General features: G+C 67.0%; 47 protein-coding genes and 1 pseudogene. 10 read left to right on the top strand and 38 right to left on the bottom strand.

Annotated features, from left to right (window positions below):
• Nucleotides 1–27: 27 nt before the first annotated feature.
• On the bottom strand, nt 28–699 hold the full coding sequence (ccmB, locus tag HMPREF2716_RS17945) for a heme exporter protein CcmB (protein WP_003083130.1): 672 nt from the start codon (nt 697–699) through the stop codon (nt 28–30).
• Complete coding sequence (gene ccmA, locus HMPREF2716_RS17950; protein WP_023110188.1) at nt 696–1,397, bottom strand: cytochrome c biogenesis heme-transporting ATPase CcmA; 702 nt, start codon at nt 1,395–1,397, stop codon at nt 696–698. Before ccmA ends, ccmB begins: the two co-directional genes overlap by 4 nt.
• Nucleotides 1,398–1,682: 285 nt before the next feature.
• Here ccmA and HMPREF2716_RS17955 point away from each other — a divergent pair, with 285 nt between their 5' ends.
• From HMPREF2716_RS17955 to HMPREF2716_RS17970, 4 genes are all read left to right on the top strand, one after another.
• On the top strand, nt 1,683–3,161 hold the full coding sequence (locus HMPREF2716_RS17955) for a flagellar hook-length control protein FliK (RefSeq protein WP_003083123.1): 1,479 nt from the start codon (nt 1,683–1,685) through the stop codon (nt 3,159–3,161).
• Nucleotides 3,158–3,493 (top strand): EscU/YscU/HrcU family type III secretion system export apparatus switch protein, encoded by a 336-nt coding sequence (locus tag HMPREF2716_RS17960; protein ID WP_003083121.1) that lies wholly within the window; start codon nt 3,158–3,160, stop codon nt 3,491–3,493. The genes HMPREF2716_RS17955 and HMPREF2716_RS17960 overlap by 4 nt, the downstream gene beginning before the upstream one ends.
• A gap of 100 nt (nt 3,494–3,593) precedes the next feature.
• On the top strand, nt 3,594–4,148 hold the full coding sequence (locus tag HMPREF2716_RS17965) for a GNAT family N-acetyltransferase (protein WP_003083119.1): 555 nt from the start codon (nt 3,594–3,596) through the stop codon (nt 4,146–4,148).
• A gap of 107 nt (nt 4,149–4,255) precedes the next feature.
• On the top strand, nt 4,256–4,597 hold the full coding sequence (locus tag HMPREF2716_RS17970) for a hypothetical protein (RefSeq protein WP_003117799.1): 342 nt from the start codon (nt 4,256–4,258) through the stop codon (nt 4,595–4,597).
• A gap of 65 nt (nt 4,598–4,662) precedes the next feature.
• On the opposite strand, the gene HMPREF2716_RS17975 is transcribed toward HMPREF2716_RS17970, so the two are convergent.
• The 4 genes from HMPREF2716_RS17975 to HMPREF2716_RS17990 all read right to left on the bottom strand — a co-directional run bounded on the left by HMPREF2716_RS17975 (nt 4,663) and on the right by HMPREF2716_RS17990 (nt 7,792).
• The gene (locus HMPREF2716_RS17975; protein WP_003083112.1) at nt 4,663–5,400 is read right to left on the bottom strand and encodes an SDR family oxidoreductase; all 738 of its coding nucleotides are present in this window, start codon (nt 5,398–5,400) and stop codon (nt 4,663–4,665) included.
• A 133-nt stretch (nt 5,401–5,533) separates the two neighbouring features.
• Nucleotides 5,534–6,256, bottom strand: a complete 723-nt coding sequence (locus tag HMPREF2716_RS17980) for a purine nucleoside phosphorylase YfiH/LACC1 family protein (protein ID WP_003083110.1) — start codon at nt 6,254–6,256, stop codon at nt 5,534–5,536.
• Between the two features lie 57 nt (nt 6,257–6,313).
• The gene (locus tag HMPREF2716_RS17985; protein WP_003083108.1) at nt 6,314–6,730 is read right to left on the bottom strand and encodes a hypothetical protein; all 417 of its coding nucleotides are present in this window, start codon (nt 6,728–6,730) and stop codon (nt 6,314–6,316) included.
• A 90-nt stretch (nt 6,731–6,820) separates the two neighbouring features.
• Nucleotides 6,821–7,792 (bottom strand): helix-turn-helix transcriptional regulator, encoded by a 972-nt coding sequence (locus HMPREF2716_RS17990; protein WP_003083105.1) that lies wholly within the window; start codon nt 7,790–7,792, stop codon nt 6,821–6,823.
• A 108-nt stretch (nt 7,793–7,900) separates the two neighbouring features.
• On the opposite strand from HMPREF2716_RS17990, the gene HMPREF2716_RS17995 reads away from it, so the two are divergent.
• Nucleotides 7,901–8,587 carry a glutathione S-transferase family protein gene (locus tag HMPREF2716_RS17995; protein ID WP_003083103.1) on the top strand — a complete coding sequence of 229 codons (687 nt, stop codon included), beginning with the start codon at nt 7,901–7,903 and terminating at the stop codon, nt 8,585–8,587.
• 27 nt (nt 8,588–8,614) lie between these two features.
• Here the strand turns inward: HMPREF2716_RS17995 and HMPREF2716_RS18000 are convergent, their stop codons facing one another.
• The 25 genes from HMPREF2716_RS18000 to HMPREF2716_RS18120 all read right to left on the bottom strand — a co-directional run bounded on the left by HMPREF2716_RS18000 (nt 8,615) and on the right by HMPREF2716_RS18120 (nt 33,120).
• Nucleotides 8,615–9,022, bottom strand: a complete 408-nt coding sequence (locus HMPREF2716_RS18000) for a DUF2802 domain-containing protein (RefSeq protein ID WP_003083101.1) — start codon at nt 9,020–9,022, stop codon at nt 8,615–8,617.
• Between the two features lie 30 nt (nt 9,023–9,052).
• Complete coding sequence (locus tag HMPREF2716_RS18005) at nt 9,053–9,532, bottom strand: chemotaxis protein CheW (protein ID WP_003083098.1); 480 nt, start codon at nt 9,530–9,532, stop codon at nt 9,053–9,055.
• 45 nt (nt 9,533–9,577) lie between these two features.
• Nucleotides 9,578–10,468 (bottom strand): CheW domain-containing protein, encoded by an 891-nt coding sequence (locus HMPREF2716_RS18010; protein ID WP_003083094.1) that lies wholly within the window; start codon nt 10,466–10,468, stop codon nt 9,578–9,580.
• 91 nt (nt 10,469–10,559) lie between these two features.
• Nucleotides 10,560–11,348 (bottom strand): ParA family protein, encoded by a 789-nt coding sequence (locus HMPREF2716_RS18015; RefSeq protein ID WP_003083092.1) that lies wholly within the window; start codon nt 11,346–11,348, stop codon nt 10,560–10,562.
• 94 nt (nt 11,349–11,442) lie between these two features.
• Nucleotides 11,443–12,333, bottom strand: coding sequence for a flagellar motor protein MotD (motD, locus tag HMPREF2716_RS18020; RefSeq protein WP_003083090.1), 891 nt, complete (start codon nt 12,331–12,333; stop codon nt 11,443–11,445).
• A gap of 12 nt (nt 12,334–12,345) precedes the next feature.
• Nucleotides 12,346–13,086 (bottom strand): flagellar motor protein, encoded by a 741-nt coding sequence (locus HMPREF2716_RS18025; RefSeq protein ID WP_003159935.1) that lies wholly within the window; start codon nt 13,084–13,086, stop codon nt 12,346–12,348.
• An 88-nt stretch (nt 13,087–13,174) separates the two neighbouring features.
• On the bottom strand, nt 13,175–14,281 hold the full coding sequence (locus HMPREF2716_RS18030; RefSeq protein WP_003083085.1) for a protein-glutamate methylesterase/protein-glutamine glutaminase: 1,107 nt from the start codon (nt 14,279–14,281) through the stop codon (nt 13,175–13,177).
• Nucleotides 14,282–14,334: 53 nt separating this feature from the next.
• Entirely contained in the window at nt 14,335–16,596 is a 2,262-nt protein-coding gene (locus tag HMPREF2716_RS18035) for a chemotaxis protein CheA (protein WP_023087615.1), read from the bottom strand.
• A 200-nt stretch (nt 16,597–16,796) separates the two neighbouring features.
• Entirely contained in the window at nt 16,797–17,585 is a 789-nt protein-coding gene (locus tag HMPREF2716_RS18040; protein WP_003083075.1) for a protein phosphatase CheZ, read from the bottom strand.
• A gap of 19 nt (nt 17,586–17,604) precedes the next feature.
• On the bottom strand, nt 17,605–17,979 hold the full coding sequence (locus HMPREF2716_RS18045; protein ID WP_003083073.1) for a chemotaxis response regulator CheY: 375 nt from the start codon (nt 17,977–17,979) through the stop codon (nt 17,605–17,607).
• Between the two features lie 101 nt (nt 17,980–18,080).
• Entirely contained in the window at nt 18,081–18,824 is a 744-nt protein-coding gene (fliA, locus tag HMPREF2716_RS18050; protein WP_003083070.1) for an RNA polymerase sigma factor FliA, read from the bottom strand.
• Complete coding sequence (fleN, locus tag HMPREF2716_RS18055; RefSeq protein WP_003083064.1) at nt 18,821–19,663, bottom strand: flagellar synthesis regulator FleN; 843 nt, start codon at nt 19,661–19,663, stop codon at nt 18,821–18,823. The genes fliA and fleN overlap by 4 nt, the downstream gene beginning before the upstream one ends.
• 138 nt (nt 19,664–19,801) lie before the next feature.
• Nucleotides 19,802–21,091, bottom strand: coding sequence for a flagellar biosynthesis GTPase FlhF (gene flhF / locus HMPREF2716_RS18060; protein ID WP_014603119.1), 1,290 nt, complete (start codon nt 21,089–21,091; stop codon nt 19,802–19,804).
• An 83-nt stretch (nt 21,092–21,174) separates the two neighbouring features.
• Complete coding sequence (gene flhA, locus HMPREF2716_RS18065; protein ID WP_003083059.1) at nt 21,175–23,298, bottom strand: flagellar biosynthesis protein FlhA; 2,124 nt, start codon at nt 23,296–23,298, stop codon at nt 21,175–21,177.
• Nucleotides 23,299–23,436: 138 nt separating this feature from the next.
• On the bottom strand, nt 23,437–24,780 hold the full coding sequence (locus tag HMPREF2716_RS18070; RefSeq protein WP_010793988.1) for a TPM domain-containing protein: 1,344 nt from the start codon (nt 24,778–24,780) through the stop codon (nt 23,437–23,439).
• Nucleotides 24,781–24,812: 32 nt separating this feature from the next.
• Nucleotides 24,813–26,072 carry a TPM domain-containing protein gene (locus HMPREF2716_RS18075; RefSeq protein WP_003083057.1) on the bottom strand — a complete coding sequence of 420 codons (1,260 nt, stop codon included), beginning with the start codon at nt 26,070–26,072 and terminating at the stop codon, nt 24,813–24,815.
• A 72-nt stretch (nt 26,073–26,144) separates the two neighbouring features.
• Complete coding sequence (flhB, locus tag HMPREF2716_RS18080; protein WP_003083056.1) at nt 26,145–27,281, bottom strand: flagellar biosynthesis protein FlhB; 1,137 nt, start codon at nt 27,279–27,281, stop codon at nt 26,145–26,147.
• 2 nt (nt 27,282–27,283) lie between these two features.
• Complete coding sequence (gene fliR / locus HMPREF2716_RS18085) at nt 27,284–28,060, bottom strand: flagellar biosynthetic protein FliR (protein WP_003083054.1); 777 nt, start codon at nt 28,058–28,060, stop codon at nt 27,284–27,286.
• Nucleotides 28,060–28,329, bottom strand: coding sequence for a flagellar biosynthesis protein FliQ (gene fliQ, locus HMPREF2716_RS18090; RefSeq protein WP_003083053.1), 270 nt, complete (start codon nt 28,327–28,329; stop codon nt 28,060–28,062). Before fliQ ends, fliR begins: the two co-directional genes overlap by 1 nt.
• Nucleotides 28,330–28,373: 44 nt before the next feature.
• On the bottom strand, nt 28,374–29,141 hold the full coding sequence (gene fliP / locus HMPREF2716_RS18095) for a flagellar type III secretion system pore protein FliP (protein ID WP_003083052.1): 768 nt from the start codon (nt 29,139–29,141) through the stop codon (nt 28,374–28,376).
• A complete protein-coding gene (gene fliO / locus HMPREF2716_RS18100) occupies nt 29,138–29,590 on the bottom strand; it encodes a flagellar biosynthetic protein FliO (RefSeq protein WP_070621974.1) in 453 nt (150 codons plus the stop codon). Before fliO ends, fliP begins: the two co-directional genes overlap by 4 nt.
• A gap of 1 nt (nt 29,591) precedes the next feature.
• Nucleotides 29,592–30,065, bottom strand: coding sequence for a flagellar motor switch protein FliN (gene fliN / locus HMPREF2716_RS18105; protein ID WP_003083049.1), 474 nt, complete (start codon nt 30,063–30,065; stop codon nt 29,592–29,594).
• 27 nt (nt 30,066–30,092) lie between these two features.
• On the bottom strand, nt 30,093–31,064 hold the full coding sequence (gene fliM, locus HMPREF2716_RS18110) for a flagellar motor switch protein FliM (protein WP_003083045.1): 972 nt from the start codon (nt 31,062–31,064) through the stop codon (nt 30,093–30,095).
• A gap of 7 nt (nt 31,065–31,071) precedes the next feature.
• Nucleotides 31,072–31,593 carry a flagellar basal body-associated protein FliL gene (gene fliL / locus HMPREF2716_RS18115; protein ID WP_003083042.1) on the bottom strand — a complete coding sequence of 174 codons (522 nt, stop codon included), beginning with the start codon at nt 31,591–31,593 and terminating at the stop codon, nt 31,072–31,074.
• Between the two features lie 243 nt (nt 31,594–31,836).
• A complete protein-coding gene (locus HMPREF2716_RS18120) occupies nt 31,837–33,120 on the bottom strand; it encodes a flagellar hook-length control protein FliK (protein ID WP_003162984.1) in 1,284 nt (427 codons plus the stop codon).
• A 187-nt stretch (nt 33,121–33,307) separates the two neighbouring features.
• Here HMPREF2716_RS18120 and HMPREF2716_RS18125 point away from each other — a divergent pair, with 187 nt between their 5' ends.
• Both HMPREF2716_RS18125 and HMPREF2716_RS18130 read left to right on the top strand, forming a co-directional pair.
• The gene (locus HMPREF2716_RS18125) at nt 33,308–33,895 is read left to right on the top strand and encodes a UPF0149 family protein (RefSeq protein WP_003083037.1); all 588 of its coding nucleotides are present in this window, start codon (nt 33,308–33,310) and stop codon (nt 33,893–33,895) included.
• Nucleotides 33,896–33,906: 11 nt separating this feature from the next.
• The gene (locus HMPREF2716_RS18130; RefSeq protein WP_003087079.1) at nt 33,907–34,314 is read left to right on the top strand and encodes a YbaN family protein; all 408 of its coding nucleotides are present in this window, start codon (nt 33,907–33,909) and stop codon (nt 34,312–34,314) included.
• Between the two features lie 8 nt (nt 34,315–34,322).
• Here HMPREF2716_RS18130 and HMPREF2716_RS18135 read toward each other — a convergent pair whose 3' ends face one another.
• The 4 genes from HMPREF2716_RS18135 to mexM form a co-directional block, all read right to left on the bottom strand.
• A complete protein-coding gene (locus tag HMPREF2716_RS18135) occupies nt 34,323–35,768 on the bottom strand; it encodes a sensor histidine kinase (protein WP_003083034.1) in 1,446 nt (481 codons plus the stop codon).
• Nucleotides 35,746–36,435, bottom strand: a complete 690-nt coding sequence (locus HMPREF2716_RS18140) for a heavy metal response regulator transcription factor (protein WP_003083028.1) — start codon at nt 36,433–36,435, stop codon at nt 35,746–35,748. The genes HMPREF2716_RS18135 and HMPREF2716_RS18140 overlap by 23 nt, the downstream gene beginning before the upstream one ends.
• Nucleotides 36,436–36,538: 103 nt before the next feature.
• Complete coding sequence (gene mexN / locus HMPREF2716_RS18145; RefSeq protein ID WP_003133233.1) at nt 36,539–39,649, bottom strand: multidrug efflux RND transporter permease subunit MexN; 3,111 nt, start codon at nt 39,647–39,649, stop codon at nt 36,539–36,541.
• Complete coding sequence (gene mexM, locus HMPREF2716_RS18150; RefSeq protein WP_003140285.1) at nt 39,646–40,803, bottom strand: multidrug efflux RND transporter periplasmic adaptor subunit MexM; 1,158 nt, start codon at nt 40,801–40,803, stop codon at nt 39,646–39,648. Before mexM ends, mexN begins: the two co-directional genes overlap by 4 nt.
• 180 nt (nt 40,804–40,983) lie before the next feature.
• Here mexM and lapG point away from each other — a divergent pair, with 180 nt between their 5' ends.
• Complete coding sequence (lapG, locus tag HMPREF2716_RS18155; protein WP_003083022.1) at nt 40,984–41,697, top strand: cysteine protease LapG; 714 nt, start codon at nt 40,984–40,986, stop codon at nt 41,695–41,697.
• Nucleotides 41,698–43,650, top strand: coding sequence for a cyclic di-GMP receptor LapD (gene lapD / locus HMPREF2716_RS18160; RefSeq protein ID WP_003159922.1), 1,953 nt, complete (start codon nt 41,698–41,700; stop codon nt 43,648–43,650). It abuts the gene before it with no gap.
• A gap of 106 nt (nt 43,651–43,756) precedes the next feature.
• On the opposite strand, the gene lasI is transcribed toward lapD, so the two are convergent.
• Nucleotides 43,757–44,362 carry an acyl-homoserine-lactone synthase LasI gene (gene lasI / locus HMPREF2716_RS18165; RefSeq protein ID WP_003083017.1) on the bottom strand — a complete coding sequence of 202 codons (606 nt, stop codon included), beginning with the start codon at nt 44,360–44,362 and terminating at the stop codon, nt 43,757–43,759.
• A 131-nt stretch (nt 44,363–44,493) separates the two neighbouring features.
• Between lasI and rsaL the strand changes: the two genes are divergently transcribed.
• Nucleotides 44,494–44,736 carry a quorum-sensing transcriptional regulator RsaL gene (rsaL, locus tag HMPREF2716_RS29865; protein ID WP_003083010.1) on the top strand — a complete coding sequence of 81 codons (243 nt, stop codon included), beginning with the start codon at nt 44,494–44,496 and terminating at the stop codon, nt 44,734–44,736.
• Here the strand turns inward: rsaL and lasR are convergent.
• Both lasR and HMPREF2716_RS18180 read right to left on the bottom strand, forming a co-directional pair.
• On the bottom strand, nt 44,726–45,445 hold the full coding sequence (gene lasR / locus HMPREF2716_RS18175; RefSeq protein ID WP_070621975.1) for a transcriptional regulator LasR: 720 nt from the start codon (nt 45,443–45,445) through the stop codon (nt 44,726–44,728). The genes rsaL and lasR overlap by 11 nt on opposite strands.
• A gap of 450 nt (nt 45,446–45,895) precedes the next feature.
• Nucleotides 45,896–48,605, bottom strand: a pseudogene (locus tag HMPREF2716_RS18180) (cation-transporting P-type ATPase).
• Nucleotides 48,606–48,766: the final 161 nt, after the last annotated feature.

Consider the following 48,766-nt stretch of genomic DNA (forward strand, 5'->3'; position numbering starts at 1 on the left):
CCCCGCCGATGCCTTCGGCGGGCGGACTCACTCGCCTACGCTGATCTTCAGGCCGGCAGCGATGGCGAATGGCGTGAGTGTCAATGCTAGCGCCGTCAGGCTCGCCAGCCACAATAAATGTCCGCTGCTGGGCAGTCCCTGCAGCGAAGCCTGCAGCGCCCCGCTACCGAGAATCAGCACCGGGATGTACAGCGGCAGGATCAGCAGCGCCAGCAACAGGCCGCCGCGCTTGAGGCCCACGGTCAAGGCCGCGCCGACGGCGCCGAGCAGGCTCAGCACCGGCGTACCGAGCAACAGGGAAAGCAGCAGCACCGGTATGCAACGGGCCGGCAGGCCCAGCATCAGCGCGAACAGCGGCGACATCAGGACCAGGGCCAGCCCGGAAAACAGCCAGTGTGCCAGCACCTTGGCCAGCACCAGAAGAGCCAGGGGGTGCGGCGAAAGGACCCACTGCTCCAGAGAACCGTCCTCGAAATCGCTGCGGAACAGCCCTTCCAGCGAGAGCAGCACGGCCAATAGCGCCGCCACCCAGACCAGGCCGGGCGACAAGGTTTGTAGCAATTGGCTTTCCGGCCCGACCGCCAGGGGGAACAGGGCGATGACGATGGCGAAGAACACCAGCGGGTTGGCCAGCTCCGCCGGTCGGCGGAACAGCAGGCGCGCCTCGCGCGCCAGGAGCAGGCTGAAGACGTTGCTCATGCCGGATCGCCCAGCGCCGGCTCGACCGTCGTGCCGCTGGCCGCCTTGAGCGCACCGAGGTCCAGCTCGCGGTAGCCGGCGGGCACCTGCTGCAGGCTGTGGTGGGTGGTCAGCACCACCATCCCGCCGCGCTGGCAATGCCCGGCCAGGTGCGTTTCCAGTTGCGCCACCCCCTGTTTGTCGAGGGCGGTGAAGGGTTCATCGAGGATCCACAAGGGCGGTGCGTCCAGGTACAGGCGGGCCAGCGCCACGCGGCGTTGCTGGCCGGCGGAAAGGGTGTGGCAGGGAACGTCCTCGAAGCCACGCAGGCCGACGTCGGCCAGGGCCTGCCAGATCGCCTCGCGGCTGGCCGGCTGGTGCAGCGCGCAGAGCCAGGTGAGGTTCTCCTCGGCGCTGAGCAGGCCCTTGATTCCCGCGGCGTGGCCGATCCACAACAGGCTGCGGGCCAGTTCGCCGCGCTGTTCGGCGAGCGGCCGGCCGTTCAGGCGGACTTCCCCGGCGGTCGGCTGCATCAGTCCGGACAGCAGGCGCAGCAGGCTGGTCTTGCCGCTGCCGTTGGGACCCACCACCTGCAACATCTCACCGGCGGCCAGGCGCAGGTCGAGGCGCTCGAACAGCATGCGCCAGTCGCGCTCGCAGGCGAGCCCGACGGTTTCCAGCAAGGGGCTGGCTGTGGGGACTTCAGCAGGATCGGACATCGAACAACATCGCCAAGCGTCTCTCCTCGTCGCGGCGCCGGAGGCCTTCACGGAACAGACCCTAAAGTCGGGATAAACACGGCCGCTATACTGGTGACGACGCGGCCAGCCTGTTTGACAGGCGCGGCATTATACACGCCCTTCCCCAGCCTCCGCAGGGTCGTTTAAGACAGGTTGTTACCCATGCCAGCCGAGATAGGCGCTTCCCCGCCACTACCCCCGGTTTCCGCCCCACGCCCGCTGCCGCCGGCGCAATCGCAGGGCAACGCCCAGGCCGACGCCGAGATGACCCTGAAGCTGGTGCAGACCCTGGCCGGCCTGCTGGGCGAAGGCGAGTCGGGCAAGGCCGAGGTGCTGGCGGTCAAGGAAGGCCTGGCGAACAATTTCCAGGTCCTGCTCAAGCTGACCCTGGCGAACAGCGGGCAGAGCCTGGTGGAAGTGCAGAGCAATCGGCCGCTGGTGCCGGGCAACCTGCTCAACGTCAGCGCCACCAGCAACACCAGCGTGGTTGCAACCCTGCTCGACAGCATGGCCGGCGCTGGCCCGCTGAGCAGCCTCGACCTGGAGCAACTGCCGCCCGGCACCCTGCTCCAGGGCAAGGTCCTGTCCAGCACCGCGCTGCCGGCGGACAAGGCCCAGCAGGTGGTCTACCGGGTCCTGCTGAACCTGCTCAACACGCCGCTCGCCGGCAGCAAGCTGAGCCTCGACTCGCCCCAGGCGCTGCCGGTCGGCAGCCTGCTCACGGCGCTGGTGAAAAACAGCCAGCAGATCGACTTCCTGCCGCTCAGCGGACGCCTCGACCAGCTTGCGCTGGGCCAGCAACTGGCCGGGCAGAGCGCCCGCCAGGCTTCCCTGGAAGGCCTGTTCGCCGCCCTGCAGGGGCTGAACGGCCGCAACGACCTGCCGGACAGCCTGCGCCAGGCCGTGGAGCGCCTCTTCGCCGGCCTGCCGGAGGCGCAGAAGATGGGCGATTCCAAGCTGCTCGGCCAGGCCCTGCAGCAGAGCGGCCTGTTCCTCGAGGCGCGCCTGATGCAGGGCGCCACCGATCATCTCGGCCAGGACCTGAAGGCCAACCTGTTGCGCCTGTTCGCCCAGCTGTCGCCGCTGCCGCCGACCGGCGCCCAGGCGCCGGGCATGTTCGCCGGCAACACGGCGAACCTGGCCCAGGCGCTGCCGGCCTTTGTCCGCAACGCCCTGGGCAACCTGGGACAGAGCGCCAACAAGACCCAGGCACTGAACTTTCCCCTGCCGAGCAAGGTTCTCCAACTGTTCGACGAGGACATGGAACTGGAGTCACTGCTGCGCCTTGCCGCCGCGGCGATCTCCCGCCTGCAGACCCATCAGTTGTCGAGCCTGGCGCAGACCAGCACCCTGCCGGATGGCACCCAACTGGCGACCTGGCAGATGGAGGTGCCCATGCGCCATCAGCACTCGGTGGTACCGTTGCAGGTGAAGTTCCAGGAAGAACAGCGCAAGACCGGCGAAGAGGCCCGCGAAAGCCTCTGGCGCGTCGAACTGGCCTTCGACCTGGAGCCGCTGGGACCGCTGCACGCCCAGGCGACCCTGCTACGCGGCAGCCTGTCCAGCCAGCTTTGGGCCGAGCGAGACGCGACCGCACGGCTGGTCGAGCATGAACTCGGCCACCTGCGCCAACGCCTGCGCGACGCCGGCCTGACCGTTGGCGAGATCACCTGCCAACGCGGCCGCCCGCCCCAGGGCCCGCGAGCGACCATCGAACAACGCTGGGTAGACGAAACCGCATGAACAGAAAGCAGTCACCCGCCCCGCGCCAAGCCATCGCCCTGAGCTACGACGGCCAGGCCGCGCCGACCCTTTCCGCCAAGGGCGACGCCGAACTGGCCGAGGCGATCCTGGCCATCGCCCGCGACTACGAGGTACCGATCTACGAGAACGCCGAGCTGGTCCGCCTGCTCGCCCGCCTGGAACTCGGCGACGCCATTCCGGAAGCGCTGTATCGCACCATCGCCGAGATCATCGCCTTCGCCTGGCACCTGAAAGGCAAGTGTCCCGAGGGATTCGCGCCGGACGCCGCGGATGGCAACCAGATGCTGCTACTCGGCGGTCCCGGCGACTGAGCCAGCCCGCACGGCGAAACATCCGCACGCACATCAGCTCCAGGACCTCGCCGCTGCGCGCTAAGCTGCGCAGCCTCCGACCTCGGCAAAGGAGCGCCCGATGAACTTCGTCTTTCCCCACCCGTTGGACACCCCGCGCCTGCGGCTACGCACTTTCCGAGAGGAAGACGCCGCGCCGCTGTTCGCCATGATGTCCGACCCGGAAGTCATGCGTTACTGGAACACACCGCCGTGGACGACCCCTGCGCAGGCCCGCGAGGCGATCCTGCGGGACAGCCAGGCGCTCGTCGACGGCGAATACCTGAACCTGGCCATCGAGCGTCGAGAAGACGGCCAATTGCTCGGCAGTTGTATCCTCTTCCATTTCGAGAAAGGCTCGCGCCGCGCCGAACTCGGCTACTGCCTGGCACGTGCAGCCCAGGGCCGGGGTTACATGGGCGAGGCGCTGCGCAGGCTGCTGGCGTTCGCTTTCGATGAAATCGACCTGAACCGCCTGGAGGCGGAGATCGATCCGCGCAACCGGCCTTCGGCCGCCAGCCTGGAGCGCCTGGGCTTCCGCCAGGAGGGCCTGCTCGCACAACGCTGGATCGTTTCCGGAGAAGTCTCCGACTCGGCGCTCTACGGATTGCTCGCCGAGCACTGGCGCAACCGCTGAAGGAGGAACCACCGGCAGGGCCCGCCATCCGTCGCTTTCCACAGAACCTGTCGTTCGCGCAACGGTCTTTAGACGGCACACCACATGCCTGCGGAGGCATCCCTCAAATGAAAAAACATACCCTGTTCGCCGTAGCTGCTCTCGGCCTGCTGTTCGCGGGCAGCACCCTGCTGCCTGGCGAGCTTTCTCCTGTCGGCTCCGCCTATGCCAAGGGCGGAAATGGCGGCGGCAACGGTGGCGGTCATGGCGGCGGCAAGGGCGGCAGCCATGGCGGCAACCTCGGCGGCCACTCCAGCAAAGGCCATGGTTCAGCCACCTCCGGCATCGCCAGCTCCCGCGACAGCCGCGGGCTGTCGCAGGCCAGCGCGATCTCCGCCACCACCCCCGGCGATCACAACAGCAAGGGCTTGAGCAACGCCATCGGCTCCTCGACCAAGAACGACCGCTGACCGCCAGTGGCGACCACGAAAAAGCCGGCCTTCGCGCCGGCTTTTTCGTGCCCCGCCCACACGGCTCAGGCGAAACCGCCGTTGACCCGCAGCACCTGGGAATTGACCCAGGCCCCGTCCGGCCCGGCGAGGAAGGACACCGCCGCGGCGATCTCGTCCGGCTCGCCGAGACGCTCCAGCGGCGCCAGCCTGGCGATCTGGTCGATCTGTTCGGCGCTCTTGCCGTTGAAGAACAGCTCGGTGGCCACCGGGCCGGGCGCCACCGCGTTGACCCTGATGTCCTGGCCGCGCAACTCGTTGGCCAGCACGTGCACCAGCCCCTCGACCCCGGACTTGGACGCGATGTACGGACCGTAGCTGGGCAGCGCCCGGGCGATCACGCTGGTGGACAGGGCGATGATCCGTCCGCCGCGCTCGACATGCCGGGCAGCCAGGCCGAGCACGATGAAGGCGCCGCGCAGGTTGGTGCGGATCACCCGGTCGAAGCCCTCCAGGTCGCCGTCGGCGATCTTCAGGTAGGGCATCGTGCCGGCGCTGTTGACCACCACGTCGATGCGGCCGAAGGCGCCCCTGGTGGCTTCGAACAGCTTGTCCATGTCCTCCGGGCTGGCCACGTCGCCCTGTACGGCGATGGCCGTGCCGCCGGCGGCGACGATTTCGGCCACGACCTCGTCGGCCATGGTCTGGTTGCCGGCATAGTTGACCGCGACCGCGAAACCGTCGGCGGCCAACCGCCGGGCAATGGCGCGACCGATGCCGCGGGAGGCGCCGGTGACGATGGCGGCTTGGGTGATGTCAGGCATGCTGGGACTCTCCTGGAATGAGCGTGGCGACAGCCACGCATCGACAGGGAAAGTCTAGAAGCCGGGTATTGGCGGATAAACAGCAGACAACCGTCATGACTATCCAGGATTTCCGGACAATACCGATACGCGGTCACGGCTTGCGCGCGATCCAGGCGTACTGCTGACGCTTCTCCTCGCCCAGGCGCTGGCGTCGGCGATGACTGGCGAACGCATCGCCGGAACAGTAGGTGCAGACGGCGCTGGCTTCGATCTGCGCCGGCCCGACGCCGGCGGCCTGGAACAACTGGCGACAGAAGGCCACCAGGTCCAGCCAGGCGCCCTGCTCCGCCTGCCTTGGCTCGGGCGGAGCGAACCGGGGTGGCCGCTCGGGGAGCGGACGACGCTGGCTCCAGGGCGGCACCGCGCCCTCCCAGAGGCGGCCGTGGCCGACCTGCAACGCCTCGATGAACCCGGCACTCACCTCGTAGCAGCAGGCTTTGATCCCGGGACCGATGGCGACCCGGATGTCCGCGCTGGCGACGCCGCGCGCATTGAAGCGCGCCACCGCCGCGCCGACGATACCGGCGACGAGCCCCTGCCAGCCGCCGTGCAGGGCGGCCACCACCCGACCGTCGCGACTGCTCATGAGAATCGGCAGGCAGTCCGCGGTGACCACCGCGACCGCCAGCGGCCCTTCGCTGAAAACACCGTCGGCGGCATGCCGTCCCGATTCCGACAACGAGCGCGCGTCGACGATCTCGGCGCCATGCACCTGCCGGCAATGGAATATCCGTTCGGAGAGTGCCTGGCCGGCTTGCTGGAAGCCATGCTCGATGCCTTCGATCGCCTTGAGGATGTCGGCCTGGACGGTCATGCTGTCTCGCCATGGAAGGTTGGAAAACGACCTTACCTCATCTTCCCGGAAGCCGCCTCAGGCGATGCCGCGCAGGAGGTCGGGGCAGCCGCGATCACGCTTGATCAACGCAGCCAGGGCGACCTGGCCCAAAGGCCGGTCGGACACCGCGCCGATGCTCAGGCCATGGCCTCTGCTCCACTCGAACAACAGACGCTTCTCGCGGCAATCGAGTTCGCCCACCAGCAGGAAGCGCCGGATGCTGCCGCTGCGTCCCAGCATCGCCAGCGTGCCCTTGCAGCCCTGGTCCAGGCGGAATCCGTCGTAGAGGCAATAGTCGTACGGGTAACCCTGGTCCAGGGAGCGCCGCAGCTCCCGTCGGTCCAGGCACAGGCTCAGGTGGAAGTAGCCGCAGCGGTTGAACAGCGCTCCGTACCTGAGCAAACGGCCGGGGTTGGCGCACAGCACCATGGCGCGCAGGGGTATTGCAGGCATCCTTGTGGCCTCCTGGAAACGTGCGGGTTGACCAGGACCGATTCTAGAAAGCGACAGCCGCGCAATTAATAGGACTTTTCCTCTAAATGCCTACCTGTGATCCGAAGCTTCCTCCTGGCCCAGGTTACGCAGGACACGCTCGGCCTGGCGCCTCAACGGCTCGCGCAACTCCAGCGGCTGCCTGACCTCGAAGTCGAACGGCAGGCCGCACAGGCGCCGGGCGAACCAGTCCAGGTCGTCGGTGCTGGCGCGCAACAGCGTACCGCCATCGACCTCGGCGAGCAGACCGAGGGGCTCGCCGAGCACCGCGACCACCTGCTCCCTCGCCGCCCGCATCAGAATTTCCACCGGGTAGGCGCGCGGCATCCGGGCGAAGCTCTCCCGCAGGTGGCGGAGGGTATCGAAATCCGCCGGTCGCTCGAAGCGCTCCGCCAGCATGCGCGGCGCGTCCAGGCGATCGAGACGGAACGAGCGCAACGCCTGGCGCAGGTGGCAGAAACCGCTGACGTACCAGCAGCCGTTGCGATAGGCCAGGCCGTAGGGATCGAGTTGGCGGAGGGTTTCGGCGCCCTGCGGGTCGCGATAGCGGAACTCGACCCGCGCACGGACCTGGGCGGCTTCGGCGAGGGTCGCCAGCGCCGCCACACTGGTTCCCGCCCGGGCGCGGGCCAGGTCCAGGCTGGCGGTCTCGCGGAGCGCCACGAGGCGCCGCCGCAGCGCAACGGGCATCACCCTGCTCAGCTTGGCCTGCGCACTTTCCAGGGCCAGCTCGCTTTCGCCCAGGCCGAGACTGCGCACCGCCAGCAGGCCGAGGGACACGGCCAGGGTTTCCTCCGCGCTGAACATCAGCGGCGGGAGCTTGAAACCGGCCACCAGGCGGTAACCGCCATGGCGTCCGCGCTCCGCCGAGATGGGTATGCCCAGCTCCTCGAGGGCGACGATATAGCGACGCAGCGTCCGTCCATCCACCTCCAGGCGCCTGGCCAGCTCGCTACCGCTGAGCTGGCCGTGGCTCTGCAGCAGTTCGAGCAGGGCGAGCACGCGCACCGTGGGCTTGGACATTTTTCGATCCACCGGAAAAATCAGGACCGAATATAGCCTATATCCCCCCTACCCTGCGTTCAGCCCGGTTGCGATGCGCAACGTGCGTTACCTGAACGGAGATGGAAAATGGAACCTGTACTGTTTTATGGCGTACCCCACGGCTGTTCCTTCGGCTCGATCGTGGCCCTCGAGTGGCTCGGCCGCCCCTATCGCCTGTGTCGGATCGAGATGCCGCTGGAGACCGGCGAGCGCACCTACGTGCGCCTGAACCCGGCTCGCCAGACGCCCACCCTGCTCCTGGAGGACGGCCGCGCGCTCAGCGAAAGCCTGGCCATTCTCCAGCACCTGGCGGCGCGCGACCTGTGCAGGAAGCTCGGTTATCCGCAGGGCAGCGCCGAGTTCGACGAACTGAACTTCGCCCTCGCCCTCCTGCATACCGAATGCCATTCGGCCTGGGGAGCCCTGTTCTATCTGGAGGACGCCGACGCAACCACGACGGCAAGGGCGCTGACGCGCGCGGCGCGAGCCTATGGCCGGATCGACAAGCTGCTCGGCGACCGCAAGTGGCTGGCCGGCGAAGGGCCGAGCGTGGCCGACGCCTACCTCGCGGGTACCGCTCGCTGGGGACGGGAGCTGGGCTACTTCGACCTGCAACACGACTTTCCGCGCCTGCATCGACACCTGGAGAAGCTGGAGCAGGACCCGGCGGTGCGCTTCGCCCATGCCATCGAGGATCGCCTGCCGGCGCAGAGCTGCGGGGAGTTCAGGGGAGAGGTGACACTGGCAGAAGTGGCGAGCCGCCTGCTCGCCTGAAAAGCGCCAGCGCCGGGCCGGCGACCGTCACTTGCCCTTGGCTTCGTGCAGGCGCGCCACCAGCTCGGCCTCGGCCTGCGACAGACCGCAGGCCTGGGTCAGGTCTTCGGCGCTGGCGCCGAGCCCGACCAGGCGTGCGGCCTGGCTGAACGACAGCGTGGTCGGATCGCGCTGCTCCAGGCGCGCGACCCGGTCGGGAAGCGGCGCGAGTTGCTTGCCGAGGTCCTGCAAGGCCTCGCCCATGCGCACGTTGACCTGCTGGTAGGACTCGATGCGCTTGCTCAGCTCCTTGAGCCGGCGCTCGCGCGCGGCGCCCTCCTCCGCCTGCTGCGCCAGCGCAGCTTGCAGGCGGCGCAATTCACGGCGCAGCCACAGGCACGCCGCCGCCAGGCCGAGGCAGGCGGCGAGCGCCAGTGCCAGCGCGACGACCTCCATCTCAGCAGGCCCTCGTGTCGGTAGAACGCATCAGATGCTGCCCAGCTCCGACCATTCTTCCTCGGTCATCATCTTGTCCAGCTCGACCAGGATCAGCAGCTCGCCGTTCTTGTTGCAAACACCCTGGATGAACTTGGCCGACTCTTCGTTGCCGACGTTCGGCGCGGTCTCGATTTCCGACTGCTTCAGGTAGACCACCTCGGCGACGCTGTCGACCAGGATGCCGACCACCTGCTTGTCCGCCTCGATAATGACGATCCGCGTGTTGTCGCTGACCGGCGCAGGGTCCAGGCCGAAGCGCTGGCGGGTGTCGATCACCGTGACCACGTTGCCGCGCAGGTTGATGATGCCCAGCACGTAGCTCGGCGCGCCCGGCACCGGGGCGATCTCGGTGTAGCGCAGCACCTCCTGGACCTGCATCACATTGATGCCGTAGCTCTCGTTGTCCAGGCGGAAGGTGACCCACTGCAGGATCGGATCTTCGGCGCTTTGCGCGGTGGCTTTGCTCATTCCCCTAACCTCTCGAAAACCGCCGCAAGTGGCGGAAGCTGTCTATCAATGGTCGCCGTGCAGGCGCTTGACGGCGCCGCTGGCGATCAGTTCGGCGAGCGCCGCCACATCCAGCAGCGCACACATGTGTTCGATGACCGTGCCGGCCAGCCAGGGCCGCTGGCTACGCTGGCTGCGCCATTTCACCTCGGCCGGGTCGAGGCGGATCGAGCGGCTCACCTGGTGCACCGCCAGCCCCCACTCGTAGCCCTGGACCGAGATCACGTACTTGAGGCCGTCGCGATAGTCGTCGCGGTAGCGTTCGGGCATCACCCAGCGTGCGGTGTCCAACACCTTCAGGTTGCCCGCCTGCGACGGCAGGATGCCGAGGAACCAGTCGGGCTGGCCGAACAACGGGGTCAGTTCCTGGTTCTCCAGCGGATAGATCGAGCCGAGGCACACCAGCGGCACCGCCAGGGTCAGCCCGGCGACGTCAAACAGCAGGCACTCGAAGGGCTCCGCCGCCCAGGCCGGACGACCGTCGTCGAGCAGCGGCAGGTCGAGCAGCGGCGGCTCGCCGACGCTCGCCGGGGCGCTCGGCACGCGCAACTCGATGACTTCGTGGGGCCGTGGCTCGACCGGCAGCTCGCGCAACGTCGTCGGTTCGTCGAGCAGGGCCGCCGGCGCCGGCGGAACCAGACGCGCATCGCGGACCTGCTCCTCGAGCACCGCGGCCTCGAACTCGTCGAACCCGTGGTCGACCGGCAGCGTTTCCAGCGCCGGGGCCGGTGTCGCCACTTCGGCGACCGCCAGCGCGACAGGCTTCAACGGCGCGGGCGCAGGCGCTGGCGGCGTCTCGACGAGAGGTTCCAGGTCCTCGAAAGTGGCCTCCTGGAGCAACGCATCCAGGTAGGACTGCAAGGCCAGTTGCGAACGGGTGGCGGTGGCGGCGCTCATGTGGGTATTCCGCGACAGGGGTCTACAACGGTTATCGGCCGCACTCCGGTGCGGCTTGAATGCGCCTGTCGGCGCGGCGACCGGCGTGCCATCAGGCCACCCGGGTGGCCGGCTGCTGCGCCAGCAGATGCTTGAGCAAGGCGCGGTAGGCGATCACCCCGCGACTCTTGCCGTCGTGCTGCGACGGCGTGACCCCGGCCCGGCTGGCATCGCGCAGGCGGGTATCGATGGGAATGAACGCCTGCCACAGGTTGTCCGGGTAGTTCTCGTTGAGAATCCGCAGCGTGCTCAGCGAAGCCTGGGTCCGCCGGTCGAACAGCGTAGGTACGATGGTATAGGGCAACGCCTGTTTGCGCGACCGGTTGATCATCGCCAGGGTGTTGACCATCCGCTCCAGCCCTTTCACCGCGAGGAACTCGGTCTGCACCGGGATCACCAGGTGCTGGCTGGCGGCCAGGGCGTTGACCATCAGCACGCCGAGCAGCGGCGGGCTGTCGATGATCGCATGGTCGAAATCCTGCCAGAGCTGCGCCAGGCTCTTCGAGACCACCAGGCCGAGACCGCTCTTGCCCGGCGACTGGCGCTCCAGGGTGGCCAGCGCGGTACTCGACGGCAGCAGGGAAATGCGTTCGTTGCTGGTGCTGCGCAGCAGCGAGGCCGGCAGCCCCTCGGGGACGTTGCCCTGGTGCAGGAACAGGTCGAAGGCGCTGTGCTCGAGGGTGTCCGGGTCATAGCCGAAATAGCTGGTCATCGAGCCGTGGGGGTCCAGGTCAACCACGACCACGCGCTTGCCGGCATCCGCCAACAGGCCGGCCAGGGCGATGGACGAGGTGGTCTTGCCGACCCCTCCTTTCTGATTGGCGACTGCCCAGACTTTCATTGCTCTACTCTTCCTGGCATGGGTCTACCCGGTTGGGGCCGCGCTAATGGCCAGTTCGGCCCCGGCGCCCGTACGCAAACCATGGTTCGCGCGCTCATGGCGAAGGCGACGGGGAATTGACGGTTGCCGGCGCGGGCGCCGGCGTACCGCCAGTATCTGCAGCTTGCGTGCCAGCTGCCGAGCCTGCGTGGCGGAGCGCCGAATCCGGTTGCGCCTTGCCGCTGCCGACCCCGCTGACGCTGCGCCGCACCTCCAGGTTGCGCGAGATCACCAGCACCACCCGGCGATTCTTCGCCCGCCCCTCGGCGCTGGCATTGTCCGCCACCGGCTGAAATTCACCATAGCCCACCGCAGCCATCCGCGACGGCTCGACCCCATCGTTGCCGAGCAGGCGGACGATGCTCGCCGCCCGCGCCGCCGACAGTTCCCAGTTGGTGGGATAGCGCGGGCTATGGATCGGCACGTCATCGGTGAAGCCCTCGACATGGATCGGGTTCTTGTAGGGCGCCAGGATCTTGGCGACCTTCTCGACGATATCGAAGGCGGCATCGTTGGGCAGCGCATCGCCGCTGGGAAACAGCAGGCTGGAATTGAGAGTGATCTCGATCCACAGCTCGTTACCGCGCACGCTCAACTGGTCGGAGGCGATCAAGTCGCCGAAGGCATCGCGCACGCTGTCGGCGATCCGCTCCAGCGAGTCGGCGCTGGCCGCGTTGTCGCTGGGCTGCTCCTCGACGCTGGTGCGCTCCGGCTCGGTGGTGCGCGGCCGCTCGTCGCCGATGGGAATCGGCTTCAACGAGCGGTCGGGCTGGTTGAACACGCCGGTGAGGGTCTCCGAGAGGATCTTGTACTTGCCCTCGTTGATCGAGGAAATCGAATACATCACCACGAAGAAGGCGAACAGCAGGGTGATGAAGTCGGCATAGGAAACCAGCCAGCGTTCGTGGTTCTCGTGTTCCTCCTGGTGGCGACGGCGGCGCTGCATGCTCGGCTCCGGTCAGTCCATGAAGCCTTGCAGCTTCAACTCGATGGAACGCGGGTTCTCGCCCTCGGCGATGGACAGCAGGCCCTCCAGGAGCATCTCGCGGTAGCGCGACTGGCGCAGTACCAGGGTTTTCAGCTTGTTGCCGATCGGCAGCAGGAGCAGGTTGGCGAAGCCGACGCCATAGATGGTGGCGACGAAGGCCACGGCGATGCCGCTGCCGAGCTGCGCCGGGTTGGCCAGGTTGCCCATCACATGGATCAAGCCCATTACCGCGCCGATGATGCCGATGGTCGGCGCATAGCCGCCCATGCTCTCGAACACCTTGGCGGCCTGCAGGTCGCGACTTTCCTGGGTGAACAGGTCGACCTCGAGGATGCTGCGGATGACTTCCGGCTCGGCGCCGTCCACCAGCAGTTGCAGGCCCTTGCGCGCATAGGGATCGGGCTCCGCATCGGCGATGCTCTCCAGGCCGAGCAGGCCTTCCTTGCGCGCGGTCATGCTCCAGGAGACGATCCGGTCGATTCCCCCGGAAAGATCCTCGCGCGGCGGGAAGAACACCCAGCCGAGCATGCCCAGGCCGCGCTTGAGCACGTTCACCGGGGTCTGCAACAGCGCCGCGGCCAGGGTGCCGCCGATCACGATCAGCGCCGCCGGACCGTTGAGCAGGGCTCCGGCGTGGCCGCCCTCGAGAAAGTTGCCGCCGACGATGGCGACGAACGCCAGGGTGATCCCGACCAGGCTGAGCACATCCATCAGCGCGTCCCCTCGGCTCGGCGAAGGCGCGCGCAGCTCGTCACGTGGGTGGCCATCGAAGGCAGTCTCCTCATTCCTGCACGCACGCTTACTGGCACGCCTCGACCAGGTGCCGGCCGATGTCGTCGAGCCCGTACACCGCGTCCGCCAGGTTGGCCTTGACCACGGCCATCGGCATCCCGTAGATCACGCAACTGGCCTCGTCCTGCGCCCACACCTGGCTGCCGCCCTGCTTGAGCAGGCGCGCACCCTCGCGCCCGTCGGCGCCCATGCCGGTGAGGACCACCGCCAGGACCTTGTCGTTGTAGGCCTTGGCCGCCGAGCCGAAGGTCACGTCGACGCAGGGCTTGTAGTTCAGGCGTTCGTCGCCGGGGAGGATGCGCACCGTGCCGCGGCCGTCGACCATCATCTGCTTGCCGCCCGGCGCCAGCAGCGCCAGGCCGGGACGCAGGATGTCGCCGTCCTCCGCCTCCTTGACGTTGATCCGGCACAGCTTGTCGAGGCGCTCGGCGAAGGCCTTGGTGAAGGCCGCCGGCATGTGCTGGATCAGTACCAGCGGCGCCGGGAAGTTGGCCGGCAACTGGGTCAGCACCCGCTGCAAGGCAACCGGTCCACCGGTGGAGGTACCGATCGCGACCAGCCGGTAGGCCTTGCGCTTCGGCGCCGCCGAGGTCGACGCCGGGGCCGGCGACGCGCCGGCACCAACACGCGCGCTCGCGCCGACGCTGGAGGACGACGCCGGCGCATGGCTGGACGAGGTGGCCGAAGGCAGCGGCGGCAGGCTGATCGAGCGACGATTGCTACGGGCGATGGTCAGGACCTTCTCGCAGAGCAACTGGCGGACCTTGTCCGGGTTGCGCGAGATGTCCTCGAAATTCTTCGGCAGGTAGTCGACCGCTCCAGCGTCCAGTGCATCCAGGGTCACCCGCGCGCCCTCGTGGGTCAGCGAGGAGAACATCAGGACCGGGGTCGGGCAACGCTGCATGATGTTGCGTACCGCGGTGATGCCGTCCATCAGCGGCATCTCGTAATCCATGGTGATCACATCGGGTCTCAGGGCCAGCGCCTGCTCGATGGCCTCGCGGCCATTGGTGGCGGTGCCGACCACCTGGATCTGTCCATCGGCGGAGAGAATCTCCGAGACACGGCGGCGGAAGAACCCCGAATCGTCCACCACCAGGACTTTGACTGCCATAGCTACTCCTCAGAGGGCGACGCTCCTGCGCCGCCGGAAACCCATACGCGGCGTCAGATGCGCCGTGCGTAACGCTTGAGCATGCTCGGCACATCGAGGATCAGGGCGATGCGCCCGTCCCCGGTGATGGTGGCGCCCGCCATGCCGGGGGTGCCCTGCAACATCTTGCCGAGTGGCTTGATCACCACTTCTTCTTGTCCCACCAACTGGTCGACGACGAAACCGATGCGCTGGGTGCCGACCGACAGGATCACCACGTGTCCCTCACCCTGCTCTTCGTGGGCCGCACTCGGCACCAGCCAGCGCTTGAGATAGAACAGCGGCAAGGCCTTGTCGCGGACGATCACCACTTCCTGGCCATCCACGACATTGGTGCGCGACAGGTCAAGATGGAAGATTTCGTTGACGTTGACCAGCGGGAAGGCGAACGCCTGGCTGCCCAGCATCACCATAAGGGTAGGCATGATCGCCAAAGTCAGCGGCACCTTGATGACGATCTTCGAGCCGGACCCCTTCTGCGAAAACACATTGACCGTGCCGTTGAGCTGGGAAATCTTGGTCTTCACCACGTCCATGCCGACGCCGCGGCCGGACACGTCGGAAATCTCGGTCTTGGTCGAGAAACCCGGGGCGAAAATCAGGTTGTAGCACTCCAGGTCGGTCAGGCGGTCCGCCGCATCGCGCTCCAGCAGGCCCTTCTCCACCGCCTTGTTGCGCAGCACCTCGGCGTCCATGCCCTTGCCGTCGTCGGTGATCATCAGGAGGATGTGGTCACCCTCCTGCTCCGCTGACAGCACCACCTGGCCGACCCGCGGCTTGCCGGCGGCCTCGCGCTCCTCCGGACTCTCGATGCCGTGGTCGACGGCGTTGCGCACCAGGTGCACCAGCGGATCGGCGAGGGCCTCGACCAGGTTCTTGTCGAGGTCGGTCTCTTCGCCCACCAGCTCCAGGTTGATCTCTTTCTTCATGTTCCGCGCCAGGTCGCGAACCAGGCGCGGGAAGCGGCCGAAGACCTTCTTGATCGGCTGCATGCGGGTCTTCATCACCGACATCTGCAGGTCGCCGGTGACCACGTCGAGGTTGGCCACGGCCTTGGCCATGGCCTCGTCGCCACTGTTCAGGCCCAGGCGCACCAGGCGGTTACGCACCAGCACCAGCTCGCCGACCATGTTCATGATCTCGTCGAGACGCGCCGTATCCACCCGCACGGTGGTCTCCGCCTCGCTCGCCGCCGGCCTGTCGGGCGCCGCCGGACGCGCGGCGGCGGCCTTGGCCGGAGCGACCGGTTTCGCCGCGGGACTCTTCGCTGCGATGTTCTTGGCTACCGCCGCGGCAGCCGCCACGGCCTCGGAGGCGCCGTTGAACTTGCCCTTGCCGTGCAGTTCGTCGAGCAGCGACTCGAACTCGTCGTCGCTGATCTCATCGCCGCCCGCGGCGGCCGGCGCCTTGCCCTGCTCCGCCGGCGCAGCCGCTGGAGCCGCGGCAGCCGGTGCGGCGGGTGTGCCGGCGGCTTCCGGGACATCGCCGAACTTGCCCTTGCCGTGCAGTTCGTCGAGCAGCGCCTCGAACTCGTCGTCGCTGATATCGTCACCAGCGGCAGCCGCGGCCGGCTCGACCGCCTCGGCGGGGACTTGCGCAGGCTCGGCCGAGACCGCCGGCGGGACGAACTTGCCCTTGCCGTGCAACTGGTCGAGCAACGCCTCGAACTCGGCGTCGCTGATCTCGTCGCCAGCGGGAGCCGCGGGCGCTTCTGCAACGGCGGAGGCCGGCGCTTCGTCGCCCTGCAGAGCATCCAGCAACTGCTCGAACTCGTCGTCGGTGATATCGCTGGAGGCACTCTGCGCGGGCGCTTCCGGCGGCGCCGCAGGCTCGGCTGGCGGAACGGCCGCCGGCGGCGCTTGCACAGGTTCCGCGGGCGCGGCGCCCTCGGGCTCGGCCAGGCGGGCAAGGGCCGCCAGCAGTTCGGGCGTCGCCGGGGTCGGTTCGGACTGCTCGCGCACTTGGTCGAACATCGCGTTGACCGTATCCAGCGCCTGCAGCACCACATCCATCAGTTCGGAGCTGACGCGCCGCTCGCCCTTGCGCAGGATATCGAAGACGTTTTCCGCAATGTGGCAGCATTCCACCAGCGCGTTCAGCTGGAGGAAGCCGGCACCGCCCTTGACCGTATGGAACCCACGGAAAATGGCATTGAGCAGGTCCATGTCGTCCGGCCGGCTCTCCAGCTCGACCAGTTGCTCGGACAATTGCTCGAGAATCTCGCCGGCCTCAACCAGGAAGTCCTGGAGGATTTCTTCATCGGCGTCGAAGCTCATTCGGCTGCTCCCAGAGACGTGTTACTCGAAAGGATCGGCAGGACCGCTGTCCTGCCGGAAATACCGGCCCGGCTTTCCGGACCGACTTCAGCCCGCCCGCCGGGATCACCGGCATGACGAAGGCTGTGCCGGCAGCCCGCGGATGCCAGCGTTCAATGCTTACTTAACGGCAGCGATGCCGCAGTCTTGAGCCGGGCGGGTCAGAAACCCAGGCTGGACAGCAGATCGTCCACGTCATCCTGCCCGGACACCACATCCTCTCGTTTTTCCGCGGCGACCTGCGGCCCCTCGCCCTTGGCCGAACGCTCCAGCGCGGCCTGGTGGCGCATGCTCACGTGGTCGTGCTCGATTCCGGCGTAACGGTCCACCTGGCCGGCCATCCAGACCAGCTTCACGAGGTTGCTCTCGACCTCGGTGACCAGCTTGGTGACACGCTTGATCACCTGGCCGGTCAGGTCCTGGTAATCCTGCGCCAGCAGGATGTCATTGAGCTGCGAGGACAACTGGCCGGCGTTCTCGCCGCTGCGCACGAGGAACTGTTCGATGCGCTTGGCCAGCTCGCGGAAGCCGTCAGCGTCGATTTCCCGGCGCATGAAGCGTTGCCACTCCTGGTGCAGCTCCCGCGAATCGTCGCCCAACTGGTTGACCAGCGGGGCGCTCTGCTCCACCAGGTCCATGGTCCGGTTGGCGGCCTTCTCGGTCATTTCCACCACGTAGGAAAGACGATCGGTGGCATCGGCGATCTGCGACATTTCCTGCGCGTGGGGGGAATGCGGGTCGATCTGGAAATCGACGATGGCGTTGTGCAGTTCGCGGGTCAGCTTGCCCACTTCCTGGTAGAGGCCACGGTCCCTGGCCTGGCTGAGCTCCTGGATCAATTGCACCGCCTGCTGGAAGTGCCCCCGTTCGAGACAGTCCACCAGTTCGCGCGCGTGTTTTTTCAGGGTCGATTCGAATTCGTCGCCCGTGGAATCGTTACCAAGCACCATGACACCCTCTTGGCCGGCTTCAGCCGTTGACCCGCTCGAAAATCTTCTCGATCTTTTCCTTCAGGACCTGAGCGGTGAAGGGTTTGACCACATAGCCGTTGACCCCGGCCTGGGCCGCTTCGATGATCTGGTCGCGCTTGGCCTCGGCGGTGACCATCAGCACCGGCAGGTGCTTGAGGCGCTCGTCGGCGCGAACCGCGCGCAGCAGATCGATGCCGGTCATGCCCGGCATGTTCCAGTCGGTGACGAGAAAGTCGAAATTGCCGCTGTGCAGCATCGGCAGCGCCGTGGTGCCGTCGTCGGCCTCGGCGGTATTGGTGAAGCCCAAGTCCCGCAAGAGGTTCTTGATGATGCGTCTCATCGTGGAAAAGTCGTCCACGATGAGAATTTTCATGTTCTTGTCCAAGTAAACCTCCGTACAGACCAGAGCGCGCCCCAGGGGACGCGCCACACATTCTTTTGCGTTAACGGTTACAAGCTGCGGTCGAGGCCGGTTCAGGCCGACCGCCAATCGGCCAGGCGCGCGCGCAAACGCGCGGCGCACTGGCTGTGCAACTGGCTGACCCGCGATTCGCTGACGCCCAGTACCTCGCCGATCTCCTTGAGGTTGAGTTCCTCGTCGTAATACAACGCCAGCACCAGGCGCTCGCGCTCCGGCAACTTGGCGATGGCATCCGCCAGGGCCGCCTGGAAACGTTCGTCGAGCAGGCCGTGGATCGGTTCGTTGTGACTGAGGCTGGTGTCTTCCGGCAATCCATGTTCGCCGTCCTGCAACAGGTCGTCGAAGCTGTACAGGCGGCTGCCCTGCGTGTCGCTGAGGATGCCGTAGTAATCTTCGAGGCTCAATTGGAGTTCGGCAGCAACTTCGTGATCTTTAGCGTCGCGCCCGGTTCTCGCCTCGATCGCGCGGATCGCGTCGGTCACCATGCGCGTGTTGCGGTGCACCGAACGCGGCGCCCAGTCGCCCTTGCGGACCTCGTCGAGCATGGCCCCGCGGATGCGGATGCCGGCATAGGTCTCGAAGCTGGCGCCCTTGCCGGCGTCGTATTTCTTCGCGGCCTCGAGCAGGCCGATCATGCCGGCCTGCATCAGGTCCTCCACCTGCACGCTGGCCGGCAGGCGGCCGAGCAGGTGATAGGCGATGCGCTTGACCAGTGGTGCGTAACGCTGGATCAGTTGCTCCTGGGAGTTCTGCGCTTGCGCCTTGCTATACATACGCACTCCAGAGGCCGCTGTCATACGGCCGAACCTGTCGCGGGGTGTTGGACCAGTCGTTCGACGAAGAACTCCAGGTGCCCGCGCGGGTTGGCCGGCAGCGGCCAGCTATCGACCTTCTGCGCGACCGCCTTGAAGGCCAGGGACGCCTTCGAGCGGGGGAATGCCTCGTATACGGCTCGCTGTTTCTGCACGGCCTTGCGTACCGACTCGTCGTAAGGGATGACACCTACATACTGTAGTGCGACGTCGAGGAAACGGTCAGTGACCTTGGTCAGTTTGGCGAACAGGTTGCGTCCTTCCTGCGGGCTGTGGGCCATGTTGGCCAGGACCCGGAAGCGGGTCATGCCGTGGTCACGGTTGAGCAGTTTGATCAGGGCGTAGGCATCGGTGATCGAGGTCGGCTCGTCGCAGACGACCAGCAGCACCTCCTGCGCGGCGCGGACGAAACTGACCACCGAATCGCCGATCCCGGCGGCAGTGTCGACGACCAGGACATCGAGGTTGTCGCTGATATCGCTGAACGCCTGGATCAGCCCCGCATGCTGCATCGGCGAGAGGTGCACCATGCTCTGCGTGCCGGAGGCCGCGGGAACGATGCGCACGCCACCGGGACCGAGGAGGAGGACATCGCGCAGTTCGCAGCGTCCCTCGATCACGTCGGCCAGGGTGCGCTTGGGCGTGAGTCCCAGCAGGACGTCGACGTTGGCCAGGCCGAGGTCGGCATCCAGCAGCATGACGCGACGGCCGAGATCGGCCAGAGCCAGTGCCAGGTTCACCGACACATTGGTCTTGCCGACGCCGCCCTTGCCGCCAGTTACTGCGATCACCTGTACGGGATGCATGCTACCCATCTGCTTCATACCTTGTGTTGTCGTCTTCCCGGAACGCCCCTTCCAGCGCTCTCCGGTATTGGCGGGAACGATGCGCCATCGCTCCCGGCCCGGCGGAAGCCACCTTCGCTTCCGTCACCCGCGCCACGCGCGGTTCTTCCCACGTCCTCAGCCGGCACGCCGCGCCGGTTGCTGGTAGAGCCCGGCGAACATCTCGGCCATGGCGTCCTCGCTGGGCTCTTCCGGTGCCTGCAGGCTCACCGCCCGGCTGACCAGTTGGTGACTGCGCGCCACCTGCAGGTCGTCCGGAATCCGCGGCCCATCCGCCAGATAGGCTACCGGGAGACGCTGGGCGATAGCCAGCGCCATCGATTCACCGAGGCTGCCCGCCTCGTCCAGCTTAGTCAGGATGCAACCCGCCAGCCCGCAGTGCCGATAGGTCTGGTAGGCCGACTTGAGCACCTGGCTCTGGCTGGTGGTGGCCATCACCAGGTAATTCTTCACGTTCAGGCTCGGCGACGCCAGTGCCTCGAGCTGCATGCGCAATGCCGGGTCGCTGGCCGGCAGGCCGGCGGTATCGATCAGCACCATGCGCTTGCGCGCCAGCGGCGCCAGGGCCTGGATCAGCGACTGGCCGGGATCGACCAGGGTCACCGGTACGTTGAGGATCCGACCGAGGGTCTTGATCTGCTCCTGGGCGCCGATCCGGTAGCTGTCCATGCTCACCAGCGCCAGGCTCTGGGCGCCGTACTTGAGGACGTAGCGCGCGGCCATCTTCGCCAGGGTGGTGGTCTTGCCGGCGCCTGCCGGGCCGACCAGGGCCAGTACGCCGCCCGCGTCGAGCGGGTCCTGCTCGGGGGTCTGCACGGCACGCGACAGGTGCGCCAACAGCATGCGCCAGGCCTGGCGCGTATCGCCCACCGCGGCGACCCGCTCCAGCAACGGCTTGCTCAGCTCCGCCGGCAAGCCCATGCGCTGCAGGCGCCGCCAGAGATTGGCCTGCTGCGGACGCTGGTGCTGCAACTGGCCCCAGGCGATGGAACCCAGTTGTACCTCGATCAGCTCGCGCAGGCCGTTCAGTTCGAAACGCATTGCCTCGAGGGTCTGGCCGCCCGCCTGGGGCTTGGCCTGCGCCGCCGTCATGGACTCGGCCAGGGTCGGACGCGCCGGCTTCTCCTCGGCGAACAATTGACGGTCCTTGCGCTGGGTTTCCGCCGGACGCGCCGTCAACTCGGCGCGCGCCTCGGCGATCCGCGCCTGGGTCTTGCGCAGCTCCACTTCCAGCGCCGGGTTGGGCTTGCTCGGCGCCGGCGGGGCCTGGTAATCCAACGCCGCGGTCAGCTCGATGCCGCCGGCGACCCGGCGGTTGCCGAGAATCGCGGCGTCCGGACCCAGTTCGTCGCGGACCAGTTTCATGGCCTGGCGCATATCGGCGGCGAAGAAGCGTTTGACTTGCATTGCCCGAACCCCTCAGTTCAGTAGTCTTGCCGGCAACCTCAGGTTGCCCGGTGTGCCGGCCCTGGAGCCGGCGCAGCCCTCGTTCAGTTCTGTCCCACCGTCGCGACGATGGTGACTTGCTTGTTGTCCGGGATTTCCTGGTAGGCCAGCACATGCATGCTGGGCACCGCCATCCGCGCGAAGCGCGACATCATCGAGCGGATCGGTCCGGCAACCAGCAGGATCGCCGGCTTACCGAGCATCTCCTGGCGTTGCGCGCTCTCGATCAGCGAGCGTTGCAGCTTCTCGGCCATCCCCGGCTCCAGCAACATGCCGTCCTCGGAGCCTTGTCCGGCCTTCTGCATGCTGTTCAGCAAAATCTGTTCCAACCTCGGCTCGAGCGTGATCACAGGCAGCTCCGGCTCAAGCCCGACAATGCTTTGCACGATTGCGCGGGACAACGCGACGCGAACCGCGGCGACCATCGCGCCGGGATCTTGACTCCGTGGAGCGACGTTGGCGATGGCCTCGGCGATGGTACGGATGTCGCGCACCGGCACCTGCTCCTGGAGCAGCGCCTGCAGGACCTTGAGCAGGGTGGACAGGGAAATCAGCCCCGGCACCAGCTCTTCCGCCAGCTTCGGCGAGCTGCGCGCGAGCAATTGCAGGAGCTGTTGCACTTCTTCATGGCCCAGCAGCTCGTGGGCGTGCTTGTGCAGCACCTGGTTCAGGTGAGTGGCGACCACGGTGCTCGCATCCACCACGGTGTAGCCCAGCGACTGCGCCTGGTCGCGCTGGCCGGGCTCGATCCATACCGCCTCCAGGCCGAAGGCCGGGTCCTTGCCGGCGATGCCGTTGAGGCTGCCGAATACCTGGCCGGGGTTGATCGCCAGCTCGCGATCGGGATAGATCTCCGCTTCGGCCACACTGACCCCCATCAGGGTCAGACGGTAGGCGTTGGGCAGCAGGTCGAGGTTGTCGCGGATGTGCACCGAGGGCATCAGGAAGCCCAGCTCCTGGGACAGCTTCTTGCGTACGCCCTTGATCCGCGCCAGCAGTTGCCCGCCCTGGTTGCGGTCGACCAGCGGGATCAGCCGGTAGCCGACTTCCAGGCCGACCATGTCCACCGGGGTGACGTCGTCCCAACCCAGTTCCTTGACCTCCTGGGCGCGCTGCGCCGGCAGCAGCTCCTGCTGGCGCTGCACCTCCTGCTCGGCGACCTGCTTGGCCTTGTTCTGCCGGTGCCAGATCCAGTAGGCGGCAGCGCCGGCCAGGGCGCCGAGGCCGATGAAGGAAACATGCGGCATGCCCGGCACGGCGCCCATGGCGATCAGGATCGCCGCGGAAATCGCCAGCGCCTTGGGCGAGGCGAACATCTGCCGGTTGACCTGCTGGCCCATGTCCTCGGAACTGGAGACCCGCGTCACCATGATCGCCGCCGCGGTCGACAGCAGCAGCGACGGCAGTTGTGCCACCAGGCCGTCACCGATGGTCAGCAGGGCGTAGACCTTGCCGGCATCGCCGAAGGACATCGAATGCTGGATCATGCCGATGGCGACGCCGCCGATCAGGTTGATGAAGAGAATCAGCAGGCCGGCGATGGCGTCGCCGCGGACGAACTTGCTGGCACCGTCCATCGAACCGTAGAAGTCGGCCTCCTGGGCCACCTCGCTGCGGCGCTTCTTGGCTTCCTCCTGCTCGATCAGGCCGGCGTTGAGGTCGGCGTCGATGGCCATCTGCTTGCCGGGCATGGCATCCAGGGTGAAGCGCGCGCTGACTTCGGAAATCCGCCCGGCGCCCTTGGTCACCACCACGAAGTTGATGATCATGAGGATCGCGAACACCACCACCCCGACCACGTAGTTGCCGCCGATCACCACTTCGCCGAAGGCCTGGATCACCTTGCCTGCGGCGCCATGGCCGTCGTGGCCGTGGAGCAGCACCACGCGGGTCGAAGCAACGTTCAGCGCCAGGCGCAACAGGGTCGCCACCAGCAGGATGGTCGGGAACACGGCGAAGTCCAGCGGCCGCAGGGCGTACACGCAGACCAGCAGGACGACGATGGACAGGGCGATGTTGAAGGTGAACAGCACGTCCAGCAGGAATGGCGGGATCGGCAGGGTCATCATCGCCAGCATGGCCAGCAGCAGGACCGGCACGCCGAGGCTGCCGCGCCCCAGTCCCGCCAGGTTGCTGCGCACATTGCTGATCAGTTGCGTGCGATCCACTCTCGACTCCCCTGCCCTGCGTATGGCGCCCGTGGGTGGGCGCCGAACAAACTTTTGACGCCGGAATGCGCGTCGGGCGGGTCATTGCAGGAACCGTTCCAACTTTTCAATTCATTGATTGAAAAGGGTTTTCGCCAATCACCAACTACCGGAGGCGCCACCGCCGCCACTCGAGCCTCCGCCGCCGGAGAACGAGTCCGAAGACGAACTGGACGAACTGGACGACGAGGAACCCGATGAGCTAGCGTAATCGCCGCCGCGTCGACGCCCTCCCCCCGAGCCGCCGGCGCTGAAATTGCAACCGATGAGCAGCGGCAGGCAAGCGGCGGGCAGGATGATCAGCGCCTCGATGCTGTTCAGCGGGTCGTCCACCAGCAACAGCAGGCACTCCAGGGCCAGGGTCAGCAGCAGGCCGAGCAGGCCCGGCAGGTAGGCCCAGCGCCGTCCTCTGCGCAGCCCCTGCCAGGCACCGGCCAGCATCAGCAGGGTCAGTCCCAGCGAAAGCGGCACGGCCAATCCGTAATGGAGCACCGGCAGGCCATAACGGCGGTAGGCCCAGAACAGCCCCAGCGCATAGAGCACAAGAATGGCGAAGAACCAGCGGGCACCGCGCGAATACTTGAGCAACGCGCCGAAGCCGACGCCCAGGACCGCCACCATCTCCGCCAGCGCCACCATCGCCCCTGCCGGCCAGTGCCGCCCCAGTGCCAGCGCCGCAGCGAGCGCCACTACCGCCCCCAGGGTCCAGTACCAGGCGCGCGGACGTACCAGCAGCGCCACCCCGCCGAGAGCGCCGAGCAGGAATGCGATAGCCAGGGTCTGCCGTACCGCGCCGGGCTCCAGCGGGTCGCGCGGCGGCGGCGGCAACGCCTCGCCGTCGATCAGTCGTACCAGGCGCTGCGCCGCCGCTTCCAGGCCGCCGGCGTAGTCTTGCTGACGGAACGCAGGGGTCATGTATTCGCGGATGATCCGCCCGGCATCGATGTCGGTGATCGTTCCTTCCAGGCCATAGCCGACTTCGATGCGCATGCGCCGGTCGTCCTTCGCCACCAGCACCAGGACGCCGTCATCGATCCCCTTGCGCCCCAGCTTCCACGCCTCGAAGACCCGCGTCGCATAGGCCTCGATGCTGTCCGGATAGGTGCTGGGCACCATCAGGATCGCTACCTGGGCACCCTTCCGGGCCTCCAGCGCGGCCAGCGAAGCTTCCAGGCGGGCACGCTCGGCGGCGTCGAGGGTCGCGGTAAGGTCGGTCACCCGCCGCGCCAGCGCTGGAACCTCCGCGGACTCGTAGCCCGCATCGCGCGCTGCCTCGGCCTCGGCGCCGACCGCCGATGCCTCCACGGCCTCCTCCTCGACATCGGACGCTGCCACCGCGACGGTGACCGGCACCGTCGCGGTGGCAACGGAGGGAATCGCGGCGGCGCAGAGCAGCATGCCGAACAGGCGAAGCATGGCGAGATAACGCGTGATTGCAGACATCCTTGTCTCCGAATGAAATGAACGGGAACCCATTACCAACTGCCCGAGGCACCGCCTCCGCCGCTGGAACCACCGCCCCCGGAAAAGCCGCCGGACGACGAGGAGGAAGAGGAGGAGGAACCGCCGCCGGAGCTTCCCGACGAGCCTCCACCACCCCCACTCAGGCGTACCTGGCCGAACACCAGCAGCCCGAGCATGAGCTGGAACGGTAGCAGGGCCAGCCAGACCAGCGGTGCGTCCAGGCCACCGGACAGCAATCCGAGCAGCAGGTAGGCCGCCAGCAACGCCCATAGTCGGCGGTGGAAACTTTTCCGCCGCTCGCGCCACAGCGAGCGCATCAGGCGGTAGTTCGACCAGCAGAGAACCGCCAGCATCAGCACCCCGGCCGGCCACAGCAGGCCGTAGATGAAGGACACCGCGCTGAACCAATGCGCCGCCAGCCCGAGCAGGGCTACATAGACCAGTACGCCGATCACTAGGTAGAAGGCCGGGCGCACCGTCCACAGCGCGCCGAAGGTCGCGCCGCCGACCAGCATGCACAGCGGAGCGACCAGCAGCACGCTCATCCATTCGCCGGAAGCGCCGGCCAGCGTGCCCAACAGCCAGCAGAGCAGCGCCCCGCCGAGCAGCCAGGGCCAGCGCAGCGCCCGGGCACTCAACAGCACTCCGGCCAACGATCCGTAGATGAAGGCGACCAGCAGCGCCCAGGCTTCCGCCGGCAATTGCCCCAGCGAGACTTTCGGCGCACCCGACGACGCGGCCGCCGGCAGCGTTTCGCCGTCGACCAGGCGGATCAGCTCGTCCACCGCGGCCTCGATCCCGCCGGCGTAGTCGCCCTCGCGAAATGCCGGGGCCATCCGCTCGCGAATGATCCGTCCGGCGACCACATCGGGCACCGCACCCTCCAGGCCGTAGCCGACCTCGATGCGCATGCGCCGGTCATCCTTGGCCACCACCAGCAGCAGACCGTCGTCGACCGCCTTGCGGCCGAGCTTCCAGGCCTGGAACAACTTGTCGGAGAAGGCTTCGATATCGAGGGTACCGGTAGTCGGCAGCATCACCACCGCGATCTGCGCACCGCGTCGCCGCTCCAGCGCCTCGAGCTTCTCCACCAGGCGTTGGCGCGTCGCCTCGTCCAGCGTGTGGGTGGCATCCACCACCCGCTCCGACAGGGGCAAGGCGACCCATTCCGCCGGCGCTTCGGCGTGCGCAGGCATCCAGGGCAGCAGCCAGGCCAGGGCGAGCAACAGGAGGACAGGCGGGAAAATACGATCAGACAAGGTTCGATCCATGAACGGCAAAGCTCTCATCCCAAGCGGGTATCGGCCAAGGCTGCCACAGCGCGGCGCGTAGCTCCAGCCAGGTCACTCGTCGCGACGCAGGTCCGGCGGGATCGGCAGGTCCTTCAACGGGCTCGGCCGCTTGCCCTTGCCGGCCTGGTACTGCTTGAGCTGGTAGACATAGGCCAGCACCTGGGCCACGGCGAGATAGAGCCCGGCGGGAATCTCCTGGTCCAGCTCGGTGGAGTAGTACACCGCTCGCGCCAGCGCCGGCGACTCCATGACCATCACCTTGTGCTCCTGGGCCACCTCGCGGATCTTCAGGGCCAGGAAATCGTTGCCTTTGGCCAGCAGCAGCGGCGCCCCGCCGCCCGCCGGGTCGTACTTCAGGGCTACGGCGAAGTGGGTCGGGTTGGTGATCACCACGTCGGCCTCCGGCACCGCCGCCATCATCCGTCTCTGCGCCATCTCGCGCTGCATCTGGCGGATCTTCGACTTGACCTCGGGCTTGCCCTCGGAGTCCTTGTATTCGTCGCGGACTTCCTGCTTGGTCATCAGCAGCTTCTGGCGGTTGTCCCAGATCTGGTAGGGCACGTCCACCGCGGCGATCAGCAGCAGGCTGCAGGCCATCCAGAAGGCGCTCCAGCCGACCACCCGCACGCTGTGCAGGATCGCCTGCTCGAGCGGCTGGTGCGCCAGCGCCAGGAGGGCGTCGCGGTCGGCGGAGAGCACCAGCAGGGCCACCGCCAGCACCACCAGGAACTTGATCAGCGCCTTGCTCAGTTCGAGCAGCGACTTGGCGGAAAACATCCGCTTCAGCCCCGACAGCGGGTTGAGCCGGCTGAACTTGGGTTGCAGGGCGTCCATCGAGAACAGCCAGCCGCCGAGGGCGATCGGCCCGACGATCGCCGCCACCAGCAGCATCAGCAGGATCGGCCAGAGCCCCTGGGCAGCCAGGTAGGCCGAAGCGCCGAGCAATTGCAGCATGCTCTCGGTATTCATCGCGGTTTCCCGGGACAGCTCGAAATTGCTGCGCATCAGGCGCAACAGGGCGCCCGCCAGGTCGGCGCCGTAGATCAGCAGGCCGCCGGCGCCGGCCATGAGGATGGCCAGGGTGTTCAGCTCCCGCGAACGCGGCAACTGCCCTTTCTCGCGCGCCTCGCGGCGGCGTTTCTCCGTGGGTTCCTCTGTCTTGTCCTGCCCGCTTTCGCTCTCGGCCATGGCTATTTCGCCCGCACCAGTTCACGGAGGAATTGCAGGGCCTCGCCGGCCAGCACCTGGTACTGGCTGAGCAGGTCGGCGGTGCCGATCCAGAGGATCACCAGGCCCAGCACCAGGGTCAACGGAAAGCCGATGGAGAAGATGTTCAGTTGCGGCGCCGCGCGGGTCATGGCGCCGAAGGCGAGGTTCACCACCAGCAGCGCGGTGATCGCCGGCAGCGCCAGCAGCAGTGCCGCGCCCATCACCCAGCCGAGCTTGCCGGCGATGATCCAGAAATGGTTGCCGCTCAGGCCCTCGCCCACCGGCAGGGTGACGAAGCTCTCGGCGATTACCTCGAACACTACCAGGTGTCCGTTCATCGCCAGGAACAGCAGCGTCACCAGCATGGTGAAGAACTGGCCGAGCACCGGCACCGAGACGCCGTTGGCCGGGTCGACCATGGAAGCGAAGCCCAGGCCCATCTGCATCGAGATGATCTGCCCGGCGATCACGAAGGCGTGGAACAGCAACTGCAGGGAAAAGCCGAGCAAGGCGCCGACCAGGATCTGCTCGCCGATCAGCAGCATGGCCTTCATGCTCAGCGCGTCCACCTGCGGCATCGGCGGCAGGTTCGGCACCAGCACCACGCAGACGCCCAGCGCCAGGTACAGTCGCACCCGCACCGGCACCAGCTGGGTGCCGATCACCGGCATGGTCATCAGCAGCGCCGCGACCCGGAACAGCGGCAGCACGAAGCTGGCGATCCAGCCGCCGATCTGCGCGTTGGTCAGCTCCAGCATCAGCCGATCAGCAGCGGGATGTTGCCGATCAGCGTCTGGGTGTATTCCATCAGCTGCCGCAGCAGCCAGGGACCCAGCACGATCAGGGTGAGCAGGATCACCATCAGGCGCGGCAGGAAGCTCAGGGTCTGTTCGTTGATCTGGGTGGCGGCCTGGAACATCGCCACCACGAGACCGACCAGCAGGCTCGGAACCACCAGCACGCCGACGATCATCGCCGTCAGCCACAACGCCTCGCGGAACAGGTCGAGTGCCACCTCAGGGGTCATGTCTCTCTCCAGCGCGCCAGCGGCGCGTCAAGCCGGCGGCACCGCTAGACGGTGCCGAAACTGCCCGCCAGCGTCCCGATGATCAGCGCCCAGCCATCCACCAGGACGAACAGCATGATCTTGAACGGCAGGGAAATGATCAGCGGCGACAGCATCATCATGCCCATCGCCATCAGCACGCTGGACACCACCAGGTCGATGATCAGGAACGGGATGAAGATCATGAAGCCGATCTGGAACGCGGTCTTCAGCTCGGACGTGACGAAGGCCGGGACCAGGATGGTCAGCGGCGTCGCCTCCGGGCTGCCGATGTCGGTGCGCTTGGACAGGCGGACGAACAGCTCCAGGTCGGAGGTGCGAGTCTGCGCCAGCATGAACGCCTTCAGCGGTACCTCGGCCTTTTGCAGGGCTTCCTGGGCGGGAATCTGCTCGTTCAGGTAGGGCTGCAGGGCCTGGCTGTTGATCTTGTCGAACACCGGGGCCATGACGAACATGGTCAGGAACAGCGCCAGCCCCACCAGCACCTGGTTCGACGGCGTCGATTGCAGGCCCAGCGCCTGGCGCAGGATGGAGAAGACGATGATGATCCGGGTGAAGCTGGTCATCAGCATGACGAACGCCGGGATGAAGCTCAGCGCGGTCATGATCAGCAGGATCTGCAGGCTGACCGAATACTCCTGCTGGCCCTGGCCGTTGGTGGTCACGGTGATCGCCGAGATCGATGTCGGGTCGGCGGCCAGCGCCGGCCACGGCGCCAGCAGCAGAAGGCAGAGCGCGGCGAGCGCGCCGGCCAGGGAGATGCGCGGAGTCATGGCTTGCCCTTGGGGTCCTTGTTCAGCAGCTCCAGCAGGCGCTGGGCGAATTCCGGCGTGGCCGGCTCGCCGTCCGGCGGGTGTACCGGCTCCTTGAGCACGTGCAACGGCGTGATCCGGCCGGGCGTCAGGCCGAGCAGGATCTGCTCCTCACCGACCTGCACCAGCACCAGCCGGTCGCGCGGACCCAGCGGCTGGCTGGCAAGGGTGCGGATCAAGCGGTTGCCGCGCGGACCGGCCTGTTGCACCCGGCGCACCAGCCAGGCGAGCAGGAAGATCAGGCCGATCACCAGGCCCAGGCCGAGCACCAGTTGGGCCAGTTGCGCGGCGGCGCCGGAAGCGGCGCCCACCGTCGGCGCGGCGGCACCCGTCGTCCCCTCGGCGGCGCACAGCGGCGCGCTCAGCGAGGCGAGTGCCGGCAGGAAGCCGGCGAACAGGTAGCGACGCATGTCAGCGCAGCTTCTTGATGCGTTCGCTGGGACTGATCACGTCGGTCAGGCGGATGCCGAACTTCTCGTTCACTACCACCACCTCGCCGTGGGCGATCAGGGTGCCGTTGACCAGTACGTCCAGCGGCTCGCCGGCCAGGCGATCGAGTTCGATCACCGACCCCTGGTTGAGCTGCAGCAGGTTGCGGATGCTGATGTCGGTATGCCCGACCTCCATGGAAATGGTCACCGGGATGTCCAGGATCACATCCAGGTTGGGCCCCTCCAGGCCGGAAATGGTCGGTGCCTTCGGCGAAGCGCCGAACTCTTCCATCGGCGCCCGCGGGGTACTCGGCTCCGCCACGGGAGTCGCGCCGCCCTGGGCCATCAGCGCATCGATGTCGTCCTGGCTGGCGTCGCCCGCCTCGGCCAGCGCCGCCGCCCACTCGTCGGCCAGTGCCTGTTCCTCGGTGGTCACTTTTTCTTCGTCTGCCATGGTTCGTCTTTCCTCCGGGGGAAGCGGTCAGCGCGAGCGCTCGACCGCTTCGAGAATCTGTAGCGCCAGGTTGCCCTTGTGGGCGCCCAGCTTGACCTTGAAGGCGGGCACGCCGTTGGCGCGCATCACCATGTGTTCCGGCATCTCCACCGGGATCACGTCGCCCGGCTGCATGTGCAGGATGTCGCGCAGCTTGAGCTGGCGGCGGACCACGGTGGCGCCGAGCGGTACCTGGACGTCCAGCACGTCCTCGCGCAGGGCCTTGATCCAGCGCTCGTCCTGGTCGTCGTGGTCGGACTGGAAACCGGCGTCGAGCATCTCGCGGATCGGCTCGATCATCGAATAGGGCATGGTGATGTGCAGGTCGCCGCCACCGCCGTCCAGTTCGATGTGGAAGGTGGAGACCACCACCACCTCGCTGGGACTGACGATGTTGGCCATGGCCGGGTTGACCTCCGAGTTGACGTACTCGAAGTTCATCTCCAGCACCGCCTGCCAGGCTTCCTTCAGATCGACGAAGGCCTGCTCCAGCACCATCCGCACCACCCGCAGTTCGGTCGGGGTGAACTCGCGGCCCTCGATCTTGGCGTGGCGGCCGTCGCCGCCGAAGAAGTTGTCCACCAGCTTGAACACCAGCTTGGCGTCGAGGATGAACAGCGCGGTGCCGCGCAGCGGCTTCATCTTCACCAGGTTGAGGCTGGTGGGAACGTACAGCGAGTGCACGTACTCGCCGAACTTCATCACCTGCACGCCGCCGACCGCGACGTCGGCCGAACGGCGCAGCAGGTTGAACATGCTGATGCGGGTGTAGCGGGCGAAACGCTCGTTGATCATCTCCAGGGTCGGCATGCGGCCCCGGACGATGCGGTCCTGGCTGGTCAGGTCATAGGACTTGACCGATCCCGGCGTCGCCTCGACTTCGGTTTCCACCAGGCCATCGTCGACGCCGTGCAACAGCGCGTCGATTTCATCCTGGGAAAGCAGATCTTGCACGGCCATGGGATACCTACTGCAGCACGAAATTGGTGAACAACACTTGTTCGATAGCCAGTTGGCCGGTTTCCTTCTTGGCCAGTTCCTGCAATCCGGCGGTCGCCTGCTGGCGGAGCATTTCCTTGCCCACCGGAGTCACCAGCGAGTCGAAACTCTGACTCGAGAACAGCATCACCAGTTTATTGCGAACCAGCGGCATGTGCTCGCGCAATGCGTCCATCTGCGCCTTGTCGCGCCCCATCAACGCGACGCCGACCTGCATGTAGCGCTGCCGGCCGTTCTGGTTGAAGTTGACGACGAAGGCCGGCGCCAGGATCTCGTAGAGCGCCGGCTGCTTGCCCGGCTTCGCCGCCTCGCTGGCGACTTCCTCGGTCTTCTCGGCCTTCAGCGACTTGCTGAGGAAGAACCAGGTGCCGCCCACCGACAGGCCGATCGCCAGCAGCAGGCCGACCACGATCAGCAGGATCAGCTTCAGCTTGCTCTTGCCGCCGCTCGGAGCCCCCGCGTCGGCGGGTGTCGCCTCTTTCTTAGCCATGCCAAAAATCCGTCGCTATAGCGTCAAATGAAGGGTTTCACAGGGGCAGAGCAAGGGTTGTGCCATTTCTGCAACGCCGCCCCGCCTCCTGGGACCAGCCCCGGAGGGCTGTCCGAGATGATAGACGGCGCGGATATTACAGCCTGGCCACAGGAAATCATCCCCGTCTTTTGCGAAATTGCCCGCTCCGGAAAAAGAAAGGCCTCCCGCAGGAGGCCCAAAGGGGAAATGCAGTCGTTCGCCTCAGGCGTAGTAGTCGACCAGACCGCGCGCCGCCGACGCACCCGGCCGGCTGCGGATCTCGCTGACTCCGGCGAGGGTTTCCTCATCGCCCGAGGCCTCGCCGGCCAAGCCGCGTCCGCGCGCCGATCCGCCCTCGCCCTGCTGCTGGCCCTGCCAGCCCCGCGCCAGCGACTGGTCGGAGACGTTCACGTCGAGCTGGTTCATGCCCTGCTGGCTGAACATGTCGCGCAGCCGGTGCATCTGGCTTTCCAGGGCGTCGCGAACGCCGGCGTTGGGACTGGCGAAGGTCACCTGGGTCTGGTCGGCGGTCATGTGGATGCGCACGTCCAGGCGTCCCAGCTCGGCGGGGTCGAGCTGGATCTCCGCCGACTTCAGGTTCTGGCTGGACATCCACATCACCCGGTCCACCACCGCCTCGCTCCAGCCGTTCTGCTGCATCGCCACCGGCTGGCCGGGCACCGTGCCGTTCACCGGACGGTTGGTCAGGGCCTGTTGCGCCATGGCCTGGGTCAGCCCGTTGAGCTTGGCCGCGAAAGGTTCACCGCGGGGTTCCGCCTTGCTCTCCAGCAGGCTCTCGGAGGCGGCGCTGGCGACGGCCGGCTCGGCGGTCTGCTGCAACTGGGCCTCGAGCGCCTTGCCGTCGACGGCCTTGGTCAAGGAATCCGAGGTCAGGCCGGCAAGGGCATCGCCGAGGTTCGCCTGGCGGGGATCGGCGCTCTTCGCCGGCCCGCCTTTCGCCGTCTGCGCGGCGTCCTGGGCGCCCTGCTCCAGGGCCATGTTCACCGCCGGCACGCCGTTGAGCTTGACCAGGGTCGGGTCGCTGCTGGCTTCGGTAAGGCTGGCCGGAGCACTGCTGGCCGTCGGCACGGCCGGCGGCAGCAAAGTCGCCTGGGTATTCTCGTCGAGCATCGGCACGGCGCCGCCGAGGCCGAGCAGTTGCAGCGGATCGACCGGCGTTTCGACTTTATCTTCGCCGTCGGCCTTGGCCTGGCCGTCGGCCGGCAAAGGCTTGCCGTCTTCGGCAACGGCCGGCTGCCTGGCGGCATCCGTCGGCTGCGCTTCGACGGCGTCCTTGCCGGCGTCCCGTGGCTTGTCCCGCGAACCCTTCGCGGGACCGTCAGCGCGCTCGGCGGGCTTCTTCGCGGTCTCCTTGGCATACATGTCGGAGAAGCTGGAAGTCTTGTCGTTACTGGGCTCAGGCGTTTTCTGCTGGCTCTTCGGCGCAGCGGCCTTGGGCTTTACATCAGGCGTCGGCGGCAACAACACACCAGGGGCGACGGCCATGGGAATTCTCCATTTGCGAAGGGATTGCATCGTGGCTTGCGCAAGGGATGGAGCAAGGTCCGGGCCAACTTCGCCGAGAGCGTCCGTGAAACGCTCGCCAGGGCGCCGCAGCAGGCACGCTCGCTTTGCCCGCAGGTCCCGTCTGGACTACAATCCAGAGCCGCATCCCTCCCGAGGTAGTACCCTGATGTCCTTCGCCGAAAAACTGTCCCGTCTGCAAGCCTTCCTCGATGCCGATGACCTGCACGAAGAAGCGCTGGACTACGTGGCGACCCACGGCTACCTGACCGCCCTCTCCATCTGCCCGGAGCAGGTGCCGGAGCGGGAGTGGATCGACGCCCTGTTCGCCGAACCGCCGCACTACCGCAGCGATGAGGAGCGCCAGGAGATCGAGACTTCCCTCGAGCAGCTCAAGGCGCACATCACCCGCGTGCTGGCCAGCGACGAAGACCTTGAGCTGCCCTGCGACCTCGACCTCGGCGACGAGCCGGACGACTCCGACCTGCGCGGCTGGTGCATCGGCTTCATGGAAGGCGTGTTCCTTCGCGAGGAAGTCTGGTTCGAGCAGGCCGAGGAGGAAGTCAGCGAGTTGCTGCTGCCGATCATGGTCGGCTCCGGCCTGTTCGACGAGCAGCCCGAGTTCGACGAGATCGCCCGCGACCGCCACCTGGTGGACGACATGGTCGCGCAGATTCCCGACCTGCTGACCAACCTGTTCCTGCTCTGCCAGGCGCCGGAAGAAAAGCCCGCCCTGCTCAAGCCGCGCACGCACTAAGGAGCGCCGCGGTGGCGCAGCGGGAAATTCGCCCGAGCGCTCGCGCCTGGGTGCGCTATAGCCTCCAGGCCGTGGGTTTCCTAAGCGTAGCCCTGGGCGTGATCGGCATCTTCCTGCCGGTGCTGCCGACCACGCCTTTCCTGCTCCTCGCGGCGGCCTGCTTCATGCGCAGCTCGCCGCGCTTCTACCACTGGCTGGTCGGCCATCCACGGCTCGGCCCGTGGATCCGCGACTATCTCGACGGCGAAGGCATCCCGCTCAAGGGCAAGGTCTACGCCATCGGCCTGATGTGGGCCAGCATCGCCCTTTCCTGCTACCTGGTCCGACGCCCCTGGGCCCAGGGCTTCATGCTGACCAGCGCGGTACTGGTCAGCATCTATATCCTCCGCCAGAAGACCCGCCCGCCGCACGACGCCTGAGGGCCCGCTCAGGACAGCGCCGGATCGCCCTCGCCCAGCGGCAAGCGGTCGCCGGGCCCGCGTCGCTCGGGGCTCAGCACGGTGAAGCCGAAGGTGTTCCAGCCGTCCGCGCTGTCGACGAACACCGAACCGCCGTGCATGCTCGCCACCGCCTTGACGATGGACAGGCCGAGGCCATGGTTGGCCTCGCTGTTGCTGCGCGCCGCGTCGACCCGATAGAAGCGCTCGAACAGGTGCCTGCGGTGCTCGTCGGCGATCGGCACGCCGGGGTTGCTCACCGCCACCCGCACTTCGTCGCCACGCCGCTCGACGCCGACCCGCAGCGTGCCGCCGGCGGCGGTGTGCTGGGCGGCGTTGTACAGCAGGTTGGTCACCGCCCGCTGGAACAGGGCGCGCTCGACCAGCGCGCGGGCCTCGCCGCGCACCTCGATACCGACCCCGGCCTCGTCGAAGATCACCTCGAGGAAATCTACCGTGGTGGCGATCTCGCCGGCCAGCGAGGTTTCCTCGCGCTCGCAGGCCAGGCGTCCCTGGTCGGCGCGGGCGAGGAACAACATGTCGTTGACGATCGCCCGCAGCCGCTCCAACTCCTCCAGGTTGGATTGCAGGACCTCTTCGTAATGTTCGCCGCTGCGTTCGCGGGACAACGCCACTTGGGTCTGGCCGATCAGGTTGGTCAATGGCGTGCGCAGCTCGTGGGCGACGTCGGCATTGAACGACTCCAGGCGCACGTAGGCTTGCTCCAGGCGGTCCAGGGCGCCGTTGAACGCCCCCACCAGCTCGCGCAGCTCGGCCGGCAGCGGCGAGAGCTGCAAGCGCTGCGACAACTGCCGCGGGCTGATCCGCCGGGCCTCCTCGGAGAGCCGATGCACCGGCCACAGGCCCAGGCGGGCGATCCAGTGGCCAAGCAACGAGGCCAGCAGCACACCGAGGGCGGACAGGCCGAGCAGCCATTTCAGGGTGGAGGTCCGCGCCTCGTGGAACGCCGCGCTGTCGATGGCGGTGACGTAGGTCAGCCGCGGCCGCCCCTCGCGCGCCGGCAACACGCCGACCCGCGCAGTCAGCGCGTACCGGTGCTCCGGCAACTCCAGTTCGTAGCGGCCGGCGCCATCGGCGATCAGCCGCTGCACCGGTTCGCTGAAGCGCCCGTAGTGATAGCGCGGGTCGTCGCTGTCGATCCAGAAACGGATCAGCTCGTACTCCTGGCTCAGGTTGTCCAGCTTGCCCTGCAGGTGCGGCCAGCGCTCGGCCAGGTCGGGATGGTCGAGCATCCGCGAGACCATGTTGAAGCGCACGTCCACCTCGCCCTGCTGCAGGCGCTCGGTCTGGCGGTCGAGGATGCAATAGAGCATGGTGCCGATGAGGGCGAAGATCACCACCGCGGCGCCGGCGAACATTCCCGCCAGGCGGGTCGACAAGGACATGCCCACCTCAGCCCGACTCCGCCAGCGCACGGTTCTCCAGGACGTAGCCCATGCCCCGGATGGTATGCAGCAGCTTGTTCTCGAACGGACCGTCGAGCTTGGCGCGCAGGCGCTTGATCGCCACCTCCACGACATTGGTATCGGTATCGAAGTTGATGTCCCAGACCAGTTCGGCGATCGCCGTCTTCGATAGGATCTCGCCGCTGCGCTGGGCCAGCACGCAGAGCAGCGCGTACTCCTTGGCAGTCAGCTCCAGGCGAGTGTTGCCGCGGAAGACCTTGCGGCTGAGCAGGTCGATGGACAGGTCGGCGATGCGCATCTGCGAATGGCTTTCGTGGTTGCCGCCGCGCCGGGTCAGGGCCTGCAGGCGGGCAACCAGTTCGAGGAAGGAGAACGGCTTGATCAGGTAGTCGTCGGCGCCCTCGCGCAGCCCGCGCACCCGGTCTTCCACGCGCTCGCGCGCGGTGAGCATGATCACCGGGGTCTGCCGCCGCTCGCGCAACGCCCGCAGAACGCCGTAGCCGTCGACGCCCGGCAGCATCACGTCGAGCACGATCACGTCGTACTCGCCATGGAGCGCCAGGTGGCGACCGTCGATGCCGTTGTCCGCCAGGTCCACGGTGAACCCCTGTTCACTGAGGCCACGGTTCAGGTAGTCCGCCGTCTTCGCCTCGTCCTCGACAATCAGTACCCGCATCTATCGCCCGATCCTCTGTTCGCCTTCGCATCCCGGGCGGGACGCATGCCTGCCTGCATCCTAGCCACGCGCCGCCGTCCAGGAAAGCCGTGTCCGTTACGCCTCATGTCGCCGTCGCCCCAGCGGTTCCGCCGTCCGAGGTCGTCGCCCCGCGCCGGTGGAACAGCCGCTCCAGGGCCAGGTATACCACCGGCGTGCTGAACAGGGTCAGCACCTGGCTCACCAGCAGCCCGCCGACCACCGCGATGCCCAGAGGCTGGCGCAGCTCGGAACCGGTGCCGAAGCCGATCATCAGGGGTATCGCGCCCAGCAGCGCGGCCAGGGTGGTCATCATGATCGGCCGGAAACGGGTCAGGCAGGCCTGGTAGATCGCCTGCTCCGCGCTCATGCCCTGCTCGCGCTGGGCGACGATGGCGAAGTCGACCATGAGGATGCCGTTCTTCTTGACGATGCCGATCAGCAGCACGATGCCGATCAGCGCCATGATCGAGAAGTCCTGGCCCCAGGCCCAGAGCAGGAACACCGCGCCGATCCCCGCCGAGGGCAGGGTCGAAAGGATCGTCAGCGGATGCACGAAACTCTCGTAGAGCACGCCGAGGATGATGTACACCGCAATCAGCGCGGCGAGGATCAGCAGCGGTTGCGAGGCCAGCGAACTCTGGAAGGCCTGCGCCGCGCCCTGGAACACGCCGATAATGGTCGAGGGCATGCCGATCTCCTCCTGGGCGCGCTGCACCGCCTGCACCGCCTCGCCGAGAGACACCCCGGCAGCCAGGTTGAAGGACAGGTTGACCGCCGGGAACATGCCGTTGTGGTTGATCTGCAGCGGCCCGGAGCGCGGCGCCGCGACCTTGGCGATGGCCGACAGCGGGACCATCTCGCCGCTCAGCGGCGAGCGCAGGTAGAACCAGTCCAGGCTTTCCGCGCGGCCGCGCTGGCGCGCATCGAGTTCGAGGACCACCTTGTACTGGTTGACCTCGGTCTGGTACTCGCCGACCTGGCGCTGGCCGAAGGCGTCGTAGAGGGTCTGGCTGACATCCTCGGCGCTGAGGCCGAAACGCGCCGCGGCCACCCGGTCGATGTCCAGCGCGGTGACGCTGGCGCCGACCTGCAGGTCGTTGGACACATCCATCAGCCCCGGCACCTGCTTCAGGCGCTCGGTGAGGCGTTGCGCCCAGAGCGCCAGCTGGGTGCTGTCGCTGCTGCGCAGGGCGTACTGGTACTGGGTCCGCGAGGGTCCGGAACTGAGGTTGATGTCCTGCGCCGCGCGCAGGTAGAGCATGATTCCCGGCACCTTGGCCAGTTGCGGGCGCAGCCGGTCGATGAACTCGCCGACCGAGACATCGCGCTCGCCACGGTCCTTGAGGACGATCCAGAAACGTCCGTTGGCCAGGCTCTGGCTACCGCCGGTGACGCCCACCGCATGGTTGTAGCTCTGCACCGCCGGGTCGCTGGCGATGATCTCGGCCAGTTGCCGGTGCTTGGCGACCATGTCGTCGTAGGAGATATCCTCGGCAGCCTGGCTCGTGCCGAAGACGAAGGCGGTGTCCTGCAAGGGGAAGAAACCCTTGGGAATCCCGACGTAGCCGGCCACCGCCACCAGCACGGTAAAGGCGAAGCCGACCAGCATCAGCCGCTGGTGCCCGAGCGCCCAGCGCAGGCCGCGTTCGTAGCCGCCGGTCAGCCATTCGGCGAAGCCCTTTCTCGGCGCTTCGGCATGCCGCAATGCCGGCATGAAGCGCGAAGCCAGCATCGGCGCCAGGGTCAGCGAAGCGACCACCGAGATCAGGATCGCCACCGTCACGCTGACCGCGAATTCGCGGAACAGCCGGCCGACGATCCCGCCCATGAACAGCAGGGGAATGAACGCGGCGATCAGCGAGAAGCTGATGGAAATCACGGTAAAGCCGATCTCCGCCGCGCCCTTGAGCGCCGCCTCGACCTTCGAGGCGCCCGCTTCCAGGTGTCGGTGGATGTTCTCCACGACCACGATGGCGTCGTCGACGATGAAGCCGACAGCGATGATCAGCGCCACCAGGGTCAGGTTGTTGAGGGTGAAGCCGAGCACGTACATCGCCGCGAAGCTGGCGCTCAGGGACACCGCCAGCACCGTGGCGACGATCAGGGTCGCCGACAGCTGGCGGAGGAACAGGCCCATCACCAGCACCACCAGGCCAATGGTCAGCAGCAGGGTCAGTTCGACCTCGTGCAACGACGAGCGGATGGTCCGGGTGCGGTCGTTGAGCACGTCTACCTCGATGGTCGCCGGGAGCATCTCGCGCAGGCGTGGCAGCGCGGCCTGGATCGCGTCGGCGGTATCGACGATGTTCGCCCCAGGCTGGCGCAGGATCACCAGCGCCACCCCGGGCACGCCGTTCGGCCAGGCCTGCACGTAGTCGTCCTCGGGCGCCGAGACGATCCGCGCCACGTCCTTGAGGAACACCGGCGCGCCCTGGCGGTAGGCGACCACCAGGTCGTCATAGTCGCTGGCGTTGAACAACTGGTCGTTGGCCGCGAGGGTCGACACCCGCCCCTCGCCGTAGAGCGCGCCCTTGGCCAGGTTGACGCTGGCCGACTGCAACGACTGGCGCAGGTCGGCCAGGGTCAGCTGGTAGGCGGCGAGCTTCTCCGGCTGGGCCTGGATGCGGATCGCCGGGCGCTGCTGGCCGACCACGAAGATCTGCCCCACGCCGTTCACCTGGCTGAGCTGGCGGGCGAGGATGGTCTCGGCGTAATCGCTGAGTTCGATCAGCGGCATCATCTCCGAGTTGACCCGCAGGATCATGATCGGGCTGTCCGCCGGGTTGACCTTGCGCCAGGTCGGCAGGTTCGGCATGTCCACCGGCAGCCGCCCGGCCGCGGCGTTGATCGCCGCCTGGACCTCCTGGGCGGCGACGTCGATGCTCTTGTCGAGGCTGAACTGCAGGGTCAGGGTGCTGGTGCCCAGGGCGCTGCTGGAGGTCATCTCGGTGATCCCGGGAATCGCGCTGAACTGCACTTCCAAGGGGGTGGCCACCGACGAGGCCATGGTTTCCGGGCTACCGCCGGGCAGCAAGGCGTTGATCTGGATGGTCGGGAAGTCCGCCTCCGGCAACGGCGCCACGCCGAGCCGGAGGAACGCCAGCAGCCCCAGCAGCAGCGAGGCCAGGGTCAGCAGCGCGGTGGCGATCGGGTGCCGTACGCACCAGCCGGAAATCCCGGCGCGCGGCGTCACGGCCGCCGCTCCGTGGCCTGGGCCAGGCTCGGGCGCGGCTCCTGGATATCGACCAGGGCGCCTGGCATCAGCCGCGAGTGGCCGTCCACCACCACCTGGTCACCGCTGGCCAGGCCTTCCACCACACTGAGGCCGTCGATGTCCTGGAGCACCCGCACTGGCACCGCCTCGACCCGGTCGGCGGCGACCCGGTAGACGAAATTGCCCTCCAGGCCGCGGCGCACCGCCTTGCTCGACAGCACCAACTGGTCGCGCCGGACCCCGGTGTGCAGGCTCACCGCGACGAACTGCCCGGGCCAGAGCCGGGCCTGGCGGTTATCGAAGGAGGCGCGCACGCGGATGGTGCCGGTGGAACTGTCGATCTGGTTGTCGATGGTCAGCAACCGGCCCTCGCCCAGCGCGCTCCCGCCGTCGCGGCTGTAGGCGCGCACCGCCGCCTCGCCGCCGAGCAGCGCCTGCAACTGGGGCAACTGTTCCTGTTGCAGGGAGAAGACTACGGAGATCGGTGCGATCTGGGTCACGCTGAACAGGCCGAGACTGTCGCCGACCCGCACCAGGTTGCCGACATCGACGTTGCGGATACCGACCTTGCCGGATACCGGCGAGGTGATCCGGGTGTAGGACAGGCGCACCCGCTCGGCGTTGATGGTGGCATCGTTGGCCTTCAGGGTCGCGCGCAACTGGTCGACCGTCGCCTGCTGCTGGTCCAGCAGTTGGCGTGACACCGCACGCTCGGCATACAGGCTGCGGTAGCGTTGCAGGTCCTGCTCGGCGGATTTCAGCTGGGCCTGGTTACTCGCCCTGGAGGCCTGCGCCTGCTCCAGCGCGGCGACGACGGCGCGGTCATCGATGGTCGCCAGCAACTCGCCCGCCTCGACCATCTGCCCTTCGCTCACCAGCAGGCGGGTCAACTGGCCGTCGATCTGGGTGCGGATCACCACGTTGTGCAACGAAGTCACCGTGCCGATGCCGCTGACCTGTTGCTCGACGTCGCGCCGCTCCACCCGCGCCACGTTCACCGGGACCCTGGCCGGCGCGGGCGCCGCCTTCGCCCCGGCGTCGCCGCCGAGCCATGCCCAACCGCCGAAGGCGACCAGGCCCGCCGCCAGCACGCCCACCAGGACCCGTCCCCCACCACTGCGCAACGCCTGCATCTGTCCACCTTTCCCAGTGGCCGGCCTCGCGCGGCCGACTTCGTTCTTCTTTATAAGCAGCGCAGCGGGACCCCACCCTGACCCCTGAATGACAATCCTGTCAGTTTCGCCGGACACCCCGCGCTGGCAGGCCGCCCGGCGCTCTCGTAGACTTCGCTGAGTCCTTCCGGAGCCCGCTCGATGTCCCCAACCCCCGGCGCCCGCCGGCCCTGCCCCAGGGCCTACGCCCCCTGGCTGCTGTCGCTGGCGGCGACATTGCTGCTGGCAGTCGGCGCGGCGCTGGCGCAGTGGGACCTGGAGTCGATACTGAGCCGTGCCGAGCAGCGCTACGGCGAGCTGGGCGCGGCGAAATCACGCCTGGGCGACTGGGGCCGCCTGCTCGAACAGGGCGGCACGCTCGACGAAGCGGCCAAGCTGCGCGCGGTCAACGACTTCTTCAACCGGTCGCTGCGTTTCACCGACGACATCGAGATCTGGCAACAGGAAGACTATTGGGCGACTCCGGTCGAGGCGCTGGTCAAGGGCGCCGCCGACTGCGAGGACTACGCCATCGCCAAGTACGTGACCCTGCGTCGCCTCGGCGTCGCCAGCGACAAGCTGCGCATCACCTACGTCAAGGCCCTGCGCCTGAACCAGGCGCACATGGTGCTGACCTGGTACGCCAGCCCGGGCGCCGACCCACTGGTGCTGGACAACCTGATTGGCGAGATCCGCCCCGCTTCGCAACGTGACGACCTGTTGCCGGTGTACGCCTTCAATGCCGAGGGCCTCTGGCTGCCCGGCGCCGACGGCGGACGCCGGACCGGCGACAGCAAGAAGCTGTCGCGCTGGCAGGACCTGCTGACCAAGATGCGCGCCGAAGGCCTCGACCTCGACGCACCCAAGGAGGATTGAATGTCACTGCTCAAGCAATTGTTCCTCGCCATCTGCCTGTTCCTCGTCGTCGCCTTCAGCGGCAGCTTCGTCAGCAGCGTGGAGAACTCCCGCGAGCAGTTGCGCGGCCAGTTGCGCTCCCACGCCCAGGACGCCGCCACCGCCCTCGGCCTGTCCCTGACGCCACACGTGGACGACCCGGCGATGGTGCAACTGATGGTCAGCTCGATCTTCGACAGCGGCTACTTCGCCAGCATCCGGGTGATCGACATCAAGAGCGGCAAGCCGCTGGTCGAGCGCGTGCAAGCGCATGCCGAGCGTACGGTGCCCGGCTGGTTCGAACGCCTGGTGGATCTCCAGCCCCAGGGTGGCGACGCGCTGATCATGCGCGGCTGGGAACAGGCGGCGCGGGTCGAGGTGGTCAGCCATCCGCAATTCGCCCTGGCGCGCCTGTGGGACAGCGCCCTGGGCAGCCTCTACTGGTTGCTGGCCTGCGGCGCGGCGAGCCTGCTGCTTGGCGGCTGGCTGCTGCGCCGCCAACTGCGCCCGCTCGACCAGATGGTGCGCCAGGCCCATGCCATCAGCCGGCGGGAATTCCTCAGCCTGCCCAGGCTGCCGCGCACGCCGGAGCTGCGCCGCGTGGTGCAGGCGATGAACCAGATGGTGGAGAAACTTCGCACGCTGTTCGCCGAGGAGGCCGCGCGTAGCGACAAGCTACGCGCCCAGGCCTACCAGGACAGTCTCACCGGCCTGCCCAACCGGCGCCTGTTCGACGCCCGCCTCAACGAACAGCTGGGTGCCGGCGAGCACGAGCATGCCGGGCAGCTCCTGCTGCTGCGCCTGAACGACCTGAACGGGCTGAACCAGCGTCTCGGCGGGCAACGCACGGATGAATTGATCCAGGCGGTCGCCCGCTTGCTGGTCGACTCCTGCGGCCAGCAAGGGCGCGCCGACTGGCTGCTGGCCCGCAGCCGCGGCGGCGAGTTCGCCGTGCTGGCTCCCGGTTGCTCCCGCGAGCAGGCCGAACGCCTGGCCGAGGAACTCTGCGAAGGCCTGGAGAACCTTGCCCGCACCGGTGCCAGCGATCTCACGCCGGTCGCCTATCTCGGTATCAGCGCGTTCGCCGAAGGCGACTCGCCCGCGGATCTCCTGGCCCGTGCCGACCAGGCCCTGGCCCAGGCCGAAAGCCAGCCCGCCCAGCCCTGGGCGAGCCAGGACGGCACCGCGCTCGCGGCGCTCAACGATAGCCAGGACTGGCACGACTGGATCGACCAGGCCCTGACGGAGCGCCGCCTGCTGCTCTATTTCCAGCCGGTGGTGGACTGCCTGGACACCCAGCGCGTCCTCCACCACAAGGTCCTCGCGCGTCTGCTCGACCCGCAGGCCACGGCCATCGCCGCCGGGCGCTTCCTGCCCTGGATAGAACGTTTCGGCTGGGCCGCGCGCCTGGACCTGGCGATGCTCGAACAGAGCCTGGAGCACCTGCGGCGCCATCCACGGCCGCTGGCGCTGAGCCTGTCGGCCGCCAGTGTCCGCAATGCGCAGACGTTTGCCCCGCTACTGGCCCTGCTCAAGGCGCATCCGCAGGAGGCGCGCCAGCTGACCCTGGAACTGGACGAGCGGCACCTGCCAGCCGCGGCCGAACTGGAACGCCTCAGCCAGGTCCTGCGCGAACTGGGCTGCGGTCTCGGCCTGCAGCATTTCGGCGGCCGCTTCAGCCTGATCGGCAACCTTACCCATCTGGGGCTGGCCTACCTCAAGCTGGACGGCTGCTACCTGCACGCCGTCGACCGGGAAGGCGACAAGCGGTTGTTCATCGAAGCGGTCTATCGCACCACCCACAGCATCGATCTACCGTTGATCGCGGAACAGGTGGAAACCCTCGGTGAACTCGAAGTACTGCGGGAAATGGGCTTGCGTGGCGCCATGGGACGCCTGTTCGGCAGCCCGGCGCCCTGGTCCGGGGATGCCTGATAGCGAGTCCGGAGCGGGTCGGACTCGCTTTACAGCGGATTCGGCATCGACGCCAGGCGCTCCCTCTCCGACAGAGAACGCGCCGGCGCGAGCCGACAGGTCCCCGTCATGAAACCGCCAGTCGCTGTTCCACCAGCACTCCCCCGTAAAGCGCGATCTGGGTCTTGGCATTGAGTTCGATGCGCAAGGCCACCGCGCGCTCGATGCCGATCTTCAGGTGCGGACCGAAGCGCGATACGTCCAGGCCGGCACGGATCATCATCTTCTCCACGCCTACGGTGGTTACCGTCACCAGCGTCTGGATGTCGTTCTGCAGGCTGTAGCGGGCCAGCGCGCGCATCGCCTCCAGCGTACAGTCGGAAAAGCCCAGCGAGCCTTTCTGTCCAGAGTTGATGGCGAAACGGCTGAGTTCCCAGATGTGCGGCGAGCAAGGCGCTTCCTTGCCGTGCAGAAGCTCCGGGAAGGTGTTCTTCAGCATGTAGGGGCCAGTGGTATCGAGAATTCGCCAGCAACCGAAAACCTGGGCTTCAGGAGTATCTTCCTGGATCAACATGTAATAAGGACTGAGTGCGTCATAACCATCGATTTCCATCTCGTCGATGACACTAACGTCCCAGCCTTTGCGCTCCTTGAACACTTGAGCACGCAACTTGTGCATCTCGCCCAGCAGTTTTTTATCGAACTCTTCGCGCCGACCAATTTGTACGATCATCTTCACTTCCTCCAAATAGGAAGCTGAAGAATTTATGCAAATTTCATAATTTTATAACTAGCAAATGAGATAGATTTCGGTGAACCCGGACCCTTGCTAGGCTCGAAGAAACGTCCGAAAAGATCAGAGCAATGGCTTCACACGAGAGAACACAGCCCCAAAACATGGCCTTCCGGGCAAAGGCCACCCGCACCGCCCGACGGGAAAGCCAGGAAACTTTCTGGAGCCGCTTCGGGATAAGCCAATCCTGCGGCAGTCGTTTCGAGAATGGCGAGAACCTGCCCTTCCCTATATATCTGCTTTTGCATTTCTATATAGAAGGGCAAATTACCGATCGCCAGCTCGCCGACCTGAGAGGCAAGATCAGAGAGTAATAAGACCCAAATTAACGGCCATAATGGCCGCTACGCGGCGGGAGGTCACACCGAACTTCCGCCGAATATTTCCCATATGGAAGTTCACATTGGCTTCCGAGCAGTTGCAGATAACCGATATCCCCCAACTGGTCTTGCCGATGGCGCACCACTGCAACACTTCCTTCTCCCGGCTGGTCAGAACCACCGGTTTGCTGACCGGATGTTCGAAGGCCAGTCCGGCACCGCTCTGCAGTGCGTAGTCCTTGAGCATCCACAGGGTCGGCAGGACCGACTCCATGAAACGGTTGGCCTCGGCCCGGTTTTCCGCTTCCACGCTGAGGCTCAGCGCGCCGAGTTCGCCGCGAGCACCATGCAGCGGCATGGTCAGCCCATACACCAGGCCGGCGGCCGAGGCTTCCTCGAAGAACTCGTGCTGCTTTCGCGTCTGGTAGATGGACGGTTCCCAGAAAATCGGCAGTACGCTCTGGGTACAGTGACTGACCGTCGGGTCGACCCGCGCGTAGCCAGCCCGGTCGTAATGCTCGCGCCAGGCGGCCGGGTAGTTGCCGACGATGAAGGCGTTCTCGTAGTCCTGGCTGTCCTTAGGCAACAGGCCGAACAGGATCTTCGAGAATCCAAGGTCGCTCGCCATCTTCTGCAGGATGGCGCTCCACTCCAATTTTCCACTTGAGCGTTCCAGCTCAAGAAAACCGTCAACCAAGGCCATAGCGCTACGTTCTTCTTAAACTATTAACCAATCAGCCAAATATGGATTCGGCACCCGATATCCGGCACGTTGTACGGCAGTCCGAGAATCCCGGCTTCCTGCCGAGGCGCATGCGCCCGTGCCCGACGACCCCTGAAGATGTCCAGTCAGCCCACTCTATAGAGTTGGCGTTGTGCCGGAAAGGCACATTTCAGTCCCACTTAACAATAGACCGCAGCGTTTGATGCACCTAGTACGATACCCGTCCTAGAGGGTAAGCAAACGTTTAAATGTGATCTAGATCACATTTTATGCGAACTGAATACCCAGTCACACCTGGTCCCCGGGTTCACTGTCGGCCCATCGCCACGCGTGCGACCGCTCTCGGCCGGGCGATCCGAGGCGCAGACGTCTGTGCGCGGCGCACGGGCAAAGGCACAGCGCCGCGGCCAAGGGGGCGACCTCGCGGCGTCAGGCCTGCCGGGCACGGACCCGGCGACATAGCCACTTTTCCAGTTCGGCGACGCAGAACAGGCCGAGCCCGGCCAGCAGCACCCGCGCCCACTCGCCCGGGGCCAGGCCGACCGAGCCGAACAGCGCCTGCAACGGCGGCGCGTAGGTATAGAGCAGTTGCAGCACCACGCAGGCGGCGATCGCCAGCAAGACCTGGCGGTTGCCGAACAGGCCCTCGCGGCTGAGCACCGAATCGTAGATATGCCGGCTGTTGAGCAGGTAGAACATCTCGCACACCACCACGCTGTTCACCGCCATGGTCCGCGCGCTCTCCAGCCCGGTGCCATGCTCCAGCTCCCAGAGGAACAGGCCCAGGGCGCCCGCCATCATCAGCAGCGAGACCAGCAGCACCCGCCAGACGAAGAACAGCGACAACAGGGGCTCCGCCGGCGGACGCGGCGGACGCTGCATCAGGCCGCGCTCGGCCGGATCGAAGGCCAGCGCCAGGCCCAGGGTGCTGGAGGTGACCATGTTGATCCAGAGGATCTGCGCCGGCGTCATCGGCAGGGTCAACTGGAACAGGATCGCGGCGATCACGATCAGCGCCTCGCCACCGTTGGTCGGCAGCATGAAGAGGATGAATTTCTTCAGGTTGTCGTAGACCGCCCTTCCCTCGCGCACGGCATTGGCGATGGTGGCGAAATTGTCGTCGGCGAGGACCACCTCGGCCGCCTCCTTGGCCGCCTCGGTGCCCTTGTTGCCCATCGCTACGCCGACGTCGGCGCGCTTCAGCGCCGGCGCATCGTTGACCCCGTCGCCGGTCATCGCCACCACCTCGCCGCTGGCCTGCAGGGCCTGCACCAGGCGCAGCTTGTGCTCAGGGCTGGCGCGGGCGAACACATCGACGCCCGGCAGCACTTCGCGCAGGCGCTGGTCGTCGAGCAACTCGATCTCCGCGCCGGTCAGCGCCGGCCGGTCGATGCCGATCCCGAGCATGGCGCCGATCGCCCGCGCGGTGTCGACGTGGTCGCCGGTGATCATCTTCACCGCGATACCCGCCGCCTGGCATTCGGCGACCGCGGCCACGGCTTCCTCGCGCGGAGGGTCGATGATGCCCACCAGGGCCAGCAGGGTGAAGCCATGTTCCACGTCGGCGAAATCCAGCGTGCGCTGCTCCGCCGGCATCGCCCGTCGGGCGATGGCCAGCAGGCGCAGGCCGCGAGCGGCGGTGTCGGTGGCCAGGCGCCGCCAGTAGTCCGGGTCCAACGGCCGCACCGAGTCGCCCACCCGTTCAGCCTCGCACATGTCGAGGATGCGCTCCGGCGCGCCCTTCAGGTAGACCATCGCCTGGCCCGCGTGGTCGTGGTGCAGGGTGGCCATGAAGCGATGCTCGGACTCGAACGGAATCGCATCGCTGCGTGGCCGTTCCGCCGCCAGCGCCTGCGGATCGAGGCCCAGCTTGAGGCCGAGGCTGAGCAGCGCGCCTTCGGTGGGGTCGCCCTCCAGTTGCCATGCCTCGCCCTCCTGGTGCAGGCGCGCCTCGTTGCACAACAGCGCCGCGCGACCGATCTCCTGCAGATCGTCGCGTCCGGCGGGATCGAGGCCTTCGCCGTTGTGGCTGAAACCACCCAGGGGGGGCGTAACCGGCGCCGCTGACCTCGATTACCTGGTCGGCAGTGACGATACGCTGCACGGTCATCTCGTTGCGGGTCAGGGTGCCGGTCTTGTCCGAGCAGATCACCGTCACCGAACCCAGCGTCTCCACCGCCGGCAGGCGGCTGACGATGGCGTTGCGCCGGGCCATGCGCTGTACGCCGAGGGCGAGGATCACCGTCATGATCGCCGGCAGTCCCTCGGGAATCGCCGAGGCGGTCAGCGCCACCACCAGCATGAACATGTCCACCATCGGCTGGCCCTGCCAGAGGGTGCCGAGGACGAAAGTGGCGCCGGCCAGCAGCAGGATCGCCAGGGCCAGCCAGCGACTGAAGCTGGCGATCTGTCGCAGCAGCGGAGTGGCCAGGGTGCGGACTTCGCGCAACAGCGTACCGATCCGGCCCAGTTCGGTATCCCCGGCGGTGGCGACCACCACTCCGCGCGCCTGGCCGCTGGTCACCAGGGTGCCGGAATAGGCCATGCAACGGCGGTCGCCGAGCAGCGCGTCGATGGCCACCGCGACGCAGCCCTTCTCCACCGGCACCGACTCGCCGGTCAGGGCCGACTCGTCGACATGGAAGTTCTTCGTTTCGAACAGCCGCAGGTCGGCCGGCACCCGGTCGCCGGAGGCCAGCAGCACCACGTCGCCCGGTACCAGGCGTTCGGCGTCCAGCGCCTGGCGCTGGCCGTCGCGCAGGACCAGGGCATGCAGCGAAAGCATGTCGCGGATGGCGTCCAGCGCGTTGGCCGCCTTGCCCTCCTGGACGAAACCGATCAGCGCGTTGACCACCACCGCCAGGAGGATTACCGCACTGTCCACCCAGAAGCCGAGCAGCGCGGTGACCAGCGAGGCGAACAGCATCATGTACAGCAGGACGTTGTGGAACTGCCGCAGCAAGCGCAGCAGCGGCCCCTGGCGTTTCGGCGCGGGCAATCGGTTGTAGCCGTGCGCCGCCAGGCGGCGGGCGGCTTCGTCCGCGTCCAGACCGGCGGCGGAGCTGTGCAATCGTTCCAGCACCCGTTGCGGCGGGCTGGCATGGGCGTCGCGGGAAGACAGGGGTGGGATGCCGTTCATGGGATTCCTGCGCCTCGTTCTGATGAACAGAACTATCGGGCAGGCCTGCGCCGCAACGTTTGACCTGTCTCAAACGGATGCTTGCAGTTGAAAGCATCTGGCCGGGGAAAACTTTTCCGGATGTTGCGCGGCACCTCGCTCCACAGGGCGAGGTGCCGCGT

The organism is Pseudomonas sp. HMSC076A11, assembly GCF_001810205.1.
GTDB lineage: Bacteria > Pseudomonadota > Gammaproteobacteria > Pseudomonadales > Pseudomonadaceae > Pseudomonas > Pseudomonas aeruginosa.

Excerpts from the sequence above, each read along its gene's own strand:
- fliM (WP_003083045.1), bottom strand. The coding sequence starts at position 31,064 with ATGGCCGTGCAAGATCTGCTTTCCCAGGATGAAATCGACGCGCTGTTG.
- HMPREF2716_RS17985 (WP_003083108.1), bottom strand. The coding sequence starts at position 6,730 with ATGCCTGCAATACCCCTGCGCGCCATGGTGCTGTGCGCCAACCCCGGC.
- flhF (WP_014603119.1), bottom strand. The coding sequence starts at position 21,091 with ATGCAAGTCAAACGCTTCTTCGCCGCCGATATGCGCCAGGCCATGAAA.
- lapD (WP_003159922.1), top strand. The coding sequence starts at position 41,698 with ATGTCACTGCTCAAGCAATTGTTCCTCGCCATCTGCCTGTTCCTCGTC.
- fliR (WP_003083054.1), bottom strand. The coding sequence starts at position 28,060 with ATGCTGGAGCTGACCAACGCGCAGATCGGCGGCTGGATCGCCAGCTTC.
- HMPREF2716_RS18010 (WP_003083094.1), bottom strand. The coding sequence starts at position 10,468 with ATGAGCGCCGCCACCGCCACCCGTTCGCAACTGGCCTTGCAGTCCTAC.
- lasI (WP_003083017.1), bottom strand. The coding sequence starts at position 44,362 with ATGATCGTACAAATTGGTCGGCGCGAAGAGTTCGATAAAAAACTGCTG.
- fliQ (WP_003083053.1), bottom strand. The coding sequence starts at position 28,329 with ATGACCCCTGAGGTGGCACTCGACCTGTTCCGCGAGGCGTTGTGGCTG.
- HMPREF2716_RS18025 (WP_003159935.1), bottom strand. The coding sequence starts at position 13,086 with ATGGATGTGCTCAGCCTGGTCGGGATCACCCTGGCGTTCGTCGCCATC.
- HMPREF2716_RS17955 (WP_003083123.1), top strand. The coding sequence starts at position 1,683 with ATGACCCTGAAGCTGGTGCAGACCCTGGCCGGCCTGCTGGGCGAAGGC.
- fliA (WP_003083070.1), bottom strand. The coding sequence starts at position 18,824 with ATGACAGCGGCCTCTGGAGTGCGTATGTATAGCAAGGCGCAAGCGCAG.
- ccmB (WP_003083130.1), bottom strand. The coding sequence starts at position 699 with ATGAGCAACGTCTTCAGCCTGCTCCTGGCGCGCGAGGCGCGCCTGCTG.
- HMPREF2716_RS18070 (WP_010793988.1), bottom strand. The coding sequence starts at position 24,780 with ATGTCTGCAATCACGCGTTATCTCGCCATGCTTCGCCTGTTCGGCATG.
- lapG (WP_003083022.1), top strand. The coding sequence starts at position 40,984 with ATGTCCCCAACCCCCGGCGCCCGCCGGCCCTGCCCCAGGGCCTACGCC.
- HMPREF2716_RS17975 (WP_003083112.1), bottom strand. The coding sequence starts at position 5,400 with ATGCCTGACATCACCCAAGCCGCCATCGTCACCGGCGCCTCCCGCGGC.
- HMPREF2716_RS17965 (WP_003083119.1), top strand. The coding sequence starts at position 3,594 with ATGAACTTCGTCTTTCCCCACCCGTTGGACACCCCGCGCCTGCGGCTA.
- HMPREF2716_RS18030 (WP_003083085.1), bottom strand. The coding sequence starts at position 14,281 with ATGGCAGTCAAAGTCCTGGTGGTGGACGATTCGGGGTTCTTCCGCCGC.
- HMPREF2716_RS18125 (WP_003083037.1), top strand. The coding sequence starts at position 33,308 with ATGTCCTTCGCCGAAAAACTGTCCCGTCTGCAAGCCTTCCTCGATGCC.
- fliO (WP_070621974.1), bottom strand. The coding sequence starts at position 29,590 with ATGCGTCGCTACCTGTTCGCCGGCTTCCTGCCGGCACTCGCCTCGCTG.
- HMPREF2716_RS18000 (WP_003083101.1), bottom strand. The coding sequence starts at position 9,022 with ATGGAGGTCGTCGCGCTGGCACTGGCGCTCGCCGCCTGCCTCGGCCTG.
- fliN (WP_003083049.1), bottom strand. The coding sequence starts at position 30,065 with ATGGCAGACGAAGAAAAAGTGACCACCGAGGAACAGGCACTGGCCGAC.
- HMPREF2716_RS18120 (WP_003162984.1), bottom strand. The coding sequence starts at position 33,120 with ATGGCCGTCGCCCCTGGTGTGTTGTTGCCGCCGACGCCTGATGTAAAG.
- HMPREF2716_RS17970 (WP_003117799.1), top strand. The coding sequence starts at position 4,256 with ATGAAAAAACATACCCTGTTCGCCGTAGCTGCTCTCGGCCTGCTGTTC.
- mexM (WP_003140285.1), bottom strand. The coding sequence starts at position 40,803 with ATGCAGGCGTTGCGCAGTGGTGGGGGACGGGTCCTGGTGGGCGTGCTG.
- HMPREF2716_RS17980 (WP_003083110.1), bottom strand. The coding sequence starts at position 6,256 with ATGACCGTCCAGGCCGACATCCTCAAGGCGATCGAAGGCATCGAGCAT.
- ccmA (WP_023110188.1), bottom strand. The coding sequence starts at position 1,397 with ATGTCCGATCCTGCTGAAGTCCCCACAGCCAGCCCCTTGCTGGAAACC.
- HMPREF2716_RS18075 (WP_003083057.1), bottom strand. The coding sequence starts at position 26,072 with ATGGATCGAACCTTGTCTGATCGTATTTTCCCGCCTGTCCTCCTGTTG.
- HMPREF2716_RS18015 (WP_003083092.1), bottom strand. The coding sequence starts at position 11,348 with ATGAAAGTCTGGGCAGTCGCCAATCAGAAAGGAGGGGTCGGCAAGACC.
- HMPREF2716_RS18035 (WP_023087615.1), bottom strand. The coding sequence starts at position 16,596 with ATGAGCTTCGACGCCGATGAAGAAATCCTCCAGGACTTCCTGGTTGAG.
- HMPREF2716_RS17960 (WP_003083121.1), top strand. The coding sequence starts at position 3,158 with ATGAACAGAAAGCAGTCACCCGCCCCGCGCCAAGCCATCGCCCTGAGC.
- flhB (WP_003083056.1), bottom strand. The coding sequence starts at position 27,281 with ATGGCCGAGAGCGAAAGCGGGCAGGACAAGACAGAGGAACCCACGGAG.
- fliP (WP_003083052.1), bottom strand. The coding sequence starts at position 29,141 with ATGACTCCGCGCATCTCCCTGGCCGGCGCGCTCGCCGCGCTCTGCCTT.
- fliL (WP_003083042.1), bottom strand. The coding sequence starts at position 31,593 with ATGGCTAAGAAAGAGGCGACACCCGCCGACGCGGGGGCTCCGAGCGGC.
- HMPREF2716_RS17995 (WP_003083103.1), top strand. The coding sequence starts at position 7,901 with ATGGAACCTGTACTGTTTTATGGCGTACCCCACGGCTGTTCCTTCGGC.
- fleN (WP_003083064.1), bottom strand. The coding sequence starts at position 19,663 with ATGAAGCAGATGGGTAGCATGCATCCCGTACAGGTGATCGCAGTAACT.
- lasR (WP_070621975.1), bottom strand. The coding sequence starts at position 45,445 with ATGGCCTTGGTTGACGGTTTTCTTGAGCTGGAACGCTCAAGTGGAAAA.
- HMPREF2716_RS17990 (WP_003083105.1), bottom strand. The coding sequence starts at position 7,792 with ATGTCCAAGCCCACGGTGCGCGTGCTCGCCCTGCTCGAACTGCTGCAG.
- rsaL (WP_003083010.1), top strand. The coding sequence starts at position 44,494 with ATGGCTTCACACGAGAGAACACAGCCCCAAAACATGGCCTTCCGGGCA.
- HMPREF2716_RS18005 (WP_003083098.1), bottom strand. The coding sequence starts at position 9,532 with ATGAGCAAAGCCACCGCGCAAAGCGCCGAAGATCCGATCCTGCAGTGG.
- HMPREF2716_RS18040 (WP_003083075.1), bottom strand. The coding sequence starts at position 17,585 with ATGGTGCTTGGTAACGATTCCACGGGCGACGAATTCGAATCGACCCTG.
- motD (WP_003083090.1), bottom strand. The coding sequence starts at position 12,333 with ATGCAGCGCCGCCGTCGCCACCAGGAGGAACACGAGAACCACGAACGC.
- HMPREF2716_RS18045 (WP_003083073.1), bottom strand. The coding sequence starts at position 17,979 with ATGAAAATTCTCATCGTGGACGACTTTTCCACGATGAGACGCATCATC.
- HMPREF2716_RS18140 (WP_003083028.1), bottom strand. The coding sequence starts at position 36,435 with ATGCGGGTACTGATTGTCGAGGACGAGGCGAAGACGGCGGACTACCTG.